53 protein-coding genes and 4 pseudogenes (1 of these 57 only partly in view) are annotated in these 56,679 nt (G+C 68.9%); 29 read left to right on the forward strand and 28 right to left on the reverse strand.

The annotated features are described in order from the left end of the window. Together ACWDEN_RS31950 and ACWDEN_RS31955 are read right to left on the reverse strand one after the other, a co-directional pair. Positions 1-408: NAD(P)-binding protein (locus ACWDEN_RS31950; protein ID WP_450861275.1), on the reverse strand; the 408-nt coding region annotated here is incomplete at its 3' end. 76 nt (positions 409-484) lie between these two features. Next, positions 485-1,771, reverse strand: a complete 1,287-nt coding sequence (locus ACWDEN_RS31955) for a glycoside hydrolase family 15 protein (protein WP_450861277.1) — start codon at positions 1,769-1,771, stop codon at positions 485-487. Between the two features lie 1,308 nt (positions 1,772-3,079). Between ACWDEN_RS31955 and ACWDEN_RS31960 the strand changes: the two genes are divergently transcribed. After that, a complete protein-coding gene (locus ACWDEN_RS31960; RefSeq protein WP_450861279.1) occupies positions 3,080-3,406 on the forward strand; it encodes a hypothetical protein in 327 nt (108 codons plus the stop codon). A 1,044-nt stretch (positions 3,407-4,450) separates the two neighbouring features. Here ACWDEN_RS31960 and ACWDEN_RS31965 read toward each other — a convergent pair. After that, positions 4,451-5,023 (reverse strand): helix-turn-helix domain-containing protein, encoded by a 573-nt coding sequence (locus tag ACWDEN_RS31965; RefSeq protein WP_351621516.1) that lies wholly within the window; start codon positions 5,021-5,023, stop codon positions 4,451-4,453. A gap of 107 nt (positions 5,024-5,130) precedes the next feature. Between ACWDEN_RS31965 and ACWDEN_RS31970 the strand changes: the two genes are divergently transcribed. Both ACWDEN_RS31970 and ACWDEN_RS31975 read left to right on the forward strand, forming a co-directional pair. After that, the gene (locus ACWDEN_RS31970; protein WP_351621536.1) at positions 5,131-6,519 is read left to right on the forward strand and encodes an MFS transporter; all 1,389 of its coding nucleotides are present in this window, start codon (positions 5,131-5,133) and stop codon (positions 6,517-6,519) included. 141 nt (positions 6,520-6,660) lie between these two features. Then, positions 6,661-6,942, forward strand: a pseudogene (locus ACWDEN_RS31975) (transposase); the annotation flags it as partial. Between the two features lie 615 nt (positions 6,943-7,557). Here ACWDEN_RS31975 and ACWDEN_RS31980 read toward each other — a convergent pair. After that, positions 7,558-8,118 carry a TetR/AcrR family transcriptional regulator gene (locus ACWDEN_RS31980; protein ID WP_351621513.1) on the reverse strand — a complete coding sequence of 187 codons (561 nt, stop codon included), beginning with the start codon at positions 8,116-8,118 and terminating at the stop codon, positions 7,558-7,560. A 233-nt stretch (positions 8,119-8,351) separates the two neighbouring features. On the opposite strand from ACWDEN_RS31980, the gene ACWDEN_RS31985 reads away from it, so the two are divergent. Beyond that, the gene (locus ACWDEN_RS31985) at positions 8,352-9,857 is read left to right on the forward strand and encodes an FAD-dependent monooxygenase (protein WP_351621510.1); all 1,506 of its coding nucleotides are present in this window, start codon (positions 8,352-8,354) and stop codon (positions 9,855-9,857) included. 132 nt (positions 9,858-9,989) lie between these two features. Here the strand turns inward: ACWDEN_RS31985 and ACWDEN_RS31990 are convergent, their stop codons facing one another. Continuing rightward, complete coding sequence (locus tag ACWDEN_RS31990; RefSeq protein ID WP_450861281.1) at positions 9,990-12,065, reverse strand: discoidin domain-containing protein; 2,076 nt, start codon at positions 12,063-12,065, stop codon at positions 9,990-9,992. Positions 12,066-13,403: 1,338 nt separating this feature from the next. On the opposite strand from ACWDEN_RS31990, the gene ACWDEN_RS31995 reads away from it, so the two are divergent. After that, a complete protein-coding gene (locus tag ACWDEN_RS31995; protein ID WP_450861384.1) occupies positions 13,404-13,661 on the forward strand; it encodes a transposase family protein in 258 nt (85 codons plus the stop codon). A 127-nt stretch (positions 13,662-13,788) separates the two neighbouring features. Here the strand turns inward: ACWDEN_RS31995 and ACWDEN_RS32000 are convergent, their stop codons facing one another. The 6 genes from ACWDEN_RS32000 to ACWDEN_RS32025 all read right to left on the reverse strand — a co-directional run bounded on the left by ACWDEN_RS32000 (position 13,789) and on the right by ACWDEN_RS32025 (position 18,062). Beyond that, positions 13,789-14,082: a DUF1330 domain-containing protein gene (locus tag ACWDEN_RS32000; protein ID WP_351621507.1), complete on the reverse strand. Its 294-nt coding sequence runs from the start codon at positions 14,080-14,082 to the stop codon at positions 13,789-13,791. Positions 14,083-14,115: 33 nt separating this feature from the next. After that, entirely contained in the window at positions 14,116-15,549 is a 1,434-nt protein-coding gene (locus ACWDEN_RS32005) for an MFS transporter (protein WP_351621504.1), read from the reverse strand. After that, positions 15,546-15,908: a MarR family winged helix-turn-helix transcriptional regulator gene (locus ACWDEN_RS32010; protein WP_351621525.1), complete on the reverse strand. Its 363-nt coding sequence runs from the start codon at positions 15,906-15,908 to the stop codon at positions 15,546-15,548. The genes ACWDEN_RS32005 and ACWDEN_RS32010 overlap by 4 nt, the downstream gene beginning before the upstream one ends. A gap of 363 nt (positions 15,909-16,271) precedes the next feature. Then, the gene (locus tag ACWDEN_RS32015; RefSeq protein WP_351621501.1) at positions 16,272-16,460 is read right to left on the reverse strand and encodes a hypothetical protein; all 189 of its coding nucleotides are present in this window, start codon (positions 16,458-16,460) and stop codon (positions 16,272-16,274) included. 207 nt (positions 16,461-16,667) lie between these two features. Continuing rightward, positions 16,668-17,096, reverse strand: coding sequence for a hypothetical protein (locus ACWDEN_RS32020; RefSeq protein ID WP_351621498.1), 429 nt, complete (start codon positions 17,094-17,096; stop codon positions 16,668-16,670). 240 nt (positions 17,097-17,336) lie between these two features. After that, on the reverse strand, positions 17,337-18,062 hold the full coding sequence (locus tag ACWDEN_RS32025) for an IS5 family transposase (protein ID WP_450861284.1): 726 nt from the start codon (positions 18,060-18,062) through the stop codon (positions 17,337-17,339). A gap of 581 nt (positions 18,063-18,643) precedes the next feature. Between ACWDEN_RS32025 and ACWDEN_RS32030 the strand changes: the two genes are divergently transcribed. Next, complete coding sequence (locus tag ACWDEN_RS32030; RefSeq protein WP_351606224.1) at positions 18,644-18,994, forward strand: antibiotic biosynthesis monooxygenase family protein; 351 nt, start codon at positions 18,644-18,646, stop codon at positions 18,992-18,994. A 375-nt stretch (positions 18,995-19,369) separates the two neighbouring features. Here ACWDEN_RS32030 and ACWDEN_RS32035 read toward each other — a convergent pair. From ACWDEN_RS32035 to ACWDEN_RS32045, 3 genes and pseudogenes are all read right to left on the reverse strand, one after another. Further along, positions 19,370-19,531: pseudogene (locus ACWDEN_RS32035) on the reverse strand (helix-turn-helix domain-containing protein); the annotation flags it as partial. Beyond that, a complete protein-coding gene (locus ACWDEN_RS32040; protein ID WP_450861286.1) occupies positions 19,528-19,794 on the reverse strand; it encodes a hypothetical protein in 267 nt (88 codons plus the stop codon). The pseudogene ACWDEN_RS32035 and the gene ACWDEN_RS32040, both read right to left, overlap by 4 nt. 192 nt (positions 19,795-19,986) lie before the next feature. After that, positions 19,987-20,130, reverse strand: coding sequence for a hypothetical protein (locus ACWDEN_RS32045; protein ID WP_351606226.1), 144 nt, complete (start codon positions 20,128-20,130; stop codon positions 19,987-19,989). A 615-nt stretch (positions 20,131-20,745) separates the two neighbouring features. Here ACWDEN_RS32045 and ACWDEN_RS32050 point away from each other — a divergent pair. Further along, positions 20,746-21,945, forward strand: a complete 1,200-nt coding sequence (locus ACWDEN_RS32050; protein ID WP_450861288.1) for a glycosyltransferase 87 family protein — start codon at positions 20,746-20,748, stop codon at positions 21,943-21,945. Positions 21,946-21,973: 28 nt separating this feature from the next. Here ACWDEN_RS32050 and ACWDEN_RS32055 read toward each other — a convergent pair whose 3' ends face one another. Beyond that, on the reverse strand, positions 21,974-22,177 hold the full coding sequence (locus ACWDEN_RS32055) for a hypothetical protein (protein WP_351606230.1): 204 nt from the start codon (positions 22,175-22,177) through the stop codon (positions 21,974-21,976). Between ACWDEN_RS32055 and ACWDEN_RS32060 the strand changes: the two are divergent. Both ACWDEN_RS32060 and ACWDEN_RS32065 read left to right on the forward strand, forming a co-directional pair. Beyond that, positions 22,176-22,478 (forward strand): annotated as a pseudogene (locus ACWDEN_RS32060) (GntR family transcriptional regulator); the annotation flags it as partial. The gene ACWDEN_RS32055 and the pseudogene ACWDEN_RS32060 overlap by 2 nt on opposite strands. Positions 22,479-22,539: 61 nt before the next feature. Next, complete coding sequence (locus ACWDEN_RS32065) at positions 22,540-23,133, forward strand: hypothetical protein (RefSeq protein WP_450861398.1); 594 nt, start codon at positions 22,540-22,542, stop codon at positions 23,131-23,133. Between the two features lie 719 nt (positions 23,134-23,852). Here ACWDEN_RS32065 and ACWDEN_RS32070 read toward each other — a convergent pair. After that, complete coding sequence (locus tag ACWDEN_RS32070; RefSeq protein WP_351606232.1) at positions 23,853-24,422, reverse strand: TetR/AcrR family transcriptional regulator; 570 nt, start codon at positions 24,420-24,422, stop codon at positions 23,853-23,855. A 75-nt stretch (positions 24,423-24,497) separates the two neighbouring features. Here ACWDEN_RS32070 and ACWDEN_RS32075 point away from each other — a divergent pair, with 75 nt between their 5' ends. After that, a complete protein-coding gene (locus tag ACWDEN_RS32075; protein WP_450861291.1) occupies positions 24,498-25,349 on the forward strand; it encodes a patatin-like phospholipase family protein in 852 nt (283 codons plus the stop codon). 104 nt (positions 25,350-25,453) lie between these two features. Here ACWDEN_RS32075 and ACWDEN_RS32080 read toward each other — a convergent pair whose 3' ends face one another. Then, positions 25,454-25,987, reverse strand: a complete 534-nt coding sequence (locus ACWDEN_RS32080; RefSeq protein ID WP_450861293.1) for a GNAT family N-acetyltransferase — start codon at positions 25,985-25,987, stop codon at positions 25,454-25,456. Positions 25,988-26,345: 358 nt separating this feature from the next. Here ACWDEN_RS32080 and ACWDEN_RS32085 point away from each other — a divergent pair, with 358 nt between their 5' ends. The 3 genes from ACWDEN_RS32085 (at position 26,346) to ACWDEN_RS32095 (ending at position 28,929) form a co-directional block, all read left to right on the forward strand. Beyond that, positions 26,346-27,029: a protein kinase domain-containing protein gene (locus ACWDEN_RS32085; RefSeq protein ID WP_450861294.1), complete on the forward strand. Its 684-nt coding sequence runs from the start codon at positions 26,346-26,348 to the stop codon at positions 27,027-27,029. 342 nt (positions 27,030-27,371) lie between these two features. Continuing rightward, positions 27,372-27,536 carry a hypothetical protein gene (locus ACWDEN_RS32090; protein WP_450861296.1) on the forward strand — a complete coding sequence of 55 codons (165 nt, stop codon included), beginning with the start codon at positions 27,372-27,374 and terminating at the stop codon, positions 27,534-27,536. 310 nt (positions 27,537-27,846) lie between these two features. Next, a complete protein-coding gene (locus ACWDEN_RS32095) occupies positions 27,847-28,929 on the forward strand; it encodes a PP2C family protein-serine/threonine phosphatase (protein WP_351606241.1) in 1,083 nt (360 codons plus the stop codon). A gap of 250 nt (positions 28,930-29,179) precedes the next feature. Here the strand turns inward: ACWDEN_RS32095 and ACWDEN_RS32100 are convergent, their stop codons facing one another. Continuing rightward, the gene (locus tag ACWDEN_RS32100; protein ID WP_351606243.1) at positions 29,180-29,533 is read right to left on the reverse strand and encodes a hypothetical protein; all 354 of its coding nucleotides are present in this window, start codon (positions 29,531-29,533) and stop codon (positions 29,180-29,182) included. Between the two features lie 286 nt (positions 29,534-29,819). On the opposite strand from ACWDEN_RS32100, the gene ACWDEN_RS32105 reads away from it, so the two are divergent. The 4 genes from ACWDEN_RS32105 to ACWDEN_RS32120 all read left to right on the forward strand — a co-directional run bounded on the left by ACWDEN_RS32105 (position 29,820) and on the right by ACWDEN_RS32120 (position 34,984). Beyond that, positions 29,820-30,860: a LacI family DNA-binding transcriptional regulator gene (locus tag ACWDEN_RS32105; RefSeq protein ID WP_351606245.1), complete on the forward strand. Its 1,041-nt coding sequence runs from the start codon at positions 29,820-29,822 to the stop codon at positions 30,858-30,860. Between the two features lie 143 nt (positions 30,861-31,003). Further along, on the forward strand, positions 31,004-32,794 hold the full coding sequence (locus ACWDEN_RS32110; protein WP_450861299.1) for an outer membrane protein assembly factor BamB family protein: 1,791 nt from the start codon (positions 31,004-31,006) through the stop codon (positions 32,792-32,794). 758 nt (positions 32,795-33,552) lie between these two features. Then, positions 33,553-34,092, forward strand: a complete 540-nt coding sequence (locus ACWDEN_RS32115; RefSeq protein WP_450861301.1) for a hypothetical protein — start codon at positions 33,553-33,555, stop codon at positions 34,090-34,092. Positions 34,093-34,423: 331 nt separating this feature from the next. Beyond that, positions 34,424-34,984 (forward strand): nitroreductase family protein, encoded by a 561-nt coding sequence (locus ACWDEN_RS32120; RefSeq protein ID WP_450861303.1) that lies wholly within the window; start codon positions 34,424-34,426, stop codon positions 34,982-34,984. 396 nt (positions 34,985-35,380) lie between these two features. Here the strand turns inward: ACWDEN_RS32120 and ACWDEN_RS32125 are convergent, their stop codons facing one another. Then, positions 35,381-35,782, reverse strand: coding sequence for a hypothetical protein (locus ACWDEN_RS32125; protein WP_450861304.1), 402 nt, complete (start codon positions 35,780-35,782; stop codon positions 35,381-35,383). Between the two features lie 30 nt (positions 35,783-35,812). On the opposite strand from ACWDEN_RS32125, the gene ACWDEN_RS32130 reads away from it, so the two are divergent. After that, positions 35,813-35,965, forward strand: coding sequence for a hypothetical protein (locus ACWDEN_RS32130; protein WP_351606257.1), 153 nt, complete (start codon positions 35,813-35,815; stop codon positions 35,963-35,965). Continuing rightward, positions 35,958-38,621: a lectin gene (locus ACWDEN_RS32135; protein WP_450861306.1), complete on the forward strand. Its 2,664-nt coding sequence runs from the start codon at positions 35,958-35,960 to the stop codon at positions 38,619-38,621. The genes ACWDEN_RS32130 and ACWDEN_RS32135 overlap by 8 nt, the downstream gene beginning before the upstream one ends. 51 nt (positions 38,622-38,672) lie before the next feature. Here ACWDEN_RS32135 and ACWDEN_RS32140 read toward each other — a convergent pair whose 3' ends face one another. Continuing rightward, positions 38,673-40,103 carry a M14 family zinc carboxypeptidase gene (locus tag ACWDEN_RS32140; protein ID WP_450861308.1) on the reverse strand — a complete coding sequence of 477 codons (1,431 nt, stop codon included), beginning with the start codon at positions 40,101-40,103 and terminating at the stop codon, positions 38,673-38,675. A gap of 437 nt (positions 40,104-40,540) precedes the next feature. Beyond that, positions 40,541-41,389: a LysR family transcriptional regulator gene (locus tag ACWDEN_RS32145; RefSeq protein WP_351606265.1), complete on the reverse strand. Its 849-nt coding sequence runs from the start codon at positions 41,387-41,389 to the stop codon at positions 40,541-40,543. Positions 41,390-41,482: 93 nt separating this feature from the next. Here ACWDEN_RS32145 and ACWDEN_RS32150 point away from each other — a divergent pair, with 93 nt between their 5' ends. From ACWDEN_RS32150 to ACWDEN_RS32170, 5 genes are all read left to right on the forward strand, one after another. Continuing rightward, entirely contained in the window at positions 41,483-42,358 is an 876-nt protein-coding gene (locus ACWDEN_RS32150) for an NAD(P)H-binding protein (RefSeq protein WP_351606268.1), read from the forward strand. 990 nt (positions 42,359-43,348) lie between these two features. Beyond that, positions 43,349-43,771, forward strand: coding sequence for a hypothetical protein (locus tag ACWDEN_RS32155; RefSeq protein ID WP_450861310.1), 423 nt, complete (start codon positions 43,349-43,351; stop codon positions 43,769-43,771). Positions 43,772-43,969: 198 nt separating this feature from the next. Beyond that, positions 43,970-44,296 carry an ankyrin repeat domain-containing protein gene (locus ACWDEN_RS32160; protein WP_351606274.1) on the forward strand — a complete coding sequence of 109 codons (327 nt, stop codon included), beginning with the start codon at positions 43,970-43,972 and terminating at the stop codon, positions 44,294-44,296. Positions 44,297-44,526: 230 nt separating this feature from the next. Next, the gene (locus ACWDEN_RS32165; protein ID WP_351606276.1) at positions 44,527-45,141 is read left to right on the forward strand and encodes a hypothetical protein; all 615 of its coding nucleotides are present in this window, start codon (positions 44,527-44,529) and stop codon (positions 45,139-45,141) included. Between the two features lie 177 nt (positions 45,142-45,318). Beyond that, complete coding sequence (locus ACWDEN_RS32170) at positions 45,319-45,468, forward strand: hypothetical protein (RefSeq protein WP_351606278.1); 150 nt, start codon at positions 45,319-45,321, stop codon at positions 45,466-45,468. 104 nt (positions 45,469-45,572) lie between these two features. Here the strand turns inward: ACWDEN_RS32170 and ACWDEN_RS32175 are convergent, their stop codons facing one another. Continuing rightward, positions 45,573-46,136, reverse strand: a complete 564-nt coding sequence (locus tag ACWDEN_RS32175; RefSeq protein WP_351606280.1) for a transposase — start codon at positions 46,134-46,136, stop codon at positions 45,573-45,575. Between the two features lie 811 nt (positions 46,137-46,947). Between ACWDEN_RS32175 and ACWDEN_RS32180 the strand changes: the two genes are divergently transcribed. Then, complete coding sequence (locus ACWDEN_RS32180; protein WP_351606282.1) at positions 46,948-47,271, forward strand: hypothetical protein; 324 nt, start codon at positions 46,948-46,950, stop codon at positions 47,269-47,271. A gap of 344 nt (positions 47,272-47,615) precedes the next feature. Here the strand turns inward: ACWDEN_RS32180 and ACWDEN_RS32185 are convergent. Both ACWDEN_RS32185 and ACWDEN_RS32190 read right to left on the reverse strand, forming a co-directional pair. Next, positions 47,616-47,870: pseudogene (locus ACWDEN_RS32185) on the reverse strand (IS630 family transposase); the annotation flags it as partial. A 187-nt stretch (positions 47,871-48,057) separates the two neighbouring features. After that, positions 48,058-48,531 carry a GNAT family N-acetyltransferase gene (locus tag ACWDEN_RS32190; protein WP_351606285.1) on the reverse strand — a complete coding sequence of 158 codons (474 nt, stop codon included), beginning with the start codon at positions 48,529-48,531 and terminating at the stop codon, positions 48,058-48,060. 267 nt (positions 48,532-48,798) lie between these two features. Here ACWDEN_RS32190 and ACWDEN_RS32195 point away from each other — a divergent pair, with 267 nt between their 5' ends. Both ACWDEN_RS32195 and ACWDEN_RS32200 read left to right on the forward strand, forming a co-directional pair. Further along, on the forward strand, positions 48,799-49,374 hold the full coding sequence (locus tag ACWDEN_RS32195) for a helix-turn-helix domain-containing protein (RefSeq protein ID WP_450861386.1): 576 nt from the start codon (positions 48,799-48,801) through the stop codon (positions 49,372-49,374). Between the two features lie 271 nt (positions 49,375-49,645). Further along, positions 49,646-50,707 (forward strand): alpha/beta hydrolase, encoded by a 1,062-nt coding sequence (locus ACWDEN_RS32200; RefSeq protein WP_351606287.1) that lies wholly within the window; start codon positions 49,646-49,648, stop codon positions 50,705-50,707. A 370-nt stretch (positions 50,708-51,077) separates the two neighbouring features. Here ACWDEN_RS32200 and ACWDEN_RS32205 read toward each other — a convergent pair whose 3' ends face one another. Beyond that, positions 51,078-51,926: an ABC transporter permease gene (locus ACWDEN_RS32205; RefSeq protein ID WP_351606290.1), complete on the reverse strand. Its 849-nt coding sequence runs from the start codon at positions 51,924-51,926 to the stop codon at positions 51,078-51,080. Continuing rightward, entirely contained in the window at positions 51,923-52,834 is a 912-nt protein-coding gene (locus ACWDEN_RS32210; protein WP_351606293.1) for an ABC transporter ATP-binding protein, read from the reverse strand. Before ACWDEN_RS32210 ends, ACWDEN_RS32205 begins: the two co-directional genes overlap by 4 nt. Positions 52,835-52,966: 132 nt before the next feature. Here ACWDEN_RS32210 and ACWDEN_RS32215 point away from each other — a divergent pair, with 132 nt between their 5' ends. Both ACWDEN_RS32215 and ACWDEN_RS32220 read left to right on the forward strand, forming a co-directional pair. Further along, entirely contained in the window at positions 52,967-54,247 is a 1,281-nt protein-coding gene (locus ACWDEN_RS32215) for a sensor histidine kinase (RefSeq protein ID WP_351606295.1), read from the forward strand. After that, a complete protein-coding gene (locus ACWDEN_RS32220) occupies positions 54,244-54,915 on the forward strand; it encodes a response regulator transcription factor (RefSeq protein ID WP_351606298.1) in 672 nt (223 codons plus the stop codon). Before ACWDEN_RS32215 ends, ACWDEN_RS32220 begins: the two co-directional genes overlap by 4 nt. A 935-nt stretch (positions 54,916-55,850) precedes the next feature. Here the strand turns inward: ACWDEN_RS32220 and ACWDEN_RS32225 are convergent. Beyond that, entirely contained in the window at positions 55,851-56,108 is a 258-nt protein-coding gene (locus tag ACWDEN_RS32225; RefSeq protein ID WP_351606427.1) for a patatin-like phospholipase family protein, read from the reverse strand. A gap of 9 nt (positions 56,109-56,117) precedes the next feature. Next, positions 56,118-56,679, reverse strand: partial view of an SDR family NAD(P)-dependent oxidoreductase gene (locus tag ACWDEN_RS32230; RefSeq protein ID WP_450861314.1) — the 3' portion only. It continues 296 nt past the right edge of the window; only the last 562 of its 858 coding nucleotides appear in the window; its start codon lies beyond the right edge, outside the window; its stop codon occupies positions 56,118-56,120.

A 56,679-nucleotide genomic window follows, 5' to 3' on the forward strand; every position in this document is an offset into this window, starting at 1 on the left:
GCCCTCCCAGTGCATGGTGGTGCCCCCGAGGACCCGCGTATAGGTCGTGTCGGTGGCCAAGGGCCCACTCTGCACGAGGTAGGCCGAAGCATCGGACGTGCCCGGGAAGATGCGCCGCGCGTCGGTGCCGCGAGGCATCGGGGCGTTCGGGATGGCCGGATAGGGGGACTGGTTGTCCTTGCTGGTAGCCGAGTAGAAGCGGTCGAGGTAGTCCTCGTAGCCCCTCAGGGTCAGGTCCTCGGCCGGGCCCGCCTCCAGTATCAGTACCTTCTTGCCGGCGTCGCTCAGTCGCGAGGCGATGAGGGCGCCGGAGATCCCGCCGCCGACGATGACGGCGTCATAGAGAACCTCGGCCGCCGCAGCGGGGTCGGTGCGCTTCGCCGCTCCCTCGGGGAACTTCGCGTACATGGGACAGTCACTCCTCCGCTGCCAGGCGCGGCCGGGACCGGTGTGGTGGTGGGGATGGGAGTCGGTCGGCCACAGGTCACACGGCCTCGGCCCGGGCCCGCATGGCGGACAGGTAGGCGGCATAGCTCCACGTCAGGTTGTGGACACTGCGCTCGAAGCCGGTGGTGCCGTCGAACTGCTCGGAGAGCTCCAGGTTGTCACTGTGGTAGATGACGGCCCGCACCATGGCGTCACCGGTCGCCGTCAAGGCGGCGGCGGCTGCCGCCGGGGGCGTCGACGCGTCGATGCCGGACTGGGCGAAGAAGGGGGCGGACAGGTCGTCCACCGGTACCTTGCCACTCGACTTGATCTCGGCGGCCAGCTTGTAGTGCAGCTCAGCGACGTTGCACGTGGAGAGGGCCCAGGGGTGGCCGCCGAGCACCGGGTGCGCGGTGTCACCGTCGTAGACGTCGCCCGGGTAGCGGCCGAACAGCGGCCCGATACCGAACGCTTCCTTGTCGGCCTTGTTGATCGGGTAGAAGGCGATGCCGCCCTCCTCCCACTGCGAGCGCAGTTGGGCCGCTGTGGCCAGCAGTTTGGTGTCGGTGACGGGAAGGGCGCCGTAGACGGCCGACTGGACGATGTCGATGTTCGGGTCGTAACCGCTGACGACCGGATTCTGGGGCGAGGGCTGGGCCCCGTCACCGGGGTCGGCCAGCATGCTCACGTACCTGCTCCCGTCCCAGTGGCCTGCGAGGGCCTGGCGCAGCCATTTGATGGCGGGGCGCAGCGCGGTCGGCTTGTCGATGCCGACGATGGTCGAGGTCTGGATCTCCTCGAAGCAGCGCAGCTGGGCGGAGCGGGCGAAGAAGCTGTACCCGTTGTGCTCCTCCCACAGGTTTGTGGTGGGGTCCTTGTAGACGGCGAGGAGGTAGGCCACGTTCGAGTTCACCAGGTCGACCGCCCGTTTCTGGGTGCCGAGATCGAGCTGGTCGTAGGCGGCCAGGATGGTGATCGTCTGCAAGGCCGGACCGTCGTTCTGCTCGGTCCACGGGCGGGCGTCGCCGGCGATGTTGAAGCAGGCGTGACCCTTGGTCCACGACGGCTGGGTGTTGGAGTGGCAGAGGTCGGCGAACTGCACGTAATCGTTGAGTGTCTGCACCGTCCCACCCGGGCGGGTGGGCATGTCGGCTTTGGCCACCTCCATGGCCGTGATGGCCCCGTCGCGCACCCAGTTGAAGACGTAGTCCTCGTCGATGCCGGGGGTGTCGGCCGGGAAGGACGGGGCGGCGATGATGCAACCCGGCTTCGAGTCCCGGGAAATGTCGCCCGGCGACTGCGGATCGCTGAAGACGAAGCCGTCACTGGCGATGTTCCGGAACATGTACGTATACATGATGGGCACGAGCGACGGTAGATCTACCGCTGCCGGAGCAACGGAGACCTGGACGTCCGTCCGCGCTCGGGAAGTGTCGGCCGGCCGGTTGGTGCGGGCGGGCGTGGTGGTGTTCTCGGACATTGCTGAACTCCCCCGTCATGTTTCGGGCGGAACTATCGGATTCGGGCGGCGCCCTGGGCGCGTGCATCGAAGGGCTTGGAGCCGAGTGCGTCCATGAGTTGCCTGCACGGGGTGCGTGGGCTTCCGGTGCGATCAAGCTGGATGGACCGCGGAAGTGGGTGCAGATTGCTCGTAGGGACTTCGATGGTGTCAGGCGGCGAGTTGGTATCGCTGCTGGTGTCGCCTGGCGCACAGACCTCTGCCGTGTCACCAGCGGTGTGCGGGATCCATCGAGATCGCCGAGTGGGCCGCGGGCGCGTTCCGGTCGACTCGGTCGACCTGGGGCACGCCCTGCCCATCGCCCGTACCGTGGCGGCCGCACGGGTGCGGCAGGCCACTCGTGAGCCACGCGCGTGGAGTGTCCGGGCGGATGCGCGGGCAGTCACGGAACTTCCCCTGACCGGACGAGTTGCGGTGGCCTGAAGGGTCATCAGAACCCGTGCCTGCACACAACTTTCCTGGCGGCGCGCAGGCCCGCGGGACTCCGGCGGTGTCACACGCCTGCCGGGCCGGGCAGGCACACCGACCATGTGGGACTTGTGTTCTCGCCCTGGGGGCGCGGCGAGGAGAATGGCGCACGACAACGCCGTCAGGCCTTCGATGACACTCTGAAACATGTGTCCGAGTCGACGCCATTCCCGTAATCGCGTTAATAGGGAATGCATCCCTTCGTCCCCCCGTTTTCTCGGAAAGCGCGCGATGCGGAAACTTTCCGGTAGCCAGTCCCACAGTGGCTTTTGAGTGAACGGCATGGAGAGATTTTGAAGCAGTCTGAGACGTTGCCGTTCCATGCGATGGATATGCCACTTGGTGTGGCTTTATCTTTGCGTACCGCAGGCTACAACTAGCCGGGTAGGTGCCGCAAGAGGAAATTCCAATGTTGCGCATGAGGTTGGGGTGATCGGATGAAGTTCACTGTTGCATGACTGTGCGCCGAATCCTGATGGTGTGCGAGTGGATCTCCTCAGTTCTGTTTTCCTAATGATCGCGTCACGGGGATATTCAGATCATGAACGAGATCGGATCCGGTGCACGTCCTCGAGCGCATTGCCGCTACGGCCTCGACGTTTCCCGGTGCCGGCCAGGGCCGGGTGCCACCCGCGTGATCCGCGCGGGCTGCCCCACCGCCTGGTTGTGGTGCCGGGGCTGACCGCGTGCGCGGTCCTGGCCGGCGCGACCTCGCTGCCGGTGGTGGGCGAGTGGATCGCCGACGCCCCGGCCCACGTCCTCGAAGCGATCGGCCTGCGGCCCGACCTGGTGATGCCGCAGCGGGACCTGCGCGCCGAGAGCACGATGCGCCGGCTGCTGAAGCAGAAGACGTCGCAGTCCTCGATGCCGCCGACCGGAGGCCTCTCCGTGGCCGCGTTCCATACCGTCTGGAACGGACAATCAGCCGTCACTTACCACCCAGGCAGGCCCGATGCCGCAGTTCGCGCCGGCACTTCCGCCAACACGTGGTGACGGGAAAGCACGGAACGCAGGGACTCGAGTTGCTGGTCAAGGGGGAGTCGGCTGACCACCAGCCCTGCCGCCCACCACTCGCCCACGGCGGGCCTCGATCAGCTTCGATTGACCGACACACCGACGAGGCGTTCCCGGAACTCGAGACATTCGCGGCCCACTTGATCGACATCTGTTGCCCGAACTCGGCATCAACCGTTCTCGCCCCACACCGACGAAGCCGGGACGTGGCCAGGGTCGGGGCCGGGGTATCTGACGTGCGGCGGCCCATGCCGAGCTGGTCACGACGGGGCTGCGCACCGTGACGTGCAGCGGTCGACCGGTGGGCTCTCTCGGCCGATGGCCGATACGGAGTATGGGTCGCGGCGTTGCAGGTCCCGGCGGAGCTGGGGGAGTGCTCGCTGCTCGTTGCGTCGTTAGTCGGCCGACAACTCGAAGCACAACAGCGGGCCGGCCGGCTGGAAGCCCACCGACCAAGCCCTGAGGGGGTTCGCCGACCTGGTCCGTCACCGGCGCGGATGCCTGCTGCGGAGTGGATCCGGCAGGCCGAGCAGGCCGGACCGAACCGATGCAGCGCTTCGGGCCTCTCCGAACTTCTCCGCACCCGCATCCCGGCCCAGGCCGAGCACCGGCCTCAGGAGGACGCGTCATCCTCGTAGGCCCAGGAACGGATAGGGCACGGGTTCATCCTGACGGGCCCGCTCAGTAAAGGAAAGGCACCGACGGGAAACGGCCGAGCCACATCCGCTTGCATCGAGCCCATGGGTTGATCATGTGTGTCGATACCTACGGCCCAAGGCCCCGGCCGGCCACGGCAACAAGGCTTCACGGAACTGCGAACAGAACCATTTTCACATGGCCCCGTCACCTTTCGCCCGGTCGGACCGTCTGGTTCGTCAGCAGCCGCCGCGGTCGAACGGTTGTGTGTGCGACCTTCGACAGCGGGTGTTCGGGACTACGGGTGTCAGCGGAATGGTGCGTTGTTCGATTTTCACGAGTTTGGACGGCACTCTCGCTTCAGCGCGTCGGGGCTATGCGTTGCGGTCATGCCGGGGATCTCGCGCGGACGACGGCTTGGTCGCCTCGGGGTCCGAACAAGTGAAGGATCTCCACGGCGCTCGTGTTCGCCGGACCGAACCAGTGGGGTTCTCTGGTGTCGAACTCTGCGACTTCGCCGGGGCGGAGAATGCATTCGTGGTCTCCGAGGATGAGTCGTAGCTCGCCTGCGAGGACATAGAGCCACTCGTAGCCGTCGTGAGTCACCAGCTTCGGCTCGCGGGGAGCCAGCACGTGCTTGAACACCTGCACCCGGCCCGGGTACTGGGTCAGGGGCACGAGGATGCTGCCGTCACCTCTGCGCAGGGGCTTCAGATGCGCCCGGGGGTCACCGGTGGCCGGTGCGGCCACCAGTTGGTCGAGCGCGACGCGGTGCGCCCGCGCGAGCGGGATGAGCAGGTCCAGGGTCGGGCGCCGTATGCCCGACTCAAGACGGGACAGGGTGCTCACCGAGATCCCGGTCGTGGTGGCCAGCGCCTCCAGCGTGAGGCCTCGGTCCCGGCGCAACATGCGAAGCCGTGGCCCGATGTTGTCGAGGATCTGCTCCAGTTCTGCGTCCACGTGGTTCAGTGTGCGGTTCCTTGCGGTCCTCGCAAAAGCGCTGGTCGGTACTTGTCGGCCTGACTGAGCCTTGCCGGGCAGGTACTCCCGGATGCGAGAGGCGACCAATGACTGCGACGACGACTCACCCAATACCGCCCGCTCTGAGCGTGCGCAGGCGCTGGACGGTGCTGGCCGTCTGCTGCCTGAGTATGTTCCTGGTGGGCCTGGACACCACCATCGTCAACGTGGGCCTGCCGGCCATCGGGCGCGGCCTGAGCGTCGGAACTCGCAGTCTCGAGTGGACCGTCGACGCGTACACCATCGTCCTGGCTGGTCTGCTCATCACCTCCGGCGCGCTGGCGGACCGGTTCGGACGCCGACGGATCTTCCAGTCCGGGTTGGTCGTGTTCGGGGTGGCCTCGCTGCTCTGCGCGATCGCGCCTTCCGTTGGCGCGCTCGTCGCTGCCCGTGCCGTTCAGGGCATCGGCGCCTCGATGCTGAGTCCCGTGGCTCTCGCGATCGTGGTGAACGCGATGCCCGACCCGAGGGAGCGCGCTCAGGCGATTGGCGTCTGGGCGTCTGTTTTCGGGCTCAGCATGGCCGTCGGACCGGTCACGGGTGGCGCTCTCCTCGCGTGGTTCGGCTGGCGGTCACTGTTCTGGATCAACGTCCCGGTCCTCGTGAGTGCCCTGGTGCTCAGCGCGGTGTTCGTGCCCAAGTCCCGGGCGCCGCAGGCGCAGCGGCTCGACGTACCGGGTCAGGTCCTGCTGACCGTGGTCATCGGGGTCTGGGTCGGGGCCCTCATCGAAGGGCCGCGCATCGGCTGGACGTCGCCCGCCGCGCTGACCGCCTATGGGTTCGCTTCCCTCGCGACGGCCGGATTCGTATGTGTCGAGTCTCGCCGACATGCGCCGCTGATGGATCTGCGCCTCTTTCGTAGTCCGGTGTTCAGCAGCGCGGTGCTGGGCGCCGTGGCGGTCTTCGTCGCGCTGAACGTGACGCTGCTGCTCAATACTCTCTACCTGCAAAACACGCGGGGATTCACACCACTTGCCGCCGGAGTGGCGACCCTGCCCATGGCCGTCGGCGCAACGGTCTGCGCACCCTGGTCCGGCCGTCTGGTCGGTCGCATCGGACCGCGGCTGCCGCTGACCCTGGCCGGCGGCTTCATCACGGCAGGCGGACTGTGCCTGGTCGGGCTCGATCGGCACACGAGCGTACCCCTGCTCCTGCTGACCTACCTGCTCATCGGCATCGGGTTCGGCTTCGCCAACGCCCCGCTCACCAACACCGCGGTCAACGGGCTGCCTCCCACCCGAGCCGGCGTGGCCGGGGCGATCACATCCACCGCACGACAATTCGGTTCGGCGCTCGGCATCGCCCTCGGGGGCGGCCTGGTCGCGCATGCCGGCCCGGAGGGGCTCGCACACGCCTCGCACCCGGGCTGGATCGTGGTCGCCGCCTGCGGACTCCTCCTGATCACCACGGCCCATGCACCACGGGCGAAGACATGAAGAAGCGCTGTCGGAACTCATGCATTGTTCGACCCGGATCAGGAAGTGCCTGCTGCTCGAACTGCTGAGAGCTCGTCACACGATCTTGTGGGCGTGCGCTGGTGGGGCGTGGCTTGTAAGAGGATTCCGCCGTTCGTGGGTGTGGGGAGCCGACCGTGGCTCGTGGACGACGACTTGTGGATGCTGATCGAGCCGTTGCTGCCGTCCTGGCCCAGGAAGGCACCAGGTCCGAAGCCCGTGGATGACCGGCTGTGCCTGCAGGGCATCCTGTGCGTGCTCCACAACGACATCAGCTGGCAACTGCTGCCCCTGGAGCTCGGGTTCGGCTCCCGGCAGACCTGCTGGCGCCGGCTGGGTCGATGGCACAAGGCCGGCGTCTTCGAGAAGCTGCACCACATCCTGCTCGCCGAGCTGCACGCTGCAGACGCCGCCGGGCGGGCGCCGGGCGCCCCCTGCGGCCCACATCCCCGATCTCTGTCCGGTTTTGGGATGCGGCGTGCACAACTCGGGGGACAGCGAGACGGGCAGGAGCTTGCCGCTCGTCAGTCAGAAGATTCGTGTGCGGAGGACCTGGGTTGTCGGGGGTCGGGTCTGCGCCGGTGGAGATCCGGGAGGGGTGTCGGATGGCCTTGTCGATCAGCAGCCCGGCGTCGGCACGTGAGTTGGTGTTGGTGTGGCTCCGGTTTGTCCCCCCCCGTCGTCGTAGTACTCCCTGGTTGAGTTGAACACCACGCTGGTGTGCCGCAGAGCAGCATCTGCAGCGTGATCTTCGGGTCGGGTCGGGTCGGGACCCGGCCCGGACCAACATGGCCGGTTACGCGAGGGGCCGTCTCGTTCTCCTCGAACTCGGCGGCGCGCCGCGCGGCCCTGGCAGCCTGTGGCCCGAGCCCTGTTCCGGCTCCCGAACCGCGCAGTCCAAGGACGGAGTGGAGACGAAGCTGGAGAACGAGTTGCGCGAACCGATCCGAGGTCCGGAGGATCTTCCCTGCCACTGAGTGATCCTCTTCGTGCAGAGGGCTCCTGTGAGAGGTGCCGGGGTCAGCGCACGAGGGGGAGGAAGATCGTATCGACGATCTCTTCGAGGACGTGGTCGGGCGCGGGGGCGAAGGTCGTGAGGATCTCGTGGCGCAGCAGGTCGAAGGGGAGGGACTTGATGCGTGCGCTGAGGTGTTCCGGTTTGACCTCGCCGCGGGCGACGGCGCGGTCGAAGAGGACGTCGGCGGTCTTCTCACGTGCTGCGGCGAGGAGGTCGCCGGGGCTGGTGCCGGTCTCCTGGTAGTAGCCGGCCAGGTGCACGTTCATGACGGTGACGAGCTGGACGCGGGTGGCGTTGATCGTCCGCATGAGGGTGAGGACGTCCTCGCGCAGACTGCCGGTGTCGGGGATGTCGACTCGGGACTGCTCGAGGATGTGGGCGATGGCCGCCCGGACGAGTTGGTCGCGGCCCGACCAGCGACGGTAGAGCACGGGCGGGCTGGTGCCCGCGCGCCGAACGACGGCGTCCATGGTGAATCCGGCGTAGCCGTGGTCCGCGAGTTCTTCCCAGGCCGCGTCGAGAAGTGCCTTCTCCAGTGCCGCTCCGCGGCGTCGCTCAGCCATCGATCCCCCTTTGGAAAGGGTTGCCTTTCTTATCGCGACATCCTAGCCTGAGAGCCGCAAGATAAAGCTCTCTATCTTAAGGGCCTGTCCGTGAGCCTTCGCCACGGAACCGCGCCCGCGCTCCCGGACCCCGACCGCATCGGCCCGCCGCATGGCGCCTGGCCTTCGCGGTCACCGTCGGCGCCCTGCCCGGAGAGACGAAGAACCAGATGTCCCTGAGAAAGGAAACCCAGATGTCGATGACGATGGACTACGACGTACTCGTGGTAGGCGCCGGGCCGGTCGGCTTGATGCTCGCCACGGAACTGCGGCTGGTGGGGGTCCGGGTGGTGGTCGTCGAGCGGCGGACTGAGCTCGACACCGCGCCCAAGGCGGGCGCGTTCAACACTGCCTCCGCCGAGGCCTTCGAGCGACGTGGCCTGCTTGCCGCGATGCAGGCCGTGGCGGGGAGGCAGTCGCTGCAGGCCGAGGGGAAGCGGCCGCCTTTCGTCGGGCACTTCGGCGGGATTCAGGTCCCGTCCGGACCAGTCGACGAGCAGGACCCCAGCCTGCGCGGACGTGGCCCGGATTGGTATGTGCCGGTCCCGCAGGCCGAGGTGGAGCGGGTCCTCGGTGAGCGTGCGGCGGAGCTGGGCGTCGAGGTACGGCGCGGGGTCGAGGTCCGTGGCTTCGACGAGGACGATGCCGGTGTCACCGTTCACCTGCACAGCGGGGACCACGTGCGCGCGGCGTGGCTCGTCGGCTGCGACGGAGGCCGCAGCCTGGTTCGCCGGCAAGGGGACTTCGAGTTTCCCGGCACGGACCCGCAGATCACGGTCCGGCATGCGATGGGCACCATCGAGGGGGCGGAGCACCTGGGGCGAGGCTGGCAGCACACTCCCACCGGTGTCTACATCCTCGGGCCGAGCCTGGGCCAGGTGCGCACCGTCGAGCTGGACGGTCCCCCGGCGGACCGCGAAGCGCCGGTCACCGCGGCCGAGATGCAGGCCAGCCTACGGCGCGTCAGCGGCGCCGACGTCCGCATGACCACGCTCACCTTCGGCACGCGCTTCACGGACAACGCGCGGCAGGCGACGACGTACCGGCGCGGTCGCGTGCTGCTCTGCGGCGACGCCGCCCACGTGCACTCACCGTTCAGCGGCCAGGGACTGAACCTGGGAATCGGCGATGCCGTCAATCTCGGCTGGAAGCTCGCCGCCACCGTGCAGGGGCGGGCGCCCGAGGACCTGCTCGACACCTACTCCAGCGAACGGCACCCGATCGGCGCCTGGGTGCTCGACTGGACCCGTGCACAGGTGGCGGTGATGCGCGGCGACGCCTACAGCCGTGCCCTCAGGGATGTGGCCACCGATTTCCTCGGTACACGGGACGGGGCGACCTACTACGTGAAGCGGATCTCCGGTCTGTGGCAGCGCTACGACCTGGGGAACGGCCATCCGCTGGTCGGCATGACGATGCCCAACCTCCGGCTGGATGACGGCACATGGCTCTCCGACCGCACCCATGAGGGCCGGGCCCTGCTCGTCGATCTCGCCGGGGACGACCGGCTGGCAGCCCTGGCCGAGCCGTACACCGGGCGTCTGGAGCTGGTCCGGGGCGGTTCGGACCGCGTCGGGGCGAACGGCCTGCTGGTACGTCCCGACGGCTTCGTAGCGAGGGCGTCTGCCGCCAGTGACCTCGTGGGCCTGGAAGCCGCCATGTCACGCTGGTTGGGGGACGGTACGGGTCGCTCCGACTGACGACGCCGTCCTGCACATGGCGGCGATTGCTGCCGAGGCACTCGCAGCCGGGCTGGACAACCGCATTACCCACACCGGGAAAGCCGTCCTCGTCCTTCACCACGCGTCAGCGTGAGGTTGGAAACGGCTGAGTCAGCTGATGTTGATCATCTTTGCAATGCTCGGTACGCCGCTGGTGTCGAATGCGAAGAGCATGTAACTGCCTGGAAGGGCGATCCCTGGGTCTGTGGGGATGGTGACCGGGTACGTGGTGCCCTGAGGGGCGCTTCGAGGGGCACCGGCGGACAGCGGCACGCGGCGCTGGTCGTTGTCGACCGAGTGCGTCGCCTCGCCGGCGCGTACGAGCACGAAGGATTGCACCGCCTGGTCGGCGGTTACCTGGACGGTGCGGCCGTGCGCCACGGTGTCCGGCGCGTTGGTGATGCTCGGTCGAGGTTTCGGCGAGCCGTCCGGGTTCAGCAGGTAGGGCGGGGTGAAGATCTGACCGTCGGCATGGTTGTTGCTTGGGCCTTCTTTGCAGCCGTCGTTGCCGCACAGGCCCCCGCCGCCGCTGAATACCCGGCCGTCGGGCAGCAGGATGGCCACGCTGTGGTAGTTCCTGGGCACGGCCATCGGCGCCATGGCAGTGAATTTGCCGGTAGCAGGGTCCCACAGTTCCGGGGTCATGGCCGAGTTGCTGTCAGAGAAGGGGACGGCGTGGGACTGGCCGCCGATAGCGAGCACTTTGCCGTCGGGGAGAACGACGCTGTTGCTGAACGCCCTGGCCGACTGCATGTCCCCGGTCCGTGCCACGACGGGGTTTCCCGCGGCGTCTTTCTTGGTGGTGTCGATGGTGTAGGCGCGGTTGCTGGCGTCTGCGTTCTCGTAGGCGGTCGCCCCGCCCAGGGTGAGGATCTTCCCGATGTCGTATGCGACGGCGTTGCCGTTCATCGCGTCGTCGCTGTCGCCGCGCGGTCCCGCGTCGGTGATGGTGCCGTCGTCTCGGGTGTCGATCCAGTGCATCTCCTTGCTCGGGCCCATCTGCAGCACGCGTCCCTCGGAGGTCGCATAGAGCCACTCGTGGTTGTCTGCTCGGTAGACTCCGTCGGGATCTGCGGTGAGTGTGGGCTGTGCCGGTACACCAGGCAGCTTGCGCCAGGTTCCGGTACTGGCCGACCACACTTCTCCGTCCTTGTTGCCCAGCTTGTCTTTCCATGAGCCGCCGATCACGAAGGCGTCGCCATTGGAGAGCAGTGTCATGGCCTGGTAGCCGCGTGGGATGTTCATGTCGGCCGTGGACGACCACATATCGGTCTTCGGGGTGTAGATGCTCGCCTTGGTGTCATCGTTGCCGCCTGTGACCAGGATGCCGCCGTCGGCCAGTCTTGCGATTCCCGGGCAGAACATGTCGTGCTTCGTGTTACTGATGGTGCGTTGGGTCACCTGGCCGGTGGTGAGGTCCATGATCGCCGTTTGGGTGTAGCCGCTGCCGCCAACGAAGTCGTAGGGCTTGAAGGACGACCACGTCAGCAGTTTGTTGTTCGGCAACAGGGCGGCGGCGACAGGAACGAGCGGGAACCCGGTGACCTGGCCCCAGGAACCCACGGTCGAGGGGTCACCCGGAGTCGGCGGTATGCCGGGGTCGCCGAGCAGGTTGATTTCTGCGGCGGAGGTCCATGGTCCGCGGTTGCCGGCCTCGCTCTGGGCGGTCAACCGTATGAACCGGGTCTTTGTGGGCACGAAGCTCAACGTCTTGATGGTCGTGTCATCGGCGAGCGTGCCGGATGCGACGGCGGCGCCGAAGTTCGTCCCATCCAGGCTTGTCGTTATGGTGTAGGCGCCGATGTTGCCGTTGCTGTTTCCGTCCTGGCGGGGCTGGTAGACGAGTGCGGACACCACCTGAGTCTGGTGCATGTCGATGGTGATCCAGTGTGGCAACGGAGCAGGGGTGCCCGACCATTTGCTGTGCCAGATGGTTCCTGGGTTCTTGTCCAGCACGTTGCTGGGCTTGTTGTCGCCCTCCTCGTCGCTGGCGGACGCGGTGAATCCGGTCGTGTCCAGGGTCGGGGGAGGTGGCACCGTCGCAGCGAGCGGCACCATCACGTGACGCGCGTCCCGGGAACGATGAGGGTCACCGAACAACGTCGAGGATGATGTGTTGCCGTACCCAACGGGGACGAGAGAGGGAATGACCGCGCACGCGGCGACCATGAAAAGGGGCGTACGCATACACCTTCGATGAAGGGGCGATCGAACAGACCGCATTCCACACCCTTTCGTTCAGGGACAGAAATCGGGTCCGAATTCTGCTGATGGTGGCAAGTGTGATTCAAGGATCCATATCATCATTGGACACACCGGATTACCCCAAGGGTGGAGCGGAGCAGGATACGAAGCTGATTACGGTGATGAACAGGGATGGATCCGCGCACAGAAACCCCCTTGCAGGAAAAGGGAATTGGATTGACTCTCACGAGTGACACTCGTGAGCCCGATACTGACAAGTAACCGCACCTGAACGCCTTGCATATCTCCGGTACGAGCGTCAGCCGCTCGCCGGGCCTGCACATCGCCGACCATCGCCTGACCAGTGGTACAGGGGGCGCCCGCAGCATGGAAAGCCATGTTCCGCCCCCAGCAGCGAGGAATATTCGTCCGCGCCGGTGTTGTCGGTGTGCAGCGTTCACTGGGTGCCTTTCGAGTGATCCGGCTGCGGGCCCATCGACCCATGAGCTCTCCCGGAAGCACGCCCGGCCGCCGGCATGTACCCACGCATGACCGCCCTCTGTCCACCGTGCGGCGTGGCTGTTGCCGACCGCAACTCGAATGCGGTGGCTCCGGGGGTCCGCTGCCCACAAGGTCTGCCATCAAGGGGTGCCATCAGGGGGTGCCGCTTCATCAGCAGAGCTCAGGCTCGGGGTGTCGCCGGCTGACGGGCTGGTGGCGGCCCCGGCAGGGTGGACTGCGGGCCGACCGGATCGCCGTCTTGTCGGGGCCCCAGCAGCTCCCTGCTGGGTGTCGGCCGCCGTACGCGGACACCGTGCGGGTGTGCACCAGCAGTGGCGACGTCCATCGAGTGGTGAACGCCGCCGCCCGGGCGGGAATGCTGCCATGGTCGTGGGCGGCTACGCGAACCTCTTGGCGGAAGAGCGGTGGTCGCGCGGGTGCTGCGGCAGCGCCGCCGGCACGGACGGCGTCGAATACCTCGTGATGGAGGCTTCGCAAGCCAGAAGTGTCAAAGGCATTACCCCGAAAGCCGTACGCGGCCGCCACCGCGGTTGTGGAACCGGCCGCCAGGTGCACCAAAGGCCTCGTCAGTGGCCGTTCTACGCGGAGGCGCACCGGTCCCACCATCGAACAACCCGCCCGGCGCAGTGCCACCGGTCTGAACCTATTCGGGGAAGCACAAACGCCACGGCCCGCACTTCCTCGCGCTCACCGACGAACGCGGACGCCTGATCTGGATCTCCGCCGCGAGGCCCGGGCGCACCCACGACATCACCGCCGCCCGCCACGACCACATCGTCGAGCACCCTGAAAGCCGCCGGCCTCGGCGTCCTGGCCGACCTGGGCTTCCTCGGCCTCGACAAGGACTGCAACGACCAAGTCGTCGTCACCGGCTACAAGGCCACCCGCGCCCGCAAGCTCACCACCGGCCAGAAGACCGCCAACCGGATCATCGCCGTCGGCCGCGCCCCCGTCGAGCACGGCTTCGGGCACCTGAAGACCTGGCGCATCCTCACCAAACTCCGCCCGAGCCCCGCCCGCGCCACCAACCTGCTCCGCGCCCTGCTCGTCCTGACGAACCTCGAACTCGACCGCTGACAGACGATCAAGACCGAAGACAGCCGCCCACGACCAGCACGAGCACCCACGAACCTCGCCACACCAGCAGCCGCACCAGCGAAAACCAGGATGGTGGATCTTCAGTGAAGATCCGACTGGACCTCGGTCAGTCGATGCCTTCGACGATGCGGAAGTCGCGCTCGACGCCGTCGGAGAGGGCGGCCAGCGCCTCCTGGTAGGCCGCACTCTCGCGCGCCGCGACGGCCTGCTCGAAGCTGTCGAACTCGATCAGGATGGTGCGCTCGGCGATTCCGGCGTCATGCGCCACGACCCGACCGCCACGGACGAGGACCCGACCGCCCCCGGCCTTGACGGCCGGACCGGCCAGTTTGTTGTAAGCAGCCAGCTTCTCAGGGTCTGAAATGGTGCGGTAGACGCTGACCCAGTAGCCCTTGGGCATGGAACCTCCTGTGTTGGGATGAGTGCATCTGACTTACGGGTTGGTCTCGGACGAGCGTCGGCGGGCGAGAGCGAGGCTTGTCAGCGTCGTGATCGCCATGGCGCCGACGCCGACCAGCGCCGCGGTGGTGTAGGCGCTGTCGTCGGGGAAGAGGTGGCCGGGGCCGGTGCCCGCGGCGAGGATCAGGCCGCCGATGGCACTGCCCAGGGAGTACCCGACGCTGCGGACGACGTAGTTGAAGCTCATGGCGCTCGACGTCTCGCTCTTGGGGGTGACGGCCAGGATGACGCCGGGCATCGCGGCCGAGAAGCCGCCGACGCCGAAGCCGAGCACGCCCATCGCCGCGAACAGTTCGGCCAGGTCCGACCGGGCCGCCGCGAACAGGGCGAACCCGCCGCCGGTCACGACGGCGCTGCCGGCCAGGAGCAGGGGGTCGGCGATCCGCGTCCGGACCCGCGGCGCGAGCTTGCCGGCGACGAACCCCAGCACCGAGAACGGGATGAGGACCAGCCCGGCGACGAAGGTCGTCAGCCCGAAGCCGTAGCCGGCGCCGTGCGGCGTCTGCGCGTACCGGGTGATGAGCGTGAGCAGGAGGTACATGCCGATCCCGCCGACGAACATGGCGAGGTTCGCCCCGGCGACCGCCGGGTGCCGCACCGCCCGCACATCGACCAGGGGCGTCGTGCTGCGCAGCTCGATGACGGCCCAGACGCAGAGCAGCACCACCGCGACGACGGCGAGGCCCGCCGCCACGGCGAGGTGCCGGCTCCACAGATTCCGTTCGCCGGCGAGGAACAGCACCAGGAGCAGCGCAGCGGCCAGGACGATCGCGCCTGCCACGTCCACGTGGGCGGAGCGGCCTTCGGGGGCTTCGGGCATGGAGCGCCACGCGGTCAGGAGGGCGGCGGCGGTGACGACCAGGCCGAGGCCGTAGGCGGCCCGTACCCCGCCGAGCTCGGCGAGCAGTGCGGCCAGCGGGTAGCCGACGCCGGCCCCGATGATCGAGACCACCGAGATCAGGGCGATCACGGCCGCGCTGCGCTCCTCGGGGAGGTGGTCCCGGGCCACGCCCATCATCAGCGCGGTCAGCCCGAGCCCGACGCCCTGGGCCGCCCTGCCGGCCAGCAGCCACGCGAACGGCAGCGGCAGCACGGTGAGCGTGCTGCCGGCGACGACGACCGCCAGCGTGGTGAGGATCGTGGCCCGCCGGTGCGGGCCGGCTCCGAGCCGGCCCAGGACCGGCGTGGCGACGGCGCCGCTGAGCAGCGCGACGGTCAGCGTCCACTGCGCGCTGCCGAGCGAGACGTGGAACGAGGTCGCCACGCTGGTGATGAGCGGCGTCCCGAGGCTGGCGACCGCCGCCACGACCAGAGCGATGAACATCAGGGCGGGGACCAGCAGCCGCGCCTCGGAACGCGCCACCGGGAACGCCTTCACCGCGACCCCGCCGACCGGCTGCCCGGTCACTGCTTCGGCCCTTCGCGGTCCTGGCTTTCGAGCTCTGCCAGCTGCTTCAGCGCCGGAAGGGCCGCCACCAGCGCCTCGACCTCTTCGCCGGTGAGCTCGCCGATCAACCGCTCGAACGCGTGAACGCCCGCCTGGCGCCGCGTCCGGACATAGGAGGCGCCGGCCTCGGTCAGGCACACCAGCGTGACCCGCTTGTCGGACGCGTCGCCCCGCCGCTCGACCAGGCCGGACTCCTCCATCACCCGGACCAGGGCGGTCATCGCGGGCTGGGTGACGCCCTCGACCGCGGCCAGATCGGTGATGCGCCGCGGACCGGTCCGGTCCAGGGTGGCCAGGGTGGCGGCGGACGTCAGGCTCATGTCCCGGGGCAGGCGTCTCGCGGCCCTGGTGGCCAGGCCGTAGAGGGCTGCCCCGATGGCGGCGGACGCGCCAGGAGCGATGTCTTGACGACTCATGCTCGAAGCATAGCATTTTTATATTCATAGTTTATGGAAAGGGGCGACTGGCGCGGGCGGCCTCGACCGCTGGGAGCCGGTGACGTCTCAGTTGATCAGCAACCAGTTGACGACGGGCACGACCAGGCGACGACCAGGGCCACCGGTATGAGGAGACCGATCAGCCGGTCATTCGCGCGCTGACGGCGCTTGCCCGGCCTTGCGGGTGCGCCGCTGCGCCGGCGGGCGCCTGGCCGCCGGCGCCCGGCCTTTGCGCGCGCCTGTGGCTCATCGGCCGGCCTGCGTGACGCCGTCCGCGAGCTGCCCCAGGATGTCCAGGCTTCCCCGGTCGGCCGGGGTAGGTGCGATCAGGACGCCCAGTGCCAGGACGTTGACAACGGTCAGCTTCTCGTCGAAGCGGCTGCGAGCCTCCGTACGCCGCCGCAGCCGCCACACGACGATGGCTGTGGGTAGCACCGCCAGGTTGATGGTTCAGTACCCGTCCCAATTGCCCCCCAACTACCCCCACCGACCGGCCATCACTGTCCGGGGACGACAGGACGTCACCCCAGCCTGCTTGTGTAGCCGGGCCTCGGTGATGTGGCAGGCGGGTTGCCGACGAATGACACGAAGCCGTCGGACCTGGCTGAATACCGCACGGCCGGACCATCAGCGAAACCCGTCCTACAGGACGGCAACCGTCTCCTCGTCGCCGTACCTGAACCCGTCGTTGTCGAAGTAGAAGACGGTGACCTTGACCTTGTCCCCCTTGTCGAAGTGCATGCCTGCGGCCGGGCGCATGGTCACCAGCGCGACATGGTCGTTGTAGTCGCAGACCAGCTGGTCCTTCTTGACCGTGCCCGCAGCGATGCGCTGGTCGTGGGGGCCGTGGTTGAGCGTCGTCGCGTTGGCCACGAGTTCGTGGTCCATGCCGACGTCGCAGGAGTAGGTGACCTTCACCTGCAGGCCGGGGGTGTGCAGCGACACCTCGTCGATGGACAGCAGGTTGGCCTTGGCCGCCGCCGAAGGCGCGGTCGCCAGGGCGCCGGCACCGATCAGAAGAACGGTGGCTGCGGTTCCGGCGACGCGTCGGCGGAGACGGGATGACGTCATCTTGGTTTCTACCTTCCCCCTTGCGCGGTCACCCTTGGTCGAGGTGTGGAGAATTCTCCAACTAAGCGGGCAACTGCGGCAGTTGGTTAATTCGACTTGGATGTTACGTGATCTTTGAGTGATTGCGGCATTGGATTGCCGACGACGCCTCGTGAGGAATGCCGCATCCTGCCGGATGAACCACTTCCGGCAAGACATCGTCGGCAGCCGGGCACCGACTAGGGCGTGTTTGAGATGTGCTCATGGTCCTTGACGTATCAGGGCGAGTTGGGCGGTGGCTTCGTACCGGACGGCGAGCTTGTCGTACCGGGTCGCGACGCCGCGGGTCTGTTTCGGCAGCCCGATCCGGCACTCGATCTTGTGCCTGCGCTCGTACACAACGCGGTCGAAGCCGGGCGGCCGTCCGCCGGCCGTACCGCGCCGCAGACCGTGTCCGGCCCGGTCGCGCTTCTCCGGGATGGTGTGCGGGATCTGCCGTCGTCGCAGGTATTCGCGGATGGCCCGGGAGGATCGGCCCGGTCGGCCAGCACGTGGCCCGGCTGGGGTGTGTGGATGCCCGTCGCCGGCACGCGGGACACGGATGCGGTCTATGACTTCGGTGAACACCGGAGCGTCGACTCGCTGTCCGGCGGTGACTACGGCCGCCAGGATGTGGAAGGACGCGTCGACGGCGAGGTGCAGCTCGGTGGTCAGGCCACCGCGCGAGGGGCCCAGCGCGTGGTCGTCCGGCTCGGGCGCCACGCCGTTGGCGGACGCCCGGTCCGGACTGTGAGCCCCCTTCTTGCGGGCCTCGGTCGCGTGCTGGTGGGCCCGGCAGACGTCGAGTCGACCGACACCTCCCACTCTGTGCCCGGCCGCATCCGCTGCGACCTGCAGCCTCTGCAGCACCGTCGCCCACGTGGCGTCGATCTGCCAGCGCCGGAAGAGGGTGTGCGCGGTCTCCCAGGGACCGTAACGCTGGAGCACGTCCCGCCAGGGCGTGCCGGTTCCGCGCCCGCCACCAGATCCTGTCGAAGACCTGCCGACGGTCGCGTGTCGGCTGGCCTATCTTCGGTATCGGCCGCAACAGCGGTGCCAGCCACCACCCTTGTTTGTCCGTCAGATCGCCCCTAGCCACCCCGTGATCGTTTCAGGGCCTTGATCGACATCTGCAACACGACCTAGGGGCGCGTATCTGGTCGTGATCAATGAGCCTCGCAGCTTCCAGGGCTGGTGCCAGCCTGGGGTACGGGCCCGGCGATCTACGGCTGCGCTCCTGCTGATTGACGGAATCTCACCGCTCCGCCCTGGTCGGCCGTGAGCCCGCGCCCCTCAGGGGCCGGTGTCATCCCCAGGTCTGACGCGGCTTCGCGCGGTCCGACCGAAGTCGCCCATCGGAACGGGAACTGCGGCTGACTTCACGGCCTGCTTACGCCGGGACGATGGAGCGGTCCCCGGAAGGCAGTACCCCTACGGACAAGCGAGCGTCGTGAGCGTCACCGGATCCAGTACGGCGGTGTCCGGCCTCGGTGCCGTGGGACAACCGACAGCGAGAGGAAGTGCCGAAGATGGCCAAGCTGCAGAGCCTGGACCCGAATACGCCGATGTTCGCGCAGTTCAAGGAGAAGACCGGACCCATCGTCCTGGCCAACACCTTCTTCGTCCCGAAGGAGAGGACTGAAGCATTCCTGGGCCTCTTTCGAAGGCAGGCGGAGTTCATGAAGGCTCAGCCGGGATTCGTCTCCCTCCAGATGCACAAGGGAACGGCGGACAGTCAACTCATGATGAACGTCGCGGTCTGGGAGTCGACCGAGGCGCTCGCCACGGCTTTCGGCAGCCCGGAGTTCCAGCGCATGGCGGCCGAGTTCCCCGACGACATCGTGTCGTACCCGCACATTTTCGAGCAGATCGATGTATGACACGGCAGCTGTGGCCGGGGGAGGGCAGCCGGAGAAGCCCCGCCCTCACCCAGGCAGTCTCCCATCCATGTACCATGCCGGTCGCCAAGGCCGTACACCCGGGCGAGGCTGGACTCGGTGACGAGCCAGTGAGCGCCGGAGACGATGCGGACGAGGCGTTCCTCGTCCCATGCCGGGCGGACGAGGGCCTGGTGCTCACCGCACTCGGCGAGCCCGGCGTCACCGGCCTCGTACAGTGCGGCGAAGCGCATCGGATGGGTTATGACCAGCACGTGAGGGACGATCGAAAGCCAGCGGGGGCCTGATTCTGGAATACTCGCCTCAGGGGCGGGGTGATGCGTCTCAGGGCGTTCTATGGCAGACGCCTATGCGGGTGACGTCTTCCGGCGTCGCGGACTGCCGACCAGTCTCCCGCTTGGACACCTTGGCCTGTGGCCACGCCAGCAGGGCCGCCAGATCCCGTTGCGTGCGCTGGCCGCGCAGCTCATGGAGCCGACGGCCGAGCGCCTCGCGGGCTTGCTGGAAGTCCGTGGTCACAATGGCAAGTTACCCGCTGATCCCGGTCGAATGGCCCAGCGTGGTGCGAGGCAGCCTTGCGGGCCTGGCGTAGCGGAGGTCGCATGCTGGAGCGCGGTGAACATGCTGCCGAACTCGGCGAAGCTGATCGGCTGCGGCACGTGCACGGGCTCCTTCGGGCCGAAGTTCGCAAGCAGCTCGCGAGGCACGGTCACGTCGGCTGCGCCTTCCGTGAGGTCGAGCTGCGACGGCTCGGCGGGGTCGGTGACGGGATCGCCCCGCACGACGTAGGTGTCGGTGCCGGGCTCGGTGTTCAGGGTGGTGCATCCGTCGTTGGCCAGAGTTCGTGCCGACCCTTCACAGTCGCCGGGTCATGGGGTGTCCCTTCGTCCCGTAGGTGATGTGCCCGCGCGCGCCGCAGTCGCCGTGGATATCGGGAGTCCACGGGCGCTACAGGCCTGTGCCGACCGACGGTTTCAGATGCCGAGAGGGAGACCAAGGGGGGAGCCCACAAGAGTGCTGACGGGTTTTTCGAGAAGACCGTCGGTGATGTCGTCGGTGCCCTGTGCCTGGGCGGCTGTGGCGGGGACGATCACTCCGAGGGAAAGCAGTGCGCTCACTGCTGCAACGGTCATGATGCGGCGGACAGACATCACGGTGATTCCCTCTTGGTGGGGAGAAAACGCTGGACGTATGGACGGGCAAGAGACTTTCCACCTGCCTGGCCCGTGCACGCTTTACGTCAATCGTTTGAGGGACGGCCGTACCCGCCACAGACGCTTGATAGAGGCATTGAGAGGCTCCTGCACGGAGTACAGGGGCCCTCTGCCAGGCGTCCCGGGTGAACGGCACACGGGTCCGTTCACGGACTTGTGTCCTGGACGGAATCGCCCGAGGCGGAAGCGCCAGGCCGGGGAGCCGATCCCGTGCAGCACTGTAGGCGGCGACGTCCTCCGGACGGGTGCTGATCGTCGGGGCCGTCAATCGGTTCCAGTCGACACCGGCAACCGCGCCGCGCTGTGACGGGTGGCAGCGTGGTCGCCCGCTGGCAGTCATTCACAGGGTGGTGCGACAAGATGACGCACTATGTTCATCGTGTTGTCACCTTCATGCGGGCCGACACCGGAAGTGTGGCGGGTGTAAGGCGGTTGACGGAGAGGCCCTGAAACGTGACGGTGTGGTGGCGGGGAACGGTGAGCGCGGGTCGCTCATGGATGCCGGTGGTGGCCTGGGCGGTGACGCGAGCGGTACTGCTGCTGACGCTCTTCGGCGCCCTGCGCTTCCCCGGTGACGACGTCCGCCCCGACGTGGTCGTGATTTACCACGGCTGGTACGAACGGCTGCTGACCGGCAGTTTTCCGGTCGGCGACGTCACCTGGCAGTACCCGCCCGCTGCGGCGGCGGCCTTCCTCGCCCCGGCACTGCTGCCGTTCCTGACGTACTCGCACGCCTTCTACCTGCTCGCCTGCGCTGCCGACGCGACGGTCCTGGCGATGCTGCTGCGGGCCGGGCGGGCCCACGGCCGGGACCTGGCCGGCGCCTGGCTGTGGGTCGCCGGGGTCGCCGTGCTCGGCCCGCTGGCGCTGGCCCGCTACGACGTGATGGTCACCGCCCTCGCGGTCGCCGCCCTGCTCGCCGCGGCCCGGCACCCTCGGGTGGCGGGCGCGCTGGCCGGGATCGGCGCGCTGGTCAAGGTGTGGCCGGTACTCGTGCTCGCCGGTGTGCGGCCGGGCCGCGCGACCCGCCGCTCCTGGGGGGCGGCGCTGGTCACCACCGTCGGTGTCAGCGCCGTGTTCGTGGCGTCCACCCGGGGACCGTTCGCGTTCCTCACCGAGCAGCGTCAGCGCGGTGTCGAGATCGAGTCGCTGGGCGCCCTGCCGTTTCATGTCCTGCGCTGGCTCGGCCTGTGGCACGGCACCTCCCGGCTGCACTATGGGTCGTTCGAGTTCCTCGGCCCGTATGTGCCCACCGCGGCCCGGATCGCACTGGCCTGCGCGGTGCTGGCCTTCTGCTGGCTGGTCTGGTGGCGGGTACGCGCCCGCACTTTCAGCGACGTCGTGCTCTACGACGCGGCGTTCGCCGCGGTGCTGGTCTTCGTCACCACCAGCCGGGTGATCAGCCCGCAGTACCTGATCTGGCTGCTCGGGCTCGGCGCGCTCTGTCTGACCAGCCGCTCCACCGTCCAGCGCCGCCCTGTGCTGCTCATCCTGGCCGCGTGCTTCTTCACGGTGCTCGAATTCCCCGTCGGCTTCGGCCCGGTCGTGCGGAGCAATCTGCCGGGCATAGTCGTACTGCTGATCCGCGACGGGCTGCTGCTCGTGGCGATGGTCTCGGCCTGCCGCCGGCTCTGGCGCAGTACGGCCTCGCGGCAGGGAGCGACGCCTGACGACGCGGCTTCCTCGGACGCGGACTACGCTGTGGCACAAGCGGGTTGAGCCACCTCAGGGCCAGGGGCCAGGGGCGTCAGCCCTCGCCCCGGTGGGTCCAGGCGTGGAGTTCGGCATCCACTGGGCGGTCCATGGCCATGGACATCTCCGACCCCATGACGTTCCTGGCGAGCGAACGCAGGCGTTCGAGGGCTTCGGCACGCTGGTTGCCCTCGCCGGGCGGCAGGTCCCGCGCGCGATGCGCCGCCGGACCGATGACATGGGCGCGGATCAGCACCATGCTCACAACCCCGGACGAGCAACGTGCCTACGAACGGCGGCAGCCGGCAGCCGGTAGCCGGCGAAGACGAAGAGCGGCGGCCAGGCCCGAATCTAGATTGGTGGTCGTGAACGACAGCAGAGGAATCTCGCCTCAAGAGGCCACCGACATCCTGCGGAAGCGGATCCGGCACGGCGAGTTCACCACGACCGGCAGACTGCCGTCCCAGGAGAAACTGGCCGAGGAACTCGGTGTGTCGCGCCGTGCCGTCCGCCAGGCCCTGCAGGCGCTGCAGGACGAGGGACTGCTGGGCAGAACCGGAAAAGGCGGCGTCGCCCGCCTCGCCGAACCGCCCGTCGCCGACGAGGTGCCGCAGCCCAGCCGTGCGCCTGGCACATCGGCTGGAGGCGGCGTTCCTGGCGCCCCACGTGCAGATCGACGCCGCATGTCTCACTGCCGAGTCGCTGATGGTCTTCATGGACGCTCCGCTGCGTCTCGTGGTATTGCGTCGAGCCGAACCCGATTCGGTCACGGCACGCATCATCCTGCCGGCCAGGGAACACAGACTTCTCTACCCCGCCCCCTTGCAGGGCTGGGGCAGGGACGCGGCCGTCGACGCGGCTGTCCATGAGCGCTCCGAGCGGTTATTCGACGCACAGATCGAGGTGCTCAGGCTCCAATTCGACCGCTTGCGGATTCGGCACGGAATCAACGCCGAGGTGAGGTTCCGCGTCGCGAACAACTCGCCCTACCAGCAGCTCTATCTGCTCAACAGGACAGAAGTTCTGTTCGCGCACTACAAGATGACGGAGCGGACCGAGGAGATCTATGGCAACGAGGTACCGTTGCGGGACACATCGGGAAGCCAGCACCTGCTCTTCCCCTTCGACGGCCGCCACAGTGAACGGGACAGCATGCTCGTTCGCGACACCCAGGAATGGTTCGACGCGTTCTGGGACGGCCTGGGCCCGATCTGATGAACACTTCGGCGACGGACCAGGGAACGAGGCGGGCACAGGCGGATCCGAACCGGGGATGTGCGCCACCGCGCCACCGGAGTATCCGCGTCCGCATGGTGAAACGTGGGGAAAGCGGGCCTTGGAGGGCTGCCCTGTGCGGGCATGCCGTCCCTTCTGTAGCCGATGTCCGTGATGACGGTGAACTGGCCGAGGACTCCGAGGCGGTAAGCGTGGCGGACGGCCGTGGTGGCGCGGGATGACTTCCTGCTGCGGGAGCCGTGGATCGTCGCGACGCCTACGTCTTCCACGGCACGGTCACCCTCGCATGCATGGTCCGTGCTGAGCATCGGGAGCTTTTCACTGGTCACCGGTCTGTCGATCACCGCCTTGCGGCACAACGACGACGCAGGGCTGCTGAAACCCGCCTACGTCGACCCCGACACCGGATACCGACGGTGCCGGTCCGGCCAGTTTGACGAGGCGCGTCTGTATGCCACGTCGCGCCGTCTCCAGGTTTCTCCAGGTTCCCGTCGATGCGATGCGCGGTTGGCGAACACGGCGCCGGTGCTGTGCTTGCTGAGCACCGGTGAGCGCCTGCAAGCCAGAGTCGACTCGCTGACGAAATTCATCGAGACCGTCGATGGATACTGCGATGGTCGCCCGGCAGCCGCGAACTACCGGGCACCCGAGGGGCAGTTCAGCGCAGCAGCGGCTCCCCGGGGGTGCGCGCCGAGAGGTCAGGGTGTGGGCGCCTGCAGGAGGGCGGCGAACTGCTCCAGGGCGAGATCGGTACGCTCGCGTTCGCCGGTGGTGGTGAGGTCGAACAGCAATCCTCGTATGACGGCCATGACGAGGGTAGGGGTGGCGGTGTCGTCGTTCCCGGTGGCGATGTCGGCGAAGACGGTGCGCAGTGGGCCGAACCAGTCGGTGACGGCCCCCGCCTGGTCCGGGTAGTGCTCTGGGTGAGCCAGCAGGTCGGCGTGGACTTCGAAGAACAGCCGGACGAACGGGGCGCGTTCGGGCGCACTCAGCCACGTCCAGATCCCGCGCAGCCGCTCCTGAACGGTGGCGCCGCTCGGCGGCAGGCCGTGCGCGAGGCGCTCAGCGCCGCGTCGGCGCGCCTCGGCGAGAACCGCGGCCACCAGTTCCTGCTTGCTGCCGAAGTCGTAGAGCAGCATCCGCGGGCTGGTACCCAGTGCCACGGCCAGCGGACGAAGACTCAACCCCGCCAGCCCCTCCGCGAGGACATGGTCGGTGGCCTGTGCCAGAACGCGGTCACGCCGGACGGGATCGGCAGGTCGTCCCACGGTGTGCACCGTCCTCTCGTGCGATAGTGCCGTGCAAGTATATGACACGGGTGTTTCACTAACAGAAGGAGAGCCGTGGAGACCGACGGCGTACACGAGCTCGACCGGGCACTGGTCCTGGGGCCCGGCGGGCGTCTTGGCACCGCATGGACGGCCGGACTGACAGCAGGCCTGCGCAGCTTCGGGGTGGACCTGGGCGAGGCCGATCTCATCGTGGGCACCTCCGCCGGAGCGATCGTCGGCGCAGTCCTCGCCACCGGGCAGGACCCCGCCCGCCTCGCCACCGCTTCCGTCCGGCGCCCCGCTGACGTTTCGTCCGCGCCGCGCCGCCCCGATCCGGCTGTGACGGGTGCGGTGTTCGCCGTCCTCGGCGCCCCGGGCCTGGACCCTGCCGATGCTCGTCGCCGGGTGGGTCGCATCGCCCTGGAGACAGTCGACGCGGAGGCGGAGAACCAGCTGATCGCCCAGCGCGCCGCGCTGATCGCTGCCGACAGCTGGCCGCGGCGCCCTCTGCTGATCCCGGCCGTTGACGCCGAGACCGGTGAGCCGATCGTGTGGGACGCCGCCGCGGGCGTCCCACTGGTTCGCGCGGTCGCCGCGTCCAGCGCCTTCCCCGGGATCGAGCCGCCAGTCGCCATCGGCGGCCGCCGCTACCTGGACGGCGCCCTGCGAGCCGGCACCAACACCGACCTGGCGGGCGACGCCCGCACGGTGGTGGTGGTCGACCCGCTCGCCCACCGCCACCCCCACCCCACAGTCGACGGCGCTCACATCCTGGCTCCCGATCCGGCCGCGGTGCGCCTCCTGGACGCCGAGCAGAGCGACCCTGAAGCGTGGAAGGCGGCCTACCAGGCGGGCGGGGCCCAGGCCCGCGCGGCAGCTGAGGGACTACGCGCGCACTGGCGGCCTGCCTCGGCCCGGGGCTGAAGGGACAGCATTCGTCGCCTGGTGTCCGTGCCGTCGTGACCAATGCGATCGGGAACGTCGGGACAGTGGTCGGCTGTCTTGTGGTGATCGACGGCTCGGCCGGTTCATGCCTGGAACTCGGTGAGATCGATGGCGTGAACGCGCAGCGGGTAGCCGTACACCGGGTGTACCGTCTCTCGCTCGGGCACCATGCCGAGCTTGCGGATGACGTTCTCAGAGGCGTTGTCACCCACCCGATTGATGCTGATGACGCGGTCCAGGCCGCGGTCCTGGAGAGCGAACTCAAGCGTGGCGTGGGCGGCTTCGGACGCGTATCCCTGGCCCCAGAACTGTGAGCCGATCCGCCAGCTGATCGCCACGGCCGGCATCACCTCCGGCATGAACTCGGGCACGGACAGTCCCGTGAAGCCGATCAGTTCGCCCGAGGCCAGCAACTCGACGGCGAAGAGTCCGAAGCCCTCCTCGTCCCACTCCTCCTCCCACCGCTCGATGTCCTCGGCCGTGTGGTCCAGGTCGCGTACCGAGCCGTCGTCGATCCAGCGCATGACCCGGGGGTCCGCGTTGATGTCCGCCATCGGTGCGAGGTCGTCGTCGTGCCAGCTACGGAGGAGGAGGCGGGGTGTGCGGATCTCGGTCATGCGCCCATCCTGCCGAAGGCGACGGCCTCATCGGTAATCCGGCACTCGCCCGCGCTACTGCCTCATGCCCTCCTCGTGCCCGGCCTGTCCCGGCTCTCCCAGCTCGCAGAGTCGTGTGGCGTTGGGCGCCACAGGGATGTGACGGCCCGGCACTCCGGCGCGCTGTAGGAGTGGGCCCAGGGACCCAGGGGCCTCGTGACATCCGCTCGCCCCCTATTCCGAGCGGGTGGTCGCGCAATGAGGGGCAGGCAGGTGAATCCCCCGTCGTCTGCCTGCCCCATGCGCATTCCCCCACGAAGGCTTCCGTGCAGGGTCTGCTGGCGGACCGCTACAAGTTGTAGGAGTTGACGTCGTCAGCATGTACGACTTCGGCGCGCACCATGACCAGCCCCACCTGGTCATGGAACTCGTCGACGGCTGGAACCTGGCCCAGGAACGCTCCCTGCGCGGCGCCCTGCCCCCGGCCGAGGCGGCCGCCATCACGGCCCGGGCGGCCGCCGGCCTCTGCGCGGCACACCAGGAGGAAGTGGCCCAGCGGGACGGCGAACCCACCAACGTGATGCTGGCCGCCGACCGCGCGGTGAAGATCACCGACTTCGGCATCGCACGCTTCCCCGAGGAGGTCGCTGGCGCCCTGACCGCCAAAGGCAAGATCATCGGCACTGCCGACCACCTGGCTCCGGAACGCGCGCTGGGCCGTCCCGCGCAGCCCGCGTCCGACGTCTACTCCCTCGGGTGCGTCCTGTACGAACTGCTCACCGGGCGGCCTCCGTTCAGCAGGGCCATGTCACCGGCCGTGGTCCAGCAGTACGTCAGTGCCACACCGGGCACCGGCCGACCGCCTGCGCCCCGGCGTACCGTAGCCGCTCTCCGACTACGTGCTGCGCATGCTCGTGAAGGACCCGGCCCACCGGCCCACTGCCGAGCAGGCAGCCGCTTGGGTGTCCGCGCAGCACGTCACACCTCGACCGGCCGAGCACGACGGCACCACCCTCATGCCCGCCCTGGCAACTCCATCGTCTCCGGCACTGCACGCCGGTGAATCCCGCGCAGCACGCACTCCCGCCCCAGCGGTCGCCGCAAACCGGCCTCCAAGGCCGTTCTCGCCGGCGTCGGCCTCGCGCTGGTCGCCGGGGCTACGGCCTCGGAGCCTCGCTGAATTCAGGTGCCACGGCGCCCACGTCTCCGGCTTCTCCCTCACCCGCTCGCATCGCATCAACACCCGCCGGTCGGACCCCGGCCACGCCTGGACGCCGGCTATGACTGCCAGCCCGTCTACACGGAGCCGGCCGAGCGCGGCATCACTGCCGAGATCACCGAGCGTGGCACCAGGACCCCGATCCGGGCCGACGGCCGCTGGGTTGTGGAGCACACGAACTCGTGGTTGAACAGCTTCGGCAGACTCCGGCGCAACACCGAACGCAGCCGGATCCGCGCCGAGTTCTACCTCGCCCTCGCCACAGCAATCATCACCGTGCGTAGCCTCATCCGGCGGGCCTGGTACACCCGCCGCTGGGACACCCGACCCGCCGGCTCCCGCATCCCATAACCCCAGCTCACGCCCGACTGGCGGACGCTCTCACTCGTGAGGTGCACCAGCACCTGGCTCCGTACGACGGGTATCCGGACGGCCGCGGCATCACACCGCGGATCGCCCGCCCGGGAAATGGACTCGAGCCGACCACTTGGCCGGCCAGCGGCCGCACGGCGTTCCCGAGCGTTTACAACAGCGCCGGGTGGAACACCCAACATCGGGGAGGCAGGCTGTAGTCATGCGGTCGCTCATCCGCCCGTCCAGTCCATCGGCGGCGGGCGGTCATAGCCCGATCCTCTGCAGAGTCGCGCAGTGTGTGCCATTCGTGATCATACTGCTCGCGCTGGGGATCGAGCTTTCCCCTGCACACGCGGTGATCACCGGTCCTCTCCTCGCCGCCATGCCGGCATTGGCCGCGCTGACGATGGGCCCCAAAGGCACCCTTTCAGCAGCGGCCGGAGCCTTCACCGTCACCGTCATGACGGCCACCCTGCACCACAGCTGGGGAGGCCAGGTCTACAGCAACCTCGTCTCCCTCCTCGTCGTGACGGCAGCAAGCGTCACCATGAGTAAGGCAATGCACACGCGCAGGCAGAGCGAGCTCAACCAGGTCCGCCGGGTCGCCGCTGCGGCGCAACGGGTTCTGCTGCGGCCTGTGCCACCCCGACTCGGTCCCGTCCAGATGGCCAGCAAGTACCTCGCGGCAGAGACGGGCGCGCAGATCGGCGGCGATCTGTACGAGGCAGTACACACCCGGTACGGGGTCCGGATGATCGTGGGAGACGTCCGCGGCAAGGGGCTGCCCGCCGTGCGCCTGGCCGCGGCTGTGCTGGGTGCGTTCCGGGAGGCTGCGCATTACGACGAGGATCTGGCGGAGGTGGTGAATCACTGCGCGGCAGCGCTGGAACGCGAGCGGGTGGCGCTCAGCGCGGTTGATCAGGCGGAGGAAGACAATCTGACCGAGGATTTCGTCACCGCACTCGTGGCTCAGGTATCAGACGCCTTCGTGGTCGAGGTGGTCAATCGGGGCCACCCGCCCCCGCTGGTGCTCCGCCGGGGAAAGGTAAAGGCCCTCCTCCCTGCCTCCCCGCTGCCGCCCCTGGGCCTGGAAGATTTCATCGCCGTTCCGCCTGCCCAAGCGGAGAGCTACCCATTCATACCCGGTGACCGTCTCCTGCTGCACACCGACGGCGTGATCGAAGCCCGCAGCCCCGACGGTGATTTCTTTCCCCTGCCCAAGACCGCGGAATCGGTGCACCCCTGTACCCCGTCCGAGTTCCTGGAGCAGTTGCACCAGGAACTGATCCGGCACACCCACGGCTACCTGGCGGACGATGCGGCGATGCTCCTCGTTGAACGGCTCAACGAAGGAGGCGAGAGCGGGCTGCATGGCCCCCACGCCCTCTGAGGTACTCGCGCCGGCCGCTGTGCCTGGCCGCCGGAGCCCGCCGCGGAGGCGGTAGCCGGCCGAACCCCCGCGACCAGCAGCCTTGCTCCGACCTCACCAGGACTCTCCTCCGGCTGTAGCCCATCGCGCCAGCAGTGTGCCCCGCATCCCACAGTGTTCGGGTAGCGCGCGCTACCTCTCTGATGAAGGAGAGTCCGCATGCTGCTGCGTGAAGTGATGTTCGCCGTCGACGCCGACGCACACGGCTACCTCACGGTTCGACGACGATGACGACTTCCCACCGGAGATGCCGTTCGGCTGGCGCGGTGGCCCCGTACGAGGCCATTGCTATCAGTCGGGTCCAGCCGGAACACGGCGGCTGGTACGTCGTACGTCGTACCAGTCGTCGGCGGAGTCGATGGTCCGCTCGTCCGTGCCAGTCGATTCGGCGCAGCACACAGCCGCGCAGGGGACGGTGGGCCAGGTCGAGGAATCGCAATTCCTCGGTGCTCTGGGACTCCGGCACCGCGACCAGCACGGTTCCGCCGGACACGATGAGGGCTGCGAGGCGTTGCGATCCCTCGCCGAAGAGGGATCCGGGCAGGTGATGAGGCAGAACAAGCATGTGACAGCGTCGTATATGCCGAGGGCGACGACGTCGGTGAGCGGGTCGGCCAGGGCGAAGCGTGCCTGGGGCGCCTGGCGGGGCGCATAGGTAAGCATGACCGCAGAGACATCGATGCCCGTCCAGTCCCCTTGCGATAGCCCGCTGTTCGCGACGCATCACGTGGAGTGCGCGGCGATTCTGGGGGACGGCTGGCACATGGCCGCTGACCTGCCGGTTCTTTCGCTTTCTCGCCGGGTGTGGCCGAGGGTGAGAATAGGTCCGTCGGGCGAGGCAGGGGATGGGTATGGCGAGTGAGGGCGGGCCGGTCACGTTGCGGGGAATCGCGGAGCGGCTGGGGCTGAATGTCTCGACCGTCTCGCGCGTGCTGAACGGATCGCGGGGCGAGCAGGAGCGGGCGGCGTCGCAGGAGACGGCGCAGCGCATCCGCCGCCTCGCCGAAGAGCTGGGCTACCGGCCCAATCCGCACGCCGCGAGCCTGCGCACCCGGCGCAGCAACCTGGTCGGGGTTCTCTTTCCGCAGCTGTCGGAGATAGTGGTGGCCACCATCTACGAGGGCATCGAGGCGGAGGCGACCGCGCGGGGCCTGTCGACCTTCGTCACCAACACCCACGACGCCCCCGCGCTCCAGCGTGAGCGGATCGGCATGGTGCTCGCCCGCCGCGTGGACGGGCTGATCATCGGCGACGCCCATCTCGACGGCGCGGTCCTGACCCGGCCCGAGTTGCGTGAGGTGCCGTTCGTCCTCGTGAACCGCCGCTCGGACATCGGCGGCGTGTCGGTGACGTGCGATGACAGGCTCGGCGGGCGCCTGGTCGCGGAGCACTTCCTGGCGCTGGGGCACCGGCATGTGGCCGTGGTGGCGGGCGAGCCGTTCGCCAGCACCGGCGCCGACCGAACCGCCGGGTTCGCCGAGCGCTACCGGGAGGCCGGACTGCCGATTCCCGCCGAGCGCATCCGCAACTCCTCCTTCGACATCGCCGGAGGCCGCCGCGCCGCCCTGGAGCTCCTGGACCGTCCCGACCGGCCCAGCGCCCTGTTCGCGGTCAACGACTTCGCCGCGATCGGCGTCGCCGGCGCCGCCCGCGACCTGGGCCTGATCCTCGGCACCGACCTGGCGCTGGCCGGTTTCAACGACACCCCGCTCGCGGCCGAGCTGCCCGTTGCCCTCACGAGCGTGCGGTCTCCCATGACCGAGCAGGGCAGGCGCGCGGTGCGCCTGCTGCTGCGCCGGATCGCCGGCGAGGCCCCTGCGTCCGAGGTCCTGGCGCCCAAGCTGATGGCGCGAACCTCCAGCGGGGCTGCGGTCGGGCCTCCGCTGGCCTAGCGGGGCGTTCGCAGGCCTTCCGGGACACGGCGCAGGCCTCGTCGTGCCGCGATGCCCAAACGATTGCGCCAAACGTTTGGGCACCTCATACTGAGCTCCGGGCAGGGGAGGGCGACGTGGCGCAGCCGGGGGAGGGATCGCCGATGACCGAGCCGTACATCGCGTGGACCTGGATCCCGGACCCGCATCGGCACCGCGTCCTGTCGGCGCGGTTCCGCGGCGGGGTCCTGGTCGTCGGCTACGGCTCGGACGGCGCGGCGGACTCCGGTGTCCTCGCCCTGGACCCCGTGGTCGGCCGCACCCTGTGGGCCCGCGAGGTTCCGGGGATGGTGGCCGGGCCCGGAGGCACCAGGGAGGTCATCGCGGTCCTGGACCGTGAGCGGGATCTGTACGGCTTCCGGCTGGGCGACGGTGCCCAGCTGTGGCGCCGACGAAGCGTCATCGGACCCGGGCGTCCGGCTGAGGACGCCAGGAAGTCGGCGGTGTTCCACGTCGGTACGGCGGCCCGTGGCAGGGACCTGTTCACCGTGACACGCGAGTGGACTCGTACCCTCGTCGGCATCGACGGGCCGGAGCGGGAGGCGTCGAACGAGATCGCCGTACTCGACGCCGACGGCCGTGTCCGCGACCGACGATCCGGTGTGTCGTACTACGACGACTCGTGGACCCGCCCGGTCCGGGAGTTCTCCCTCTCATGGCGCCGGATCGTCGCCCGCGACGTGGTCGATGCCTCCGTGCGCTGGCGCTCGCGCAAATGGCGGGGTTCCACGCGGGTCCACATCTGCGTTGACCGGGAAGCGGGCCTGGTGATCGGGGTCGGAGAGTACGGCATCAGGGCCTACGACATCGCCACCGGCTTCCCGCGATGGCGACGCCGTGGCGTGCGGGCGCGGCCGGGCGTGGCCTTCTCCCTCGTCGTTCGCAGTGCGGTGGTGTCGGACGGCGTGCTGTGTGTCGAGGCGGGTGGTCGCCTCACCGCGTTCCGGACCGCCACCGGCGTGCTGCTGTGGCGACGGGACATCGACGACGGGGAACACGACCTGCGGGCCGACCGCGGTGTGCTTTACCTGCTGGGCCCCCGGAACACGAATCTGCGGGCGTTCGCGGCGAGTGACGGAGCCGAGCTTTGGCACTGCACACCCGACGCCGCCCGTCCGAAGGCGCGGTACCTCATCGGTGTCCGCGACGGTTTCGTGTATGTGAGCGAGGGGGAGGCGATCCGTGCCCTGAGGGCCCCCGCCCCCGACAGGACCGTCCGGCCGGGCGGGGGCGAAACGGGGCTCGAGGTGTTCCACGAGACCGCCGAGGAGGCGGAGAGACTGGCCGTACCCCTCCCGCGCCTCGGCCGCCGCTTCCTGCTCGGCCTGGAGCGGGAGCACCGGGCACACGCCCCCGACGACGGCTCCTTCCACGTGGTCTCCGTGCGGGGCCGTGACATCGCGGTGGCGGAGTACGGCTCCCGCTTCTACGACGAGGGCATCCCCGTCCACCTCGCCGTGGACCTGCGTACGGGCGCCTTCCAGCACTGGCACGCGAACGCCGTCGAGAACCGCTCCCGGCCGTCGCTCGCCCTGGCGCGCCTCGTCCCCCCATGGGACCCCGTACGGCGCTGGCTGGCCGCCGGTCCCACGGCCGCGCCGGTCACCGTCACGATCCGCACTCGAGGGCAGCTGGCGCGCTTCAGCGCGGCCGAGATCGCGCGCGCCGATCGGCCCGGCCCGGCCGCCGTACCGCACCTGAAGGCCTCACCGCTGCTCACGCTCACCAGCCCACGTACCCGCTGCCTGATCCGTGACCACCCGGCGGAGACGCTTCCCTACCAGGCCCTCTTCGGACATCAGGTCCATGCCCCGACCCACATCGGCGCCGACCCGCGCCCCACTCCGGCGCCGGCCGACCGCCGCGGGCCGGCGCCGGACGGAACCGACGGCTGATCGCCCGCGAACGCCACCGCCTGGCCCACCTGCCCGGTGTGGCCATGGCGACCGGCTGCGTCACCATGAAGGCGCTCTCCGAGCAGCTCCATGGTGACGGTCCCCTCGCCCGGAGGCCGGCCCCCCTATTGCAGGCCCGTGAAGAACCTGACTCGGGGAGAGAGAACTTGAAGTCGTCACTGGTTATGTGGGTCGGTCGGCCCGCAAGCCGCGGCGGGCCAATCGGGCGGCCTCGGTCTTTACGGCGCCGGCGCTGGGCCATCACGTACACCGCGACGGGCTTCTCCTGCGGCGTGATCCGCCCGAGCTGCGGCACGATCGAGTCATCGAAAACCCAAAGGTGCTCCTCAGCCGATGGCCTGTGGTCGTCGACCCTGGGCGCCTGCAGGCGCAGTTGGGCAGTGCAGCGGACCGGCCCGACCCAGGCGGCGGCGCGCTCGGCGCGCGGCATACCGCCAGCGACCAGTCTCCGGGAGCCGGGGGTCGGCAAGAAGCCGGTCGGCGTCGGCGAGTCCACGGCCTGGTCATCTGCATAGGCCGCGAAACCTTACGCGGTCCGCTCGCCCGCCTGCCTCCGCCGGCGCAACGCCAACGCCCGTCACCGACGTCGGGGCCGCCGAACGCAAGGAACGCGCCCCTATCCGCAGCGAGAAAAGCCGCTGGCGCCGGCCGCCCTCTCAAACCCGCAGCCTGGCCGCAACCCAGCGAACCTGCGCGGTCGCAGCACCATCCCAGGTGGTCATGTCTACGCTGGCGGCGTGGCATTGGTGTGGGTGACGGGCAATTCAGGGACTGGTAAGTCCACGGTCTGTGGGGTGTTGCGAGCGCGTGGCTACGTTGCGCTCGACGCCGACGAGGACGGCTTCAGTGGCTGGATCGACCGGGCTGGGGGCGAGGTTGTGGTGGACCCTCCGTATCCGGTTCCCGGGGGCTGGCTCGACCGCTACGGGTGGGCGATCGTCCGTGAGCGCGTTGAGACCCTCGTCGAGGAGTCTCGTTTCCGAATCGCGTTCTTGTGTGGGTCGGCGGAGAACGAGGCTGACGTACGCGATCTTTTCGACCTCGTCGTGTGCCTGGTGATCGACGAGGACACCCTCCGCCACCGGCTCGCGACCCGCACCACGAACACATTCGGTCAACATCCCGAAGAGCTCGCAGCGGCCCTGAAGTGGAATCCTCGGATGCGTGCCATCTACGAAAGCCGTGGCGCGACGATCATCGATGCATCCAAGCCGGTGACCGAGGTGGTGGACAGTGTGATCGGCGCAGTTCAGGGGCTGACAGGGTCCACCCGATAACTCGGACGACGTCTGCGCGCCGCGTGGTCGCTCAGCGGCATTCCCGGAGTCCCACAGGGCACCTGTGCACCCGCCCCAACAGTGACGGTCACCGGGAACCATCCCGGCAGGAGGCGGAGTCGATCAGGATGGCCGTGACGCGGTCAGGGGCGTGGCCGTCGATGGGCGGGTGAGCGGCGCCGGTGCGTACGACGCCGAGCAGCGCGAGCGGGGCGGTCTGACTACGGAGGTGACGGCTTGGGCGCGCAGGGACGTCGCCGACGTCCCGTGAGAGGGCCCGGTGACGGCGGCGGCTGGAATACGGCCGCGCGGCGGCCGGTTGCCTCCGGACATGCGACGTGATCAGGAACCACCCGGCGACATCCACCCCCTGCTGGCCGGACGGTTCAGCCCCTCTCGGTTCGACCCGTCGGCCGCCGTGGACGACCACGCGGTCAGTCTGCTGCTGGAAGCCGCGCGGTGGGCGCCGTCCGCCGGCAACTCCCAGCCCTGGGGCTTCTTCCTGAGCCGGCCCGGTGAGCCGGAGCACGAGCGGGTGGTGCGCCACCTCGCCCCCAGCTCGGCCCGGTGGGCGGCGGACGCGGGCCTGCTCGTCGTCGCGCTGACGCGCCGCCACGTCGACGAGACGCAACTGCTCTACTCCGAGTTCGCGGACTACGACCTCGGCCAGGCCATCGCCCACATGGCCATCCAGGCCCAGGCGATGGGACTGGCCGCTCATCAGTTCCGCGCCTTCGACCTGGAGGGTCTCACCAAAGAGCTGGAGCCGAGCCCCGGGTGGGCGATCATCTCCATGATCGCGCTGGGCAGGGCGGCCGAAGGGCCGCCGGCGCGCCGCGACCGGCGCAGCATCGCCGATCTGCTGTCCGCCCCCTGGCCGCTGTCGGAGTAGCGCTGTCGCGTCATATCCGCAACGGTTCCCCGATGTTGGGAAAGCGGTTACCGAAGCGTAGCGAACGGACGTGCGCCACCTCTAGGCTCTGCGTGACCGCCGGGCACTGCGAAAGGGATTGACATGTACATGATCAGTCGAAGACCGCGAGCCGTGCGGCCGACCGTCGAGGCTCTGCCGCTCCCCGAGACAACGATGCCGGCCGCCCACTCCGAAGACCTTTCCGGGGCGACACCGGCCGAGGCTTCGGGCACCGGCATCCACAACACCTACAACGACAAGTCGGCGTACATCTACCTCGCCGATGCCTTGGACACCGGCACCTCCCTGGTGGAACTGGACACCTGGACCGTCCGCGTCGAACACGACGATCCAGGGGTGCAGGGTGGTGTCGCCCTACCGGGTGCGCGGGGCGACTGCCTGCGCGCCGAGGACACCGGAGAAGACCGTCCAGTCGATGGTCCCGGCGGCGAGGTCCTTGAGGTGCTGGGCGTAGACGACGTCCACCCAGGTGGAGGCGGGGGCGACGGCTTGCTCGAAGGTGCTGGGGATGATCTCCACGATCGCCATTCCGCTCAGGGCAGTGCATCCGGCCCGGTTGTTCGCGCGGCCAGCGGTGCCGAGGTCCGGGTAGCGGGTGCCGTCGCTCCTGCTCAGCAGGTCGGCGGGGGTGTGGAGGACGCTGCTGAGGTGGGCCTTGAGGTAGGCGTCGAACGAGGCCGGGTTCATGCCGAGGGTGTTGTCGAACCCGACGCCTGGGCGGGCGACGGCGACACGCAGCGGTACGCCACCAGTCACCACCTGACGGTCGTCACCCACGGCTACGACGTGTCGCCCACCCTCAGCTCCTCCGACCCCTCCCTGGCCGATGCCCGGGCACGCCTCGGCGAACTCGCCGCCGACGGGGCCGCGTACATCTCCACCCACTGGATCACCATCCCGTCGAACGACGTGCTCGGCGAGGTACTCGGCCGTGGCTGACACCCTGCGCTCGCGCACCCTGACGCGGGTGCTGGCGGCCGGGGCGATGGCGCTCGCCTTCGCCCTGCCGGGCCAACTCGCCCCGGCGGCACGGGCCACAGCCGTGACCGACCCCGTGCCGTTGGTCAACCCCTACATCGGCACCGGCGCGAACAACGACTTCAGCGCCGGGAACACCTTCCCCGGAGCCGACGTCCCGCACGGCATGCTCCAGTGGTCCCCGGACACCACCTCGCGCCCCAAGGGCGGCGGGTACAACTACGGGGACTCGGCCGTCTCCGGCTTCAGCCTCACCCACGTCTCCGGCGTCGGCTGCGACGCTGCCGGGGACCTGCCCATCCTGCCGGTGGTCGGCTCGATCGGCTCCGACCCCGGCGCCACGACGGAGTCGTTCTCCCACAGCGACGAAACGGCGACGGCGGGCTCCTACTCCGTCGCCCTCGGCAACGGCACACACGTGTCGCTCACCACGACCACGCACGCCGGAATCGGCCAGTTCACGTTCCCCGCCTCCACCCAGGCCGACCTGCTGCTGAAACTGAACGGCACGCAAACCCCGTACGCCTCCTCGACGCTGAACGTGACCGGCGGCGACACGGTGACGGGCTCGGTGACCAGCACCGGCTTCTGCGAGGCGACCAACCCCATCACCGTCTACTTCGCCATCACCTTCGACCACCCCTTCACCGCCGGCGGCTACAGCGGCGGCGAGTACCTCACCTTCGACACCACCAGCAGTCGGACGGTCGAGGCCCGGGTGGGCATCTCCTACACGTCGACGGCCGAGGCCGCCGCCAACCGGGACGCGGAGGTCACCGGCAAGAGCTTCACCGACGTGAACTCCGCGGCGACGACGGCGTGGCGCGACGCACTGTCGAAGATCACGGTCAGCGGCGGCACCGGCGACCAGCAGCGCATCTTCTACACCGCCCTCTACCACGCCTCCCTCTTCCCCAGCGTGGTGAGCGACGCCGACGGCTCCTACCGTGGCTACGACGGCGCCCTGCACACCGTGACCAGCGGCCACAGCGCCCAGTACACCGACTTCTCCAACTGGGACACCTACCGCTCCCAGGCACAGCTCACGGCGCTGCTCGACCCGTCGGCGGCCTCCGACATGGCGCAGTCGATCGTCAACGACTACAGGCAGGGCGGCACCCTCACCAAGTGGGGCATGGCCACCGGCGAGACCCACATCATGGTCGGCGACCCGGCCGTGCCCGTGCTGGCCGACTACTACGCCTTCGGCGCACGCGACTTCGACACCTCCACGGCTCTCGCCGCCATGATCGAGGAGCAGACCACCGACACCGACGTCACCCCCGGCGTGACGTACCTGGACTCCTTCGGCTATCTGCCCACCAACTCGCTGTACGGCTGTTGCCACGAGTACGCCACCACCTCCACCCAACTGGAGTACGACACCGACGACTTCGCCCTGTCACGGTTCGCGGGCGCACTCGGCGACAGCGCGAACCGGAAGAAGTTCCAGGACCGGGCGCAGGACTGGGAGAACGTCTTCAACACGTCCTCCGGCTACCTCCAGCCCCGGCACTCCAACGGCCGCTGGATGGACGGCTTCAACGCCAAGTTGATCACCGGCACGGCAGCCAACGACTTCGCCGAGGGCGACGCCTTCACCTACACGCCGATGATCCCGTTCAACCTCGCCAAGCTGGCGTCCCTGGAGGGTGGCACTTCGTCCCTGGCGTCGTACCTGGACGGCGTGCTCAGCGGCTACCAGGGTCTGGGCAGTGTCATCGGCACCCAGTCCAACATGGGCAACGAGCCCAGCATCGGGCTGCCGTGGGAGTACGACTGGGTCGGCGAGCCGTACAAGACGCAGTCCACGGTGCGTGCCGTGCAGGACCAGCTATGGACCGACGCCGCCGGCGGGGAGCCCGGCAACGACGACCTCGGCGAGATGAGCGCCTGGTACGTCTGGTCCGCGCTCGGCCTGTACCCGGAGACGCCGGGCACCGCCGACCTGGCCATAGGCAGCCCCCTGTTCACCTCCGCCGTCGTCAGCGCAGGCGGGCACACGCTGACCGTCAACGCCCCTTCTGCGGCGGACGGTTCTCCGTACGTGCAGGCACTGACCCTCAACGGCGGCACCTGGAACAAGGCCTACGTGCCGGCGTCCTTCCTCGGCACGTCCACCGAGCTGGACTTCACCCTCTCCTCGACCGCCGACACCTGGTGGGCGGCGGATGCCTCGGCCGCACCGCCGTCCTACGACGGCACCCCGGGCACGGGAGTGGCCCAGCCCAGCGGTCCGCTCACCGAGACCCTCACCGGCAAGTGCGTCGACGACGCAGGCTCCGGTACGGCGAACGGCACGCCTGTGCAGATCTACGGTTGCAACGGCAGCGCTGCGCAGACCTGGAAGGTCGTCCCTGACGGCACCCTCCAGGTACTGAACGACTGCATGGACGTCACCGCCGGCGCCACCACCTCCGGGGCAAAGATCCAGCTGCACACCTGCAACGGCACCCAGGCCCAGCAATGGCGGCCCGACAGCTCGGGTGAACTCGTCAATCCGGTCTCGGGTCTCTGCCTCACCGACTCCAGCAACGGGGCAACGAGCAAGACCCAGTTGACACTTGGGACGTGCACGGGGAGTGTCGGCCAGCGCTGGACTGCGCCGACCGCGTAAGGGGCGGTGGGTCCCTCACGCCGAGACCGTGGGAGGGACCCACCCTGGAGGTCAGCGGCGCGCGTCGGACGTGGTGGTGTAGGGGGCCGCTGCGTGCTGGGCGGCGTAGAGGAGGGCCGGTTCGATCTTCGGCCAGAAGTAGCTGTCCTGGCAGGAGAACGGCGGAGTGAAGCCGTCGCAGCCGACGCCGTCGCTGTCGCCGATCTCGATGGTGAAGCTGGCCAGGCCGAGCTTGTCGTACGTCCAGTCGTCGGTGCCGCCGGAGGCGTTGTAGAGGATCTCGCCCGCCTGGCCGTACTGGTAGCCGGTGAGCGAGGCCATGTGGGCGGCCAGCGCGCGCAGGGCGGTGTCGTTGCCGGTGTGCACGGTGGAGTCGTACTCCCAGGGGAAGAGCACCATGCTGGCGTCACTGTGCATCGTGATCATCATGCCCTTGGCGTTCGACGGGGCCGGGTCGGCGTCGCCGGTGCCGGTGCGCACCGCCGGGAACAGCTCGCGGAAGAGGCTCTCCAGAGCGGTGTTCTCCACCTCGGAGTCGGCGGCCGGGCCGCCGTAGGTCTGGTCGCACGCTGCGCTGGAGGTGCCGGAAGCGTCCCAGTGGGAGCCGGTGTTGCGGTTGAGGTCGACCCCGATCTGGCTGTAGGCGCTCACCCCGCACCGGGAGCCGTGCGAGTCGTCGGCGTTCTTGCGCTGCAGGACGGGGTTGTCACCGCCCGCCGCGACCATGTCGACGCCGTCGGGGTTGGCATCGGGCACCACCCACATCTCGGTGGTGTCCATCAGCTTGGTGATCGCCGAGTCCTTGCCGTAGTTGCTGGTCAGCGCGTCGATCCAGCGCCACGACATCTCACCGGTCGTCAGTTCACGGGCGTGGATCTGGCTCATCAGGAAGAACCGCGGCTTGGCCGAGTTCGGGCTGAGGGCGCAGTCGCCCGTCTGGATCTTGGTGATGCATATCGCCTTGAGATCGCGGCCGCCTCGCCCCCGCTGCTTCAGCCACGACCGACCATAGGTCACCACCTTGGCGAGATCGGGGTGTTGGGAGGCGGTGTCGTCCAGGTGGGAGTACTGCGCGGTGACCGTGTGGTAGCCGCCGTCGAACGTGTCACCCGCGGCGGCGCGCGTCACCGCGGTGGGGGAGGGGATCGCCTCGGTGAGCGTGGAGGCGATGGCGGGGGTGAAGCCGAGCCGGCGCAGTCCGGCCGCGGTCGACGTGTCGCCGGAGACGAACAGGCTGTTGCCGTCCCGCTTCTCCAGCAGATCGTATCCGGAGTCGGCGAGGCGCTCGGCATCGGCGAGCGGATGGCGCGTGGGCACACGGTAGATGACGACCGTACGGTGCCCGCCGTGGGGGCGGCCGGTGGTGGTGGCGTGGCCCGCTGTGGCGTCCGCGCCGGTGCCGGCCAGTGCCACCTGCGGCAGCAGGGCTGTGGCGACGATGACGGCACCGGCGGTCAGGCCCGCCAGGCGTTTGTATGCCATGGAGGTGACCTTTCGTGGGGGATGGACGCATCCAATATGGCATGTTCATGGTGAGAACGACATGGCTGGTGCGGTGCGGCCCCGGGTTGTCCTGAACGCGGGTGCGCGGGTGCGCGGGTGCGACGAGGAAGGCGCGAGGTGACGCGTGCGGCGCCGGATTGACGAGGAGTCAGCGCGGCGGCCGTGACGACGGCCGGGCACCGGGTGCGGTCAGCCGCGCACGTGCAGCCCGAAACCCGTGGGGCCCGCGCGCTCCACGCCCTACCCGGCGCTCGGCGCGGTCTTCCAACGCATGGCCCAGCGGGCCTGGTTCAGACGGTTGACGCAACACGACGAGCGTCGTCAGTTCGCGGAGCCTGATCCAGGCAGTGGCCGAGGGTGCGACCGCCCAGCGCACTCCTCCCGGCAACGACACCAGCCCTCGGTGGCGCGCACCACTATCCGTGCGCTCCGCCCACCGACGTCGCTATGCGGACCAGCGCCGCCGTCGCCCTGGAACGGGACTGTTGAGGCCAGGCGATCGACAAGGTGGCCGGGGGTGCGTCCGGGACCTCGCGGTACGCGATGCCCGGGCGCGGGTATCGGGCGCACACGGATTCCGGGAGCAGGGTGACGACGTCTCCGAGTTCGACGAGCTTGAGCAGTTGGGCGAGGTCCTGGATCGCGTACCGGTCGACGATCCTGTCGAGGTGGCGGGACAGGCATCCCTGAGTGTTGTGCTCGCTGCGTGGGAGACCGAGGTCGGCGAGGGCGATACGGTCCCTGGCGGCCAGTGGGTGGTTGGCCGGGAGAGCGGCCAGGCGGCGTTCGACCGTCACCAGCTCCGTGTCGAGACCGGTGCGGTCGAACGGTTCGTAGATCAGGGCCGCGTCGGCTTCGCCCCGACGCAGCAGGCTGGGCTGGTCGCGCCAGCCGGAGAGGCGGATCGTGACCGGTTCGGCCGCGGGTTCGGTGGCGTACCGGGCGAGGATGGACTCCAGCAGGCCTCCATCACCGTCGGCCTTCACTGCGAGCACCAGCTTCGGCTCGGCCGCGCGTTGTGCCCGGCGCCCGGCCGCCTGCAGGGCGTCCAGCGCGGTCCGCGCCTCCGCGAGCAGTACGGTGCCGCACGGGGTCAGTGTGACGCTGTGCGTGGTGCGTTCGAAGAGGGTGACGCCCAGCTCCGCTTCGAGGTTGCGGATGGCGCGCGACAGGGGAGGGGCGGAGATGCCGAGGCGTTCTGCGGCGCGGGCGAAGTTGAGTTCCTCGGCGACGGCGACGAAATAGCGCAGCGGGCGGGACTCCACGGCCTGGCACCTCCGATTGGTATGTCCGTGAGGGTAACAAGCAGGATCCCTGCGATCCTTCCGTCCTGCCGGGCCGGATCAGATGCTTCTTCCATGATTGTCATCACCACTCCCACCGGCCAGATCGGCCGACAGGTCCTCGACGCCCTGCTCGACAGCGAGCAGCCGGTCCGCGTGATAGCCCGTGACCTCTCCCGGCTTCCCGCCCGGGTGCGCGAGCGGGTCGACGTCGTCCCCGGCTCGCACGGCGACCTCGATGTCGTCATGGAGGCGTTCGCGGGCGCGGACAGCGTGTTCTGGGTCGTCCCGCCGGACTCCCGGGCGGACAGCGTCGAAGGCCACTACCTGGACTGGACCCGTCCCGCGTGCGAGGCGATCACCCGTCACGGCGTCAAGCGCGTCGTCGCCGTATCGACCCTGGGCACCGGGATCGAGAAGAACGCCGGGCACCTGACGGCGTCCCTGGCCAAGGACGATCTGATCAGGTCCACTGGGGTGAGCTTCCGGGCGCTGGGGGCGGCGGCCTTCATGGAGAACCTGCTCTGGCAGGTCGAGGCGATCAGGAACCAAGACACGTTCTTCCTCCCGTCCGTGGCGGACCGGGTCCTCGCGACGATCGCCACCCGCGACATCGCCGCGACGGCCACACGGCTGCTGCTCGACGACTCCTGGAGCGGGCAGGACGGCGTTCCGCTGGTCAGCCCCGACCGCATCTCCCCCGACGACATGGCTCAGATCATCTCCGAGGTGCTGGAGCGGCCGGTCCGGTACCAACAGGTGCCTCTCGACGCGTACAAGGAGACGGCTGTGGGCCGCGGGGCCAGCGAGGCCTGGGCACAGGGCCTGGTCGACATGGCCGCGGCCCAGATCGCCGGCGCGTACGACGCCGAGCACCACTCCGCCGAGCCCTCCCCCACCGGTTTCCGCCAGTGGTGCGAAGAGGTGCTCCGGCCGGCTGTTCTGGCCTGAGAGCCGTGGCGGCCGTCGGTCTCGGCGTGGCTTTCGGCGTCTCAGCGGATCACCGGGTATTCGTCAGCCGTCATAGGAAGGCGGACAGGTCCTTCGCCGCGTCAACCCAGGAGTCCCCGGTCGCGCGCTGCCGGGCGGGTCAGTCCGAGCAGGCCGGCGAAGACCGCGGAACGATGCTGCATGCCGGATCTCTCGTGATCTCGAAGGGGTGAGGAGTGGGTGCTTGGCCCTTTGCCGATGCGCGGCCGCCTGGTGAGGACCCCGCCGTGGCCTTGTGGCCGGGCGGGGTTCGCGCTACGCGGCCGGCCGGCCGGTGTACGGCAGCGGGTGGGGTGGCGGCGTCGTAGGTGTCGGGGCTGGGCTCGAGCCGCTGTGGCAGGAGTCGCGGCAGCCCTGGGGGAGCAGCGGTACTGGCGCAGGGCACTTGTTCTCGGGGTGCGGCATTCGGGTCCGGGAGCCGAGGCTGCGGTCGCTGGAGGCTGTGCGAGGCCTTGAGGCAGTGGAAGTGGCGGTTCCCATTCGTGTCGGGACCGCCACTTGTCGGGTGCAGAGTGTCAGGCCGCGCGGACGGAGTGGGAAACGTTCGGGTGGATGCGCATCGGGTCACCGCGCAGTCCTAGGCCCGCGTCTGGTGGGTCCAGCAGGCGTGTCTCGGCGCTTGTGGTCGATCGCGGCCCGCCGGCGGTGACCGGATCACCCGGTGAACTGACACGGACGCGCTGAAACCGCGGTGCATGGCGCAGCGTCTTGATGCCCAAGGCCGGGAGAACGTGTCGGAGTCACGCCATCTCGGGCCTATGCGGATGTATCAAGAGAGGCTGATTCGACATGACACGCCGGAACCGTTCCCTGTACCGCGGCGCCGCTCTGGGGATGGCCGCTGCCGCAGTGGTCCTGCTCACAAGCTGCACGCAGAACAGCACCACAGCGAACAGCAGTTCTCCGAACGCGAAGCAAACGCCTTCCTCATCGGCCGTAGCATCCACGACGGTGGGCACGTCGACCGGGCACACCGCTGCCGGCTCCTCGGCCAAGACCGGCGGCTGCCGGTCGCTGCCGGCGTCGCCCACTGTGAAGGCGAGCGTCACGGCGGCCTACCGCAGACAGACCCAACCGCCCCTCACCCACATTGCTCCGGTCAAGGGCACGTTTTATTACGGCAGTTGCGGCGGCGTGCTCTACGCGGGAACCCGCTTCCACCTCACTGCCGGCAGCACGGAGGCGGAGCAGGTCGCCCTGCAGGACGACGGAGCCGCGATGAAGTACTTCGTCGATCGCACCGGCGCCGGTTGGCGCTACGTGGCCAGCGACAGCTTCCCCGCCGGCCCTCGGGGGTGTGCCGCCATCGCCCAGATCCCGGCCCACCTGGCCGCCCTGTGGAACGACTGCCAGTCCACGGCAGGCCACGAGTGACCTCTGAAGCGAAGTAGCCCATGCCCCGATCGCCGTCAGCGGCGCAGACGAGGAGGACCGTGCCCTCTCGTTTGCCCACGGTGCCGCGGTAGCGCTGGACGACGGTCGTACCTGGCGGTGTTCACATCGCCGGTTCCTGGACGTGGGGGCCGGGGGTGCCCCTATGCCCTTCGTCAAGCTGTCGTGATGATGGGTGGCATGTTGGATGAGGGCCGTGGGCCGGGACGTGAGAGCCGCCAGGAGTGGACGCCGCTGCACTTCGCGGCGGACGAGCAGGATGCCGCGACTGTGGGCTCTCTTCTGGCCGCGGGTGCGTGGGTGGATGCCCCGGATGGGCAGGGTAATACGCCGTTGTGGCAGGCGGTGTTCACGTATCGAGGTGATGGTGCGGTGCTGTCGTTGCTGGTCAATGCCGGCGCCGATCCCGACAGGGGCAACCTTCATGGTGTGAGCCCGCGGCGTCTTGCCGACTGGCGCGTCGGTTCGGATGTCGTGGTGCATCTCGGCCAACGTCCCGCCTTCTAGGGCTGTTTCTGCAGGTCAGCCCGATTTGGCAGGGTGGGGTTCGTAGATGGTTCCGTCGCGGAGCATCGCGAAGAGGACGTTTCGGCGAGCAGGTGCTCCCACCCTCGAGCACCGGGTGGGGAGACTCAAGGCTCTGGCCGCAGTTCCGTGAATCCCGGCTCTGCCTGGTATCCGACGCTGCCGTCGGTGCCCGCCACCTTGGAGCTTGGACAATCGGTACGCTGACCCCCATGGGGCTGGACATCACGGTGATGATCGCAGACTGGTCATGGCTGAGGGAGGTTCCGCCCCGGGAGCGGCTGCCGCGGCTGCGGAACGCCTGGTATGCCGATGAGACGGGGCTGTGGGATCACGACGCGCCGGAGGTCGAGGGCGACTGGGAGTGGCCACGGGGACCCAACAGCGCCTTCTTCGCTGTATACGAGTTCCGGCACACCTGTGGCTCGTTCAAGGCGCACTTCTGGGCCGGGCAGCGGTGGGAATCCGTCCGCGACCATGTTGATCCCCTGGTGCGGGCCGAGCTGGACACGTTGTTGCTCGGGTTGATCTGGATCGGGCTGGACGGTGAGGCGCAGCACACGGATCCGGACTGCTTCAGCGACGACCCCAGCGTCTATGGGCTGCTGCTCGCACAGCCGCCAGACGCCGTGAGGGAACTGGCTGCGACCTGGGAGCGGGTACGGCCTCGCCTTGACAGGATGCAAAGAGCCTTCACCGAACATGCCGCCGATCCCGAAGGATGGGTCGGCAACTTCGGCGCGTTCACAGACCTGCTGGCGGAGTGGGGCCACGTCCTCACCGAAGCCGCCCGACGAGGCTGGGGCGTCGTGGGGCTGAGCGAGTAGAGCAAGGACGTCCCTTCGAAACCGGGCCTCAACCGTCCTCTTCGCCACGGCAGAAGAAACCCTGCCGGAAAGATTGCCTGTTTGCGCCACTGACCTGGGGATTCGAAAATTTTCTGACCGCGATTCCTCGTGTCCTGCGGTCCACGGGGGAACCCTGGAGTCAATGGGCTCGGTCTGGTGGTGCGGGTACAGGAGGTCGCCGACCGCGCGGTGACCCGGCCGGTCATGGTGGCCCGGGCCTGGGCCGACCGGTGCACCGACGACTGGGAAGGCGCGATCCCGGAGTGTGAGTGGGTTGGCCGTCAGTGGACCTACCCGAGCCACTGAGAGCACTTGCCCTGCCCGGGCACACGTCGAATTGGCGTGGCTGGCAGCCTCCCTTCTAGCCCGGGCCGCTCTCTCGACGAAGCTCGGCCCAGAAGCCGTGAAGATCACGGGCGGGTGAGGATTCGGATCCGCAGGAGCCGGAACGAGGCCTGGCCGTACATGGCTCGCTTGATCGTTTTCACGCGATTGACGTGGCCTTCGACCTTGCCGGAGCTCCATTCGTGGGTGAGCCCGGCGGTGACGGCGTCGAAGTCCTGGCGGAGGAAAGCGGCGAACTTGGCGACGGGGGTAACGTCGGATTGTTCGGCCTGGCGGATCCAGGCGGGCAGCAGTTGGCCTCGACGGTTGCGGACGAGGTCGGTGAAGGCTCGGTCGAGGTCGCAGGCCCGCGCGATGTCCGGGCAGGCGAGGCGGGCCTGGTCAAGGTGCTCAATCTCCCGGGCGCTGAGGAGGTCTCGGTTGCGCATGATCCATGCAGTGATCCGGCGCGGGCTCGGAATTTCCGTTGGTGCGGCCGGAGCCGTGCCGGCTTTCAGGGTTCGCAGGTAGGGCGTGAGTGTCGAGTAGCCGCCGCGGAATCCGCGTTCGCGGATCTGCTGGAACAGCGTGCGGCCGCTGGTGGTGTCGGCGGCGTACTGCTGCTGCAGGTACGGCTTGAAGGCATCCAACTTCTCGGGGCGGCGGTCACGGGCGCTGTCGAGGAGGGCGGTCGCTCTCGGGGGCCACCGAGGATCGCAACGGGTCGGCACTCCACAGCGGGTAGGACCGCAGGGCTGTGGCGGTCGCCCTCTGGAGCGACCGGGGATCGCAGCGAGGTGAACTGGCGGCGGGCGTGGCGGTGGTCCTTCGGTGCGACCGAGGATCGCGACAGCGAGTATCCGGCCGTCGGCGCTCAGGTCTTCTTCGGGTGGCGGCCGTTCTCCAGGACAACGCATCGCCCCCAGGCCTGGCCGGATCCGGATCTTCCCCGCGGGCGCGGGGCTGCAGACGTGGACGTTGCTTCCGGCGTTCTTCGCGTCGGGACCATCCCCCGCGGGCGCGCGGAGCACCTCCTGCCCTGAGGTACGCCACTGCCGTGTAGACCAGTTGAGGTTATCGGCAACGAAAGCAGCGAAATTCATCGGGGTTGGCAAGACGGATGCCGAGGGTTTCTGACTGAGAACTGCTATCCGAATGACTTCAGGAATCGCCGGCAGAACAGCGCGCATCGTAGTTGAGGGCTGGATGGCCCATGCCGCCTTTGTGTACGCGGTGCGGCCACACGGGTGGTTCTGCGCGGAGCGCCTATGCCCGCAGCTCGGCCTTGCAATGCCTTGACTGCACAGGGAACTTGGATCAGCCGCCGGACCGACGCCTGTGCTCGTTGATCAGACGATCCGGCGTGCCGACGAGCAGGTATAGGACATTTACCCATTAACCTCTCGTCACCTTATGACGTGGCGGATTCCGCTCGAGTCCGTTCCAACACCCGGAGAAGACATGCGCAAGCCTCGCAAGACCGTTGTCGTGACCGTCCTTCTCGGCGCTGTCGGCTTCCTCGGCGCCGGTACCGCTTACGCCCACGGCGACGGGCACAAACACGGACACGGTCACGGGCGCGAGCACGGCGGTCGAGAGAGCCAGACGGTCCGCATCAGCCAGAACACGTCATGCACGACGGCCGAAGAGAACGTTGACGTACAGGGCGAGTCCGGTTTCGAGAACGGCCGGGAAGGCAACTACGACAAGGGCTCTCCCGGCACGCAGAACACCAACGTCGGCTCAACCCTGGGGTGCAACAACACCATCGTGTTCGGCAGGTAGCTCACATGGGCCTCGGCGCCGAACCACACGCCCCGGCGCCGGGGCCCGGACCCGGGGCCCGTTAAAGCAGCATTCTCGTGCGTAGGCGTGGGCAACGTGGGTGGCGCTGCTGTCGGTGGCTGCAACCGCTGGTAGTGCACACTGAACGCCCAGGGGCCAGAAGCTGCCCAGCCGGGTGGCCGTCAACGGCTACGTCCTGGCCTGCGGTGGCGACCCCGAGGACTTCAGCCAGGGCTGGCAGGCCTGCCGCCTGATGGCCGCCGGGCTCTACGGCGATTCGTGCCGCCAAGCACTGAGTCGCGGGGAGCGCACCGGCCCCTCGCACCGGCCCCTCACACCGTCCCCGGTGCACAGGGCGGCAGCTGGTGGACAGTCAGCCATGAGCGGGGCGGCGACCAGCTCACGCATGGTGCGACTGGCATGCGTGTTCAACATGCGTGTTCAAGTCGTCCCACACCAGAACGATGGGGCCCGCCGAGCTGCTGGTGCGCGGCATCCAGCAGGCGGGTGTAGTCAGTGTCGGTAAAGCCCTTACGGCGGCCCTTGGCGGGACCACGGTCGAGGTGGATGCGGTAGATCAGCCGGGGCCGGTGGCCGGCTTGGCGCAGGCCAAGCGGAGCCGCTCACGCCGAGCCGCTCACGCCGAGCCGCTCACGCCGAGCCCGTTCCTCCGCGGTCAGCCCCCTATCGGGATGCCTCACCCCTCCGGCATAACGCGGCCCACGAAAGCCCGTCACGACCCGACGTAACCCGCACGGTCAAAGATCTCTAGTGACGGCCGGTTGGTCAGGGCCGTGAGATGTTGAGCGGCAGATCTCGGTGGAAGACGGCCATGGCCCTGCCGGGGCCGTTGTAGTCGTCGACGATCTTCGCGTCGAAGCCGAGGCTGCGATGGAAGGCGATCGAGCCGGTGTTCTCGATTGACGTGATCGCCTTCAACTGCCTTGCACCATGACGTTCCGCTGCTTCAGCGAAGGCCGCATACAGACGACGCCCGAGGCCGGTGCCGCGGGCGTCGTCCCGCGTGGCGATCAGATGCACGTATCCGGTGCCGTCCGGGGTGACGAACCCGAAGATGTACCCACGGATTCCGTCCTCGGCTCGGGCAACCAAGCAGGTAGAACCGAATTCCTGCACCAGTGCCAGAAGGTGCAGCGACCGAAGGTCGCGTTCCCCCCAGTAACGGGGGTGATCAGTCAGGACCTGGTGGAAGTCGGCCACCCCGGCCGGTGCGATATGTATCCCCATAATGACGATCATGGCAGGCGCCTTGGCCGTTGCAGGCGAAGGTCCGCACGCGTTGGGTAAGTCGTGACGCAAGCCTGGGCCCGTGGGGCCTGTCCCCACCCTGCCCTCGGCGGGGTCTCCCGCGCACATGGGGGCGAGTTGGTCGAAGAACTCGCCCCCAAGTGGCAGGCCGCCCGCGAGTCGGCCTTGCGTGAGCGGCGGGGCGGGGACCGCAGGCGGGCTGTTGGTGCCGGGCCCAAGCAACGACTGGTCTTCATCGACCGGCTCCTGGTCACGCTGGTGCACCTGCGGCTTGGGCTGCCGCACGCCGCTCTGGCACAGATCTACGGCGTGGACCGCTCCACCGTCTCCGCAGCGGTCCGAGAGGTCCGCCCGCTGCTGGCGGCCCGCGGCTTCGCTGTCCCTGATCGTCTCGGGCTGCGGCTGCGCACGCTGGAGGACGTATTCGCCTACGTCCAGGCGGAAGGCGTGGACCTGCGGATCGAAGGGACCGAGGTGCAGGTCCGCCGGCCCTCGCGCGGCTCGCCCCGGCCGCAAGGCGTTCGTCTCCGGCAAGAAGAAGCCGAACACGGTCAGGACCGGACCACCACCTTCGGAGGCTTCTTCCCGCCGTCCTCGGCGTCCTGGCCGACGACACCGGCATCGCCACGGTGCTCGTCTTCATCACCGCCGCCCTCGCCGCCTCGCTGCCGCCGCACAAACGCACCGATAAGGAAGTGCACGGGGGAAGACTCCCGAACGCGGACGAACTCTACGACGAGGCCCTGGACCTCCCCGGGCTCAGCGGCGCCGGCCGAGCGCGTCCCGTCGGCCCGGGACCTTCCGGAGACAGGCCCTGCCGACGGCGCCGCCTGACCGGCCGACGGCCCGCGGTCACGTCTTCAGGCCCGGCCGGAAAGCCCGGATGCCCGGCTCTGGCCGTGATGCGAGCACCCCGGGTCCCGCAGGCCGCCGTCGCCCGTGCACACCGCCCTCCGACGATCACTCGCCGTGTCCTGTCCCGTCGGACGGAACCGATGATCGCCGGGGCCCCTCTAGCCAAGTAGCCGACATGCGTGGTCATTGCGGACGCTACAGCCGGTATCGCCCGCTTCACTCTCGTTCAGTGGTCCAGAAAGGTGGTCGTGTGTCTCTCACCGGAACGCCGTTCTTCGTCGCCCTCATCGTCGCGACGGTCGTGGCGATGGTCGGCACGATCGCCCTGTGGGCCAGGATCCGCGGGCCCAGGCCGGTGCGTTGGCTGGCGCACGCCGTGATGATCGGCTTGTGCCAGCTCACCGCGATCAGCGTCGTGGCCACCTGGATCAACAACAGCTATGGGCTGTATGCGTCCTGGGACGACCTCATGGGCAACACGGACAACACCAACGCGGTCGCGATGCCAGGGCCGCCGGTGCAACGCGCGAAGTTCAACCACAGCACCAAGGGCGGTGTCCTGGACACGTACTTCCACGGCCAGAAGTCCGCCCTGTCCGGGCAGGTGCTGGTGTGGGAGCCGCCGCAGTACGACGAGCCGGCCTACAGGAACAAGCGGTTCCCGGTCATCATGCTGCTGCACGGCGTGCCCGGATCCCCGGAGTCCTGGCTGGAGCACGGCGGCATGCCGGGCGCCTTCTCGGACCTGCTGAAGCAGAACAAGGTGCACCCCTTCATCCTGGTGATGCCCGTGGTCAACCCGGGCAGTGTGGACACCGACTGCACCGACCTGCCCAACCGCAAGGTGGCGACCTGGATGTCGGTGGATGTCCCGGACCTGATCAGCCACAAGTTCCGCACCCTGCGGGGTGCCGGTGGCTGGGGTGTGATGGGCTTCTCGACCGGCGGCATCTGCGCCGCGAAACTGCCCCTGCAGTACCCGAAGGTCTTCGGTGCGGGCGCCGCTCTCGACCCCGACCCGCTGACCGGCGACGAGTCCGTCCTCCCGGACCCGACCGTGCGCCGGCTCAACAGCCCGACCTACCTGGTGCGGCGCACGAAGTCCCACGTCAGTCTCTTCCTCTCCACCTCACGCGAGGACCGTCTGAGCCCGCCCTCCTACATCACGCAGTTCCAGGCGGCCGCGGCGTCCTCGCCGGTCACGGTGCGCACGCTGTTCCTGCCGAACGGCGGCCACAACTACAACACCTGGTCCGCGGAGTACCCGCCGGCGTTCGCTTGGCTCAGCCAGTGGCTCTCCGCCCCGCACTGAGCCCGCTGCGGGGTTGGCTCAGCTCGTGATCGTGTGGCGGTAGGCGGTAGGCGGTAGGCGGCAGCGAGGTGAGTGAGGTTGGCGGTGTGTCTCTCGCCGGGCAGGGGCTGTACGCGCAGCGCGCCGGGCGCGCATGGCCACGTGGTGTCGGCTGGTGGTGAGGGTGAGCCGGGGGCCATGGCCGGGTAGGTCACCGGCTGCTGGACCGGGTGCGGCGGTGGGCGGGGGAGCGGGACGGTAGTGCTCCTCGGCGAGGTGGTCCAGCGCAATGGCGTCGGGCTGCCGGATCGGTACCGGTCCCGTCACAGAGCGCGGTTCCCGTTACTGCACCACCAGCCCGCGCCTGAGAAAAGGCCCGGCGGAGCACCGCTCACTGGTCCCGGTGGTCCGAGGTAAAGATGGCCAGGACCACGGCGACCAGTGCCCAGACGGCGAGGACGATGCAGGCGCCCGTCACCGTCCACGGCCACATCGTCGTGGTGGCCTGCTCGTAGCCGATGCGCCGCCATGCCTGAAGGACCGTCATGTGCAGGAGGCTCACGGTGAGGTGCTTCTGACTGTTCAACAGCGAGGGAAGGACAAAGAGCAGCGCGCTCGTGGCCACGATGGTGAGTACGCTGTGCCGGATGACTGCGCCCAGTCCCATGCCCACGAGTGCGGACACCGGAGCGAGTAGCGCGGACGCGACGAGCAGGCGCACGACACCGTGATGGCCGAGGCCGACGGCGGCGCCCTGACCGGCCAGAATCACCTGGGCCGCACCGAACGAGACCAATGCCAAGGCCACACCGAGGACGGTCGTGGTCACGGTGACCACCGCTGTTTTCGCGGCCATCACCGAACGGCGAGCCGGGACGGCCGTGAAGGTCGTCCTGATCATGCCGGTGGTGTACTCACCGAGGACCGTGATGGCGCCGATGGCGCCCACCCCGAGAATCAGCACAGTGGCGGCGCCGGTGGGGAACGAGTCGCCCACCGCGCCGAACATGCGGAAGTACTCCCGGTGCCCCTCGTCGTAATGTGTGAAGTTCTGGGAGTCACCATAGGCGGCAGCGACGGTGACCATGAGGACCCCCGCCACTGTGGCGGCGAAGGCCCAGGGAGTCGAGCGCAGCGACCACAGTTTGATCCACTCGGCAGCGAACAGGTCGGTGAAGCGGGCCTTGGGCTCCGGGGCCGGCACGTTGGGCATCACGGTCTTGGTCGTCGGCGCGGTCACTGGGTCTCTCCTGCGAGGTATTCGACGCTGTCGGCGGTCAGCTCCATGAACGCCTCTTCCAGCGAGCCGGTGTGGTTGGTCAACTCGTGGAGCAGAATGCGGTGCTGGAAGGCGATCTCGGCGATCCGGTCCGCGCTGAGCCCGACCACCGTGAGCTGTCCGTCTGCCTCGCGCTGGACCGATGCGCCCTCAGTGCTCAGCAGCGGCGACAGGCACGCGGCGGCCGCTGTGCGCACCGACACGCTCCGGCCGGCCCCGCGGGCCGCGAACTCCGTCACGCTCTGCGCGGCGATCAGCTCACCGCGGCCGAGGACGATGAGCTGGTCGGCGGTGTGCTCCATCTCGGACATCAGATGGCTGGAGACGAGGACCGTACGCCCCTCGCCGGCCAGTCGGCGGAACAGGCCACGCACCCAGTACACGCCCTCCGGGTCGAGTCCGTTGAGCGGCTCGTCGAAGAGCAGCACCGGCGGGTCACCGAGCAGTGCGGTGGCGATGCCGAGGCGCTGGCGCATGCCGAGGGAGAAGCCGCCGATGCGCCGGTCCGCCGCGTCCGCGATACCGACCTCGCGCAACACCTCGTCCACCCGACTGCATGGGATGGCGTTACTGCGGGCCAGCGCGCGCAGGTGGGCCCGGGCGGTGCGCCCGCCGTGCATGTCACCGGCGTCCAGCAGTGCGCCGACATGCCGCAGCCCCCGGGGCAGCGAGCGGAATGAGCGGCCGTCGATGGTGACGGACCCGCTGGTGGGGGTGTGCAGACCGAGAATCAGCCGCAGTGTGGTGCTCTTGCCGGCTCCGTTGGGGCCGAGGAACCCGGTGACGTGACCAGGGCTCACGGTGAAGCTGAGATTGTTGACCGCCGGCTTCCTGCCGTACCGCTTCGTCAACTCGTGGACTTCGATCATGTTCTCAACGGTGCCCGGGCCGGGGCCGGGCGGCATCGGACCAGAGCTGACACTCCGTCGCGGCACCGCTCGACCCTGGTTGTACAACCGTGGTCCGATGCCGGCGGGAAGGCACCTGGTTACGATCACCGCATGTCCGTGACGCCGGCCCTGCCCCTGCTCAAGCGCGTACCACCGGGCGCATGGACGGCCCTGGCCTGGTGCGTGTCGGTCGCGTACCCCGCAGTTGTCCTCGGGCGACTGGACCATCCCATCTCCCGGGCGGGCGGCGCCGCCGGGCACCGGGACTGGTCGATCCTGGCCGCCGCGTCCCTTGTCGCATTCGGCGCCGCTGCCCTGCTGCGCCGACGGCCGCTGCTGTCGATCGCCCTGCTGCTCGTCGCCACGCTCGCGGTGACGGACGCGACCCACGCGAACGTACAGCTGCCATTGACCGCGCTCCTGGCGGTCGACGTCGCGCTCTGCCTGGTAACGGCCGCCCAGCCTCGCCCGACGTCCCGTACGGCCCTAGCCCTGGTGCTGGTCCTGCTGATCGTGCATCTGAGCCTGACCCCCGACAACACCGTCGGGTTGACGACCGCCACATACGATGATGTTCCGGCGCCGGGTACCGTGTTCGTCGTCGATCATTTCCAGCTGACCACCAGCCTGCCGCACATCGGCGTCTCTGACGAGGGCGTCCTGGCCGCCGTCATCGCCTGGCTGGTAGGCCGGTCGATACGCCAGTCCCGCGAGCACACCGAGGTGTTGAGCGCCCAGCTGGCCGCGCAGGCGGTCACGGCCGAACGGCTGCGGATTGCCCGGGAGATGCACGACACGGTGGCGCACAGCATCGGCATCGTCGCGCTGCAGGCCGGTGCGGCACGGCGGGTCATCGACAGCCGGCCGGACCGTGCGCGCGAGGCGTTGGCCGAGATCGAGACCGCCGGACGGGAGACGCTGTCGGGGCTGCGCCGGATGCTCGGCGCGCTGCGCCAGACCGAGCACGACACGGACTTCGAGACCAGCCCGCTGCACCAGGCGCCGGGACTGGCCGACCTGGACCGGTTGGTCGCCGCGACGACCGCTGCGGGCGTGCGGGTCGACGTCCGATGGCAGGGCGAGCGGCGCCCGCTGCAGCCGGACGTCGACCTGGCGACCTTCCGGATCATCCAGGAGTCGATCGCCAACGTGGTGCGCCACGCTGAGGCCACCTCCTGCCACGTGTCCATCGACTGCCGGAAGAGCGGCCAGGTGGCCGTCGAGATCACCGACCGGGGCCGCGGCCGCGGCAGGACCCCGGGCAATGGATACGGCCTTGCCGGGCTGCGCGAGCGGGTCACCCTGCTGCACGGGGAGTTCCACGCCGGCCCCCGGACCGGCGGCGGCTTCCGAGTCTCGGCCCGTCTGCCCGTGACGGGCGGAGCGCGATGAGCGTCCGCGTCGTGCTGGTCGACGACCAACCGCTGGTACGGGCCGCCCTGGAGATGGTCATCTCCGGCACACCCGACGTCGAGGTCGTCGGAGAGGCCGGAACCGGTGCGGAGGCAGTCCAGCTGGCCGAGGAACTGCACCCCGACGTGGTGGTGATGGACATCCGCATGCCCGGCATGGACGGTATTGAGGCCACCCGCCTGGTCACCGCGGGCCCGGGAGAACCACGCGTGGTCGTGCTGACCACCTTCGACGACGACGATTACGTCTACGCCGCGCTGCGCTCGGGGGCCTCCGGCTTCCTGGTCAAGGACATGGCACTGGACGACATCCTCACCGCGATCCGGGTGGTCGCCGCCGGGGACGCCCTGATCGCACCGAGCGTCACCCGCCGACTGATCGCAGAGTTCGTCGGACGGCCCGAGGTTCCCCCATCCACCCCTGCTCCCGCGTTCCGGAAGATCAGCAACATCACCGACCGGGAGCGAGAAATCCTCACCCTGGTCGGACGTGGCTTGTCCAACCCCGAGATAGCCGCCGAACTGGTCATCAGCGTGGCCACGGTCAAGACGTACATGACACGGCTGCTCGCCAAGCTCGACGCCCGCGACCGGGTGCAACTGGTCATCCTCGCCTACGAGACGGGCCTGGTGACACTGCCCCACTGAACATCGCCCGGGTTCCCCCACCTAAAGTGACCGTCGCCCGCGAGCCTGACCCTGTCGCGCGAAGTACGACGCCGGCTCAGCGCGCTCGGCTGGTCCTGAACGCCGCCGTGCTGTGGACGACCCGCTATTCTGGACGCCGCTGTCAATCAGCTGCAGGCGCTGCCCGCCGATCAGCGCGAGCACGAGGTCGGGGGTTGAGGAACATCCATGTCAGATCGTGCGCCAGGCCGATGTCGGCCCTGGTGGGCGGCTGACGGCGCGTCGGCCGCAGGGTCGGTCGGAAGTCGTCCCATGGATAACACCCCAATATCTGCGGTAGCTTGATCCGTCACCTGCGGTGGCGTTCTCCGCGCCGTACTTGAAGCGGCACTGTTGTCTGTGGCAGGGAGGACGCGGTGCCCGCCGTCGTACAACAACTGCCCGCCGGGAAGGCATTGACCGTCCGCGCGCGGCCGACGTGTTCCTCGATGCGCTCGGCAACCGGAACAGGTCCGGAACTACGGGTTCGGGGCGGGCAAGACCGCCGAACAGCTCGGCGAGGCCCCGCCGCTGGCGTCGGTCGCGGATGACGTGATCGGCGAGGTCCTCGAACTGCTCAGGAGCGGATCCCCGCGACTGTCCACGATGCGGCGGAGATTGGCCTTCCACCCGGCGAGCCGCTCGGCTCCATCGTGCGGTCGTGGCGCAGGTGCGTACCCGAGGCGGTGCGAGAGTACGCCCATCGCGCGCCGTGCCTGGCGAGTCGGCAGGCGAGCTTCTGGTCTTCGAGGCCCCCGACGAACGACTCGCCGAATCCGGCCGGCGCGGCCCGCTCCAGGAACCACCGATGGCCGCCTGGCATGTTCCAAGGCTGAATGCTGGTTCGGCGAGCGCGGGGTTCATCACGGCTGGGCCGCCCGCGCCCAGTGCGAACACCTCGGGGGAAGGTTCCACGGTCAGCAGAGCAACGCCTGACGCGCGCGGTTCGGCGATCTCCTGTCCGACCGTCTGGAAGGCTGCGAGTGGCTGGTCCAGGGGGAAGCACGACACTGGTCAGCGGTCACGGCCTGCCCCATCCTGGCGAGCGAGCGCACCGTGCCCGACAGGTCGGCTCCGCAGGCCAGGAATGCCCCGACCAGGGCTCCTGCGGAGGTGCCGACGACGAGGTCGGCACCGAACAGGTCGCCGTAGGCCTCGGCCGGCCCGGTCAGCAGGCCGGTCTGTCAGCCGATCCCGACGGCGCCGCCGCCCAGCATGGCAGCGTCCCCGCCCAACGTCATGCCCTCTCGGCGGTGAGGCGGCCGATGGCCCTGATGACTTGCCGCCGGGTGGCCATGCGGCGGGCGAGGAAAGCCATCACCCGGTTCGCACTTCCCACGATGACGCTGGGCGGCGGGTTCCTGCGGTCCAGCGCGGCCAACGCGGTGCGGACCACGTCGACCGGCGAGGCCAGCTTCGTTCCCCCGGCAGCCCGATCTGTCCCCGCGACTTCGAAGAACTCGGTTCCGGGTGGCGCCGGGGGACAGGGCGAGCACCCGCAGCCCGGTGCCGCGGGACTCCTCCCAGAGCGCCTCGGTGAGGCTCAGCACGAACGCCTTGGTCGCCCCGTACAGCGCCATGCGCGGGTTGGGCTGGTAGGCGGCCATGCTCGCCACGTTGACCAGCACCCCGCGACCCGCCGTCCGCAGCTGTTCGATGAAGGCGCGGCTGATGTCGGCGACCGTGGTCACGTCGACCGCGATCTCCTGACGCAGCCGTACGGGATCCGTCTGGTGGAAGGGGCCG

It is taken from the genome of Streptomyces sp. NPDC001153 (assembly GCF_053598315.1).

Bases quoted from the DNA above. Each gene is read 5' to 3' on its own strand.
- ACWDEN_RS31985 (WP_351621510.1), top strand. From the start codon at position 8,352: ATGTCGATGACGATGGACTACGACGTACTCGTGGTAGGCGCCGGGCCG.
- ACWDEN_RS32000 (WP_351621507.1), bottom strand. From the start codon at position 14,082: ATGCCCAAGGGCTACTGGGTCAGCGTCTACCGCACCATTTCAGACCCT.
- ACWDEN_RS32080 (WP_450861293.1), bottom strand. From the start codon at position 25,987: ATGACCGAGATCCGCACACCCCGCCTCCTCCTCCGTAGCTGGCACGAC.
- ACWDEN_RS32165 (WP_351606276.1), top strand. From the start codon at position 44,527: ATGGGGCTGGACATCACGGTGATGATCGCAGACTGGTCATGGCTGAGG.
- ACWDEN_RS31955 (WP_450861277.1), bottom strand. From the start codon at position 1,771: ATGTTCCGGAACATCGCCAGTGACGGCTTCGTCTTCAGCGATCCGCAG.
- ACWDEN_RS32190 (WP_351606285.1), bottom strand. From the start codon at position 48,531: ATGATCGTCATTATGGGGATACATATCGCACCGGCCGGGGTGGCCGAC.
- ACWDEN_RS32150 (WP_351606268.1), top strand. From the start codon at position 41,483: ATGATTGTCATCACCACTCCCACCGGCCAGATCGGCCGACAGGTCCTC.
- ACWDEN_RS32210 (WP_351606293.1), bottom strand. From the start codon at position 52,834: ATGATCGAAGTCCACGAGTTGACGAAGCGGTACGGCAGGAAGCCGGCG.
- ACWDEN_RS32105 (WP_351606245.1), top strand. From the start codon at position 29,820: ATGGCGAGTGAGGGCGGGCCGGTCACGTTGCGGGGAATCGCGGAGCGG.
- ACWDEN_RS32220 (WP_351606298.1), top strand. From the start codon at position 54,244: ATGAGCGTCCGCGTCGTGCTGGTCGACGACCAACCGCTGGTACGGGCC.
- ACWDEN_RS32215 (WP_351606295.1), top strand. From the start codon at position 52,967: ATGTCCGTGACGCCGGCCCTGCCCCTGCTCAAGCGCGTACCACCGGGC.
- ACWDEN_RS32085 (WP_450861294.1), top strand. From the start codon at position 26,346: ATGTACGACTTCGGCGCGCACCATGACCAGCCCCACCTGGTCATGGAA.
- ACWDEN_RS32110 (WP_450861299.1), top strand. From the start codon at position 31,004: ATGACCGAGCCGTACATCGCGTGGACCTGGATCCCGGACCCGCATCGG.
- ACWDEN_RS32010 (WP_351621525.1), bottom strand. From the start codon at position 15,908: ATGAGCCTGACGTCCGCCGCCACCCTGGCCACCCTGGACCGGACCGGT.
- ACWDEN_RS32030 (WP_351606224.1), top strand. From the start codon at position 18,644: ATGGCCAAGCTGCAGAGCCTGGACCCGAATACGCCGATGTTCGCGCAG.
- ACWDEN_RS32055 (WP_351606230.1), bottom strand. From the start codon at position 22,177: ATGGTGCTGATCCGCGCCCATGTCATCGGTCCGGCGGCGCATCGCGCG.
- ACWDEN_RS32020 (WP_351621498.1), bottom strand. From the start codon at position 17,096: ATGACGTCATCCCGTCTCCGCCGACGCGTCGCCGGAACCGCAGCCACC.
- ACWDEN_RS31990 (WP_450861281.1), bottom strand. From the start codon at position 12,065: ATGCGTACGCCCCTTTTCATGGTCGCCGCGTGCGCGGTCATTCCCTCT.
- ACWDEN_RS31970 (WP_351621536.1), top strand. From the start codon at position 5,131: ATGACTGCGACGACGACTCACCCAATACCGCCCGCTCTGAGCGTGCGC.
- ACWDEN_RS32180 (WP_351606282.1), top strand. From the start codon at position 46,948: ATGCGCAAGCCTCGCAAGACCGTTGTCGTGACCGTCCTTCTCGGCGCT.
- ACWDEN_RS32140 (WP_450861308.1), bottom strand. From the start codon at position 40,103: ATGGCATACAAACGCCTGGCGGGCCTGACCGCCGGTGCCGTCATCGTC.
- ACWDEN_RS31980 (WP_351621513.1), bottom strand. From the start codon at position 8,118: ATGGCTGAGCGACGCCGCGGAGCGGCACTGGAGAAGGCACTTCTCGAC.
- ACWDEN_RS32160 (WP_351606274.1), top strand. From the start codon at position 43,970: ATGTTGGATGAGGGCCGTGGGCCGGGACGTGAGAGCCGCCAGGAGTGG.
- ACWDEN_RS32120 (WP_450861303.1), top strand. From the start codon at position 34,424: ATGCGACGTGATCAGGAACCACCCGGCGACATCCACCCCCTGCTGGCC.
- ACWDEN_RS32100 (WP_351606243.1), bottom strand. From the start codon at position 29,533: ATGCTTGTTCTGCCTCATCACCTGCCCGGATCCCTCTTCGGCGAGGGA.